60 protein-coding genes and 5 tRNA genes (2 of these 65 running past the window's edge) are annotated in these 56,999 nt (G+C 35.3%); 46 read left to right on the plus strand and 19 right to left on the minus strand.

Translation table 11 applies throughout. The features are described from left to right. The 4 genes from WCQ00_00985 to WCQ00_01000 form a co-directional block, all read left to right on the plus strand. Positions 1-437, plus strand: partial view of a hypothetical protein gene (locus tag WCQ00_00985; GenBank protein MEI6042127.1) — the 3' portion only. It extends 25 nt beyond the left edge of the window; only the last 437 of its 462 coding nucleotides appear in the window; the start codon falls outside the window, past its left edge; it ends in the stop codon at positions 435-437. Between the two features lie 64 nt (positions 438-501). Then, entirely contained in the window at positions 502-1,554 is a 1,053-nt protein-coding gene (locus WCQ00_00990; protein MEI6042128.1) for a hypothetical protein, read from the plus strand. A 66-nt stretch (positions 1,555-1,620) separates the two neighbouring features. Further along, entirely contained in the window at positions 1,621-2,382 is a 762-nt protein-coding gene (locus WCQ00_00995; GenBank protein ID MEI6042129.1) for a hypothetical protein, read from the plus strand. Between the two features lie 2 nt (positions 2,383-2,384). Continuing rightward, positions 2,385-3,848: a hypothetical protein gene (locus WCQ00_01000; GenBank protein ID MEI6042130.1), complete on the plus strand. Its 1,464-nt coding sequence runs from the start codon at positions 2,385-2,387 to the stop codon at positions 3,846-3,848. 94 nt (positions 3,849-3,942) lie between these two features. Here the strand turns inward: WCQ00_01000 and WCQ00_01005 are convergent, their stop codons facing one another. The 3 genes from WCQ00_01005 to rpmH are packed head-to-tail and all read right to left on the minus strand — an operon-like array spanning position 3,943 to position 5,231. Continuing rightward, positions 3,943-4,668 carry a YidC/Oxa1 family membrane protein insertase gene (locus tag WCQ00_01005; protein MEI6042131.1) on the minus strand — a complete coding sequence of 242 codons (726 nt, stop codon included), beginning with the start codon at positions 4,666-4,668 and terminating at the stop codon, positions 3,943-3,945. Continuing rightward, positions 4,665-5,048 carry a ribonuclease P protein component gene (locus tag WCQ00_01010; GenBank protein ID MEI6042132.1) on the minus strand — a complete coding sequence of 128 codons (384 nt, stop codon included), beginning with the start codon at positions 5,046-5,048 and terminating at the stop codon, positions 4,665-4,667. Before WCQ00_01010 ends, WCQ00_01005 begins: the two co-directional genes overlap by 4 nt. Before the next feature lie 48 nt (positions 5,049-5,096). Further along, on the minus strand, positions 5,097-5,231 hold the full coding sequence (rpmH, locus tag WCQ00_01015) for a 50S ribosomal protein L34 (protein ID MEI6042133.1): 135 nt from the start codon (positions 5,229-5,231) through the stop codon (positions 5,097-5,099). A 155-nt stretch (positions 5,232-5,386) separates the two neighbouring features. Here rpmH and dnaA point away from each other — a divergent pair, with 155 nt between their 5' ends. From dnaA to WCQ00_01030, 3 genes are all read left to right on the plus strand, one after another. Then, on the plus strand, positions 5,387-6,718 hold the full coding sequence (gene dnaA, locus WCQ00_01020; protein ID MEI6042134.1) for a chromosomal replication initiator protein DnaA: 1,332 nt from the start codon (positions 5,387-5,389) through the stop codon (positions 6,716-6,718). Positions 6,719-7,101: 383 nt separating this feature from the next. Beyond that, a complete protein-coding gene (dnaN, locus tag WCQ00_01025) occupies positions 7,102-8,202 on the plus strand; it encodes a DNA polymerase III subunit beta (protein MEI6042135.1) in 1,101 nt (366 codons plus the stop codon). A gap of 30 nt (positions 8,203-8,232) precedes the next feature. After that, positions 8,233-8,490, plus strand: a complete 258-nt coding sequence (locus WCQ00_01030; protein ID MEI6042136.1) for a hypothetical protein — start codon at positions 8,233-8,235, stop codon at positions 8,488-8,490. A 65-nt stretch (positions 8,491-8,555) separates the two neighbouring features. On the opposite strand, the gene WCQ00_01035 is transcribed toward WCQ00_01030, so the two are convergent. The 5 genes from WCQ00_01035 to WCQ00_01055 all read right to left on the minus strand — a co-directional run bounded on the left by WCQ00_01035 (position 8,556) and on the right by WCQ00_01055 (position 15,426). Further along, a complete protein-coding gene (locus tag WCQ00_01035) occupies positions 8,556-11,072 on the minus strand; it encodes a penicillin-binding protein (GenBank protein ID MEI6042137.1) in 2,517 nt (838 codons plus the stop codon). Between the two features lie 104 nt (positions 11,073-11,176). Beyond that, positions 11,177-11,449: a hypothetical protein gene (locus WCQ00_01040; GenBank protein MEI6042138.1), complete on the minus strand. Its 273-nt coding sequence runs from the start codon at positions 11,447-11,449 to the stop codon at positions 11,177-11,179. Between the two features lie 134 nt (positions 11,450-11,583). After that, complete coding sequence (locus WCQ00_01045; protein MEI6042139.1) at positions 11,584-12,057, minus strand: crossover junction endodeoxyribonuclease RuvC; 474 nt, start codon at positions 12,055-12,057, stop codon at positions 11,584-11,586. 6 nt (positions 12,058-12,063) lie between these two features. Then, positions 12,064-13,113: a Holliday junction branch migration DNA helicase RuvB gene (ruvB, locus tag WCQ00_01050; GenBank protein MEI6042140.1), complete on the minus strand. Its 1,050-nt coding sequence runs from the start codon at positions 13,111-13,113 to the stop codon at positions 12,064-12,066. 603 nt (positions 13,114-13,716) lie between these two features. Next, positions 13,717-15,426 (minus strand): type II/IV secretion system protein, encoded by a 1,710-nt coding sequence (locus tag WCQ00_01055; protein MEI6042141.1) that lies wholly within the window; start codon positions 15,424-15,426, stop codon positions 13,717-13,719. 92 nt (positions 15,427-15,518) lie between these two features. Here WCQ00_01055 and WCQ00_01060 point away from each other — a divergent pair, with 92 nt between their 5' ends. The 7 genes from WCQ00_01060 to WCQ00_01090 all read left to right on the plus strand — a co-directional run bounded on the left by WCQ00_01060 (position 15,519) and on the right by WCQ00_01090 (position 23,452). Next, positions 15,519-16,946, plus strand: coding sequence for a hypothetical protein (locus WCQ00_01060; protein ID MEI6042142.1), 1,428 nt, complete (start codon positions 15,519-15,521; stop codon positions 16,944-16,946). 1 nt (position 16,947) lies between these two features. Beyond that, a complete protein-coding gene (locus WCQ00_01065; protein ID MEI6042143.1) occupies positions 16,948-17,256 on the plus strand; it encodes a hypothetical protein in 309 nt (102 codons plus the stop codon). A 46-nt stretch (positions 17,257-17,302) separates the two neighbouring features. Next, a complete protein-coding gene (locus WCQ00_01070) occupies positions 17,303-18,364 on the plus strand; it encodes a hypothetical protein (GenBank protein MEI6042144.1) in 1,062 nt (353 codons plus the stop codon). 115 nt (positions 18,365-18,479) lie between these two features. Further along, on the plus strand, positions 18,480-18,989 hold the full coding sequence (gene tsaE, locus WCQ00_01075; protein ID MEI6042145.1) for a tRNA (adenosine(37)-N6)-threonylcarbamoyltransferase complex ATPase subunit type 1 TsaE: 510 nt from the start codon (positions 18,480-18,482) through the stop codon (positions 18,987-18,989). A 54-nt stretch (positions 18,990-19,043) separates the two neighbouring features. Next, positions 19,044-21,587, plus strand: coding sequence for a DNA polymerase (locus tag WCQ00_01080; GenBank protein MEI6042146.1), 2,544 nt, complete (start codon positions 19,044-19,046; stop codon positions 21,585-21,587). A gap of 24 nt (positions 21,588-21,611) precedes the next feature. Further along, the gene (locus tag WCQ00_01085) at positions 21,612-22,349 is read left to right on the plus strand and encodes a hypothetical protein (protein MEI6042147.1); all 738 of its coding nucleotides are present in this window, start codon (positions 21,612-21,614) and stop codon (positions 22,347-22,349) included. A gap of 155 nt (positions 22,350-22,504) precedes the next feature. Further along, positions 22,505-23,452: a Fic family protein gene (locus tag WCQ00_01090; protein MEI6042148.1), complete on the plus strand. Its 948-nt coding sequence runs from the start codon at positions 22,505-22,507 to the stop codon at positions 23,450-23,452. A gap of 22 nt (positions 23,453-23,474) precedes the next feature. Here WCQ00_01090 and WCQ00_01095 read toward each other — a convergent pair. Then, positions 23,475-23,547 (minus strand) — tRNA-Lys (locus WCQ00_01095). 61 nt (positions 23,548-23,608) lie between these two features. Here WCQ00_01095 and WCQ00_01100 point away from each other — a divergent pair. Then, positions 23,609-24,163 (plus strand): TrmH family RNA methyltransferase, encoded by a 555-nt coding sequence (locus WCQ00_01100; protein ID MEI6042149.1) that lies wholly within the window; start codon positions 23,609-23,611, stop codon positions 24,161-24,163. On the opposite strand, the gene mutM is transcribed toward WCQ00_01100, so the two are convergent. Together mutM and ruvA are read right to left on the minus strand one after the other, a co-directional pair. Next, positions 24,160-25,122 (minus strand): bifunctional DNA-formamidopyrimidine glycosylase/DNA-(apurinic or apyrimidinic site) lyase, encoded by a 963-nt coding sequence (gene mutM / locus WCQ00_01105; protein ID MEI6042150.1) that lies wholly within the window; start codon positions 25,120-25,122, stop codon positions 24,160-24,162. The genes WCQ00_01100 and mutM overlap by 4 nt on opposite strands. Before the next feature lie 16 nt (positions 25,123-25,138). Next, on the minus strand, positions 25,139-25,744 hold the full coding sequence (ruvA, locus tag WCQ00_01110) for a Holliday junction branch migration protein RuvA (protein MEI6042151.1): 606 nt from the start codon (positions 25,742-25,744) through the stop codon (positions 25,139-25,141). 119 nt (positions 25,745-25,863) lie between these two features. Between ruvA and WCQ00_01115 the strand changes: the two genes are divergently transcribed. Then, positions 25,864-26,508 (plus strand): hypothetical protein, encoded by a 645-nt coding sequence (locus tag WCQ00_01115; GenBank protein MEI6042152.1) that lies wholly within the window; start codon positions 25,864-25,866, stop codon positions 26,506-26,508. A 135-nt stretch (positions 26,509-26,643) separates the two neighbouring features. Continuing rightward, a complete protein-coding gene (gene rpsT, locus WCQ00_01120) occupies positions 26,644-26,904 on the plus strand; it encodes a 30S ribosomal protein S20 (GenBank protein ID MEI6042153.1) in 261 nt (86 codons plus the stop codon). Between the two features lie 77 nt (positions 26,905-26,981). Here the strand turns inward: rpsT and WCQ00_01125 are convergent, their stop codons facing one another. From WCQ00_01125 to WCQ00_01140, 4 genes are all read right to left on the minus strand, one after another. Further along, on the minus strand, positions 26,982-27,737 hold the full coding sequence (locus tag WCQ00_01125) for a PH domain-containing protein (protein MEI6042154.1): 756 nt from the start codon (positions 27,735-27,737) through the stop codon (positions 26,982-26,984). A gap of 355 nt (positions 27,738-28,092) precedes the next feature. Further along, positions 28,093-28,167: transfer RNA gene (locus WCQ00_01130), tRNA-Arg, on the minus strand. A 26-nt stretch (positions 28,168-28,193) separates the two neighbouring features. Continuing rightward, on the minus strand, positions 28,194-28,676 hold the full coding sequence (locus tag WCQ00_01135; GenBank protein ID MEI6042155.1) for a hypothetical protein: 483 nt from the start codon (positions 28,674-28,676) through the stop codon (positions 28,194-28,196). A 162-nt stretch (positions 28,677-28,838) separates the two neighbouring features. Next, a tRNA-Ser gene (locus tag WCQ00_01140) sits at positions 28,839-28,928 on the minus strand. Between the two features lie 148 nt (positions 28,929-29,076). On the opposite strand from WCQ00_01140, the gene metG reads away from it, so the two are divergent. The 6 genes from metG to WCQ00_01170 all read left to right on the plus strand — a co-directional run bounded on the left by metG (position 29,077) and on the right by WCQ00_01170 (position 32,715). Further along, positions 29,077-29,970, plus strand: a complete 894-nt coding sequence (metG, locus tag WCQ00_01145) for a methionine--tRNA ligase subunit beta (protein MEI6042156.1) — start codon at positions 29,077-29,079, stop codon at positions 29,968-29,970. A 68-nt stretch (positions 29,971-30,038) separates the two neighbouring features. Continuing rightward, complete coding sequence (gene pilM, locus WCQ00_01150) at positions 30,039-31,166, plus strand: pilus assembly protein PilM (protein MEI6042157.1); 1,128 nt, start codon at positions 30,039-30,041, stop codon at positions 31,164-31,166. A gap of 6 nt (positions 31,167-31,172) precedes the next feature. Continuing rightward, positions 31,173-31,724, plus strand: coding sequence for a hypothetical protein (locus WCQ00_01155; GenBank protein MEI6042158.1), 552 nt, complete (start codon positions 31,173-31,175; stop codon positions 31,722-31,724). Between the two features lie 2 nt (positions 31,725-31,726). Further along, on the plus strand, positions 31,727-32,296 hold the full coding sequence (locus WCQ00_01160; protein ID MEI6042159.1) for a hypothetical protein: 570 nt from the start codon (positions 31,727-31,729) through the stop codon (positions 32,294-32,296). Between the two features lies 1 nt (position 32,297). Beyond that, entirely contained in the window at positions 32,298-32,588 is a 291-nt protein-coding gene (locus WCQ00_01165) for a hypothetical protein (GenBank protein ID MEI6042160.1), read from the plus strand. A gap of 52 nt (positions 32,589-32,640) precedes the next feature. Beyond that, a tRNA-Arg gene (locus tag WCQ00_01170) sits at positions 32,641-32,715 on the plus strand. Positions 32,716-32,759: 44 nt separating this feature from the next. Here WCQ00_01170 and WCQ00_01175 read toward each other — a convergent pair. After that, positions 32,760-32,835: transfer RNA gene (locus WCQ00_01175), tRNA-Val, on the minus strand. Between the two features lie 64 nt (positions 32,836-32,899). Between WCQ00_01175 and WCQ00_01180 the strand changes: the two genes are divergently transcribed. Together WCQ00_01180 and rplS are read left to right on the plus strand one after the other, a co-directional pair. Next, on the plus strand, positions 32,900-33,739 hold the full coding sequence (locus WCQ00_01180) for an RluA family pseudouridine synthase (protein ID MEI6042161.1): 840 nt from the start codon (positions 32,900-32,902) through the stop codon (positions 33,737-33,739). Between the two features lie 53 nt (positions 33,740-33,792). Next, positions 33,793-34,287, plus strand: a complete 495-nt coding sequence (rplS, locus tag WCQ00_01185; protein MEI6042162.1) for a 50S ribosomal protein L19 — start codon at positions 33,793-33,795, stop codon at positions 34,285-34,287. Between the two features lie 125 nt (positions 34,288-34,412). Here rplS and WCQ00_01190 read toward each other — a convergent pair whose 3' ends face one another. Then, positions 34,413-35,699: a pitrilysin family protein gene (locus tag WCQ00_01190; protein MEI6042163.1), complete on the minus strand. Its 1,287-nt coding sequence runs from the start codon at positions 35,697-35,699 to the stop codon at positions 34,413-34,415. A 135-nt stretch (positions 35,700-35,834) separates the two neighbouring features. Here WCQ00_01190 and WCQ00_01195 point away from each other — a divergent pair, with 135 nt between their 5' ends. The 8 genes from WCQ00_01195 to WCQ00_01230 all read left to right on the plus strand — a co-directional run bounded on the left by WCQ00_01195 (position 35,835) and on the right by WCQ00_01230 (position 42,388). Next, positions 35,835-36,407 (plus strand): cob(I)yrinic acid a,c-diamide adenosyltransferase, encoded by a 573-nt coding sequence (locus WCQ00_01195; protein MEI6042164.1) that lies wholly within the window; start codon positions 35,835-35,837, stop codon positions 36,405-36,407. Between the two features lie 72 nt (positions 36,408-36,479). Next, positions 36,480-37,784, plus strand: a complete 1,305-nt coding sequence (locus WCQ00_01200; protein MEI6042165.1) for a hypothetical protein — start codon at positions 36,480-36,482, stop codon at positions 37,782-37,784. Between the two features lie 145 nt (positions 37,785-37,929). Continuing rightward, positions 37,930-38,472: a hypothetical protein gene (locus tag WCQ00_01205; GenBank protein ID MEI6042166.1), complete on the plus strand. Its 543-nt coding sequence runs from the start codon at positions 37,930-37,932 to the stop codon at positions 38,470-38,472. 93 nt (positions 38,473-38,565) lie between these two features. After that, the gene (locus WCQ00_01210; GenBank protein MEI6042167.1) at positions 38,566-38,820 is read left to right on the plus strand and encodes a GIY-YIG nuclease family protein; all 255 of its coding nucleotides are present in this window, start codon (positions 38,566-38,568) and stop codon (positions 38,818-38,820) included. 38 nt (positions 38,821-38,858) lie between these two features. Continuing rightward, complete coding sequence (locus WCQ00_01215; GenBank protein ID MEI6042168.1) at positions 38,859-39,461, plus strand: DedA family protein; 603 nt, start codon at positions 38,859-38,861, stop codon at positions 39,459-39,461. Positions 39,462-39,486: 25 nt separating this feature from the next. Then, the gene (locus WCQ00_01220; GenBank protein ID MEI6042169.1) at positions 39,487-40,200 is read left to right on the plus strand and encodes a glycosyltransferase; all 714 of its coding nucleotides are present in this window, start codon (positions 39,487-39,489) and stop codon (positions 40,198-40,200) included. A 56-nt stretch (positions 40,201-40,256) separates the two neighbouring features. Beyond that, a complete protein-coding gene (locus WCQ00_01225; protein MEI6042170.1) occupies positions 40,257-41,651 on the plus strand; it encodes an Nramp family divalent metal transporter in 1,395 nt (464 codons plus the stop codon). 86 nt (positions 41,652-41,737) lie between these two features. Then, positions 41,738-42,388 carry a hypothetical protein gene (locus tag WCQ00_01230; GenBank protein ID MEI6042171.1) on the plus strand — a complete coding sequence of 217 codons (651 nt, stop codon included), beginning with the start codon at positions 41,738-41,740 and terminating at the stop codon, positions 42,386-42,388. Here the strand turns inward: WCQ00_01230 and WCQ00_01235 are convergent. Further along, entirely contained in the window at positions 42,381-43,451 is a 1,071-nt protein-coding gene (locus WCQ00_01235; GenBank protein MEI6042172.1) for a D-alanyl-D-alanine carboxypeptidase family protein, read from the minus strand. The genes WCQ00_01230 and WCQ00_01235 overlap by 8 nt on opposite strands. Before the next feature lie 128 nt (positions 43,452-43,579). Between WCQ00_01235 and WCQ00_01240 the strand changes: the two genes are divergently transcribed. The 6 genes from WCQ00_01240 to WCQ00_01265 are packed head-to-tail and all read left to right on the plus strand — an operon-like array spanning position 43,580 to position 48,032. After that, the gene (locus WCQ00_01240; GenBank protein ID MEI6042173.1) at positions 43,580-43,957 is read left to right on the plus strand and encodes a diacylglycerol kinase family protein; all 378 of its coding nucleotides are present in this window, start codon (positions 43,580-43,582) and stop codon (positions 43,955-43,957) included. 9 nt (positions 43,958-43,966) lie between these two features. Then, positions 43,967-44,533 (plus strand): phosphatase PAP2 family protein, encoded by a 567-nt coding sequence (locus WCQ00_01245; GenBank protein ID MEI6042174.1) that lies wholly within the window; start codon positions 43,967-43,969, stop codon positions 44,531-44,533. An 8-nt stretch (positions 44,534-44,541) separates the two neighbouring features. Beyond that, positions 44,542-45,336, plus strand: a complete 795-nt coding sequence (locus WCQ00_01250) for an undecaprenyl-diphosphate phosphatase (GenBank protein MEI6042175.1) — start codon at positions 44,542-44,544, stop codon at positions 45,334-45,336. A gap of 15 nt (positions 45,337-45,351) precedes the next feature. Then, positions 45,352-46,086 carry an SIMPL domain-containing protein gene (locus WCQ00_01255; GenBank protein ID MEI6042176.1) on the plus strand — a complete coding sequence of 245 codons (735 nt, stop codon included), beginning with the start codon at positions 45,352-45,354 and terminating at the stop codon, positions 46,084-46,086. A 7-nt stretch (positions 46,087-46,093) separates the two neighbouring features. Next, positions 46,094-47,038: a bifunctional 5,10-methylenetetrahydrofolate dehydrogenase/5,10-methenyltetrahydrofolate cyclohydrolase gene (locus WCQ00_01260; protein MEI6042177.1), complete on the plus strand. Its 945-nt coding sequence runs from the start codon at positions 46,094-46,096 to the stop codon at positions 47,036-47,038. A gap of 7 nt (positions 47,039-47,045) precedes the next feature. Further along, positions 47,046-48,032 carry an SIMPL domain-containing protein gene (locus WCQ00_01265; protein MEI6042178.1) on the plus strand — a complete coding sequence of 329 codons (987 nt, stop codon included), beginning with the start codon at positions 47,046-47,048 and terminating at the stop codon, positions 48,030-48,032. A gap of 105 nt (positions 48,033-48,137) precedes the next feature. Here WCQ00_01265 and WCQ00_01270 read toward each other — a convergent pair whose 3' ends face one another. Then, a complete protein-coding gene (locus tag WCQ00_01270; protein MEI6042179.1) occupies positions 48,138-50,603 on the minus strand; it encodes a hypothetical protein in 2,466 nt (821 codons plus the stop codon). 260 nt (positions 50,604-50,863) lie between these two features. Here WCQ00_01270 and secE point away from each other — a divergent pair, with 260 nt between their 5' ends. The 7 genes from secE to WCQ00_01305 all read left to right on the plus strand — a co-directional run. Then, positions 50,864-51,052, plus strand: a complete 189-nt coding sequence (secE, locus tag WCQ00_01275) for a preprotein translocase subunit SecE (protein ID MEI6042180.1) — start codon at positions 50,864-50,866, stop codon at positions 51,050-51,052. 20 nt (positions 51,053-51,072) lie between these two features. Beyond that, positions 51,073-51,615 (plus strand): transcription termination/antitermination protein NusG, encoded by a 543-nt coding sequence (gene nusG / locus WCQ00_01280; protein MEI6042181.1) that lies wholly within the window; start codon positions 51,073-51,075, stop codon positions 51,613-51,615. A gap of 88 nt (positions 51,616-51,703) precedes the next feature. Then, positions 51,704-52,129 (plus strand): 50S ribosomal protein L11, encoded by a 426-nt coding sequence (rplK, locus tag WCQ00_01285; GenBank protein ID MEI6042182.1) that lies wholly within the window; start codon positions 51,704-51,706, stop codon positions 52,127-52,129. Positions 52,130-52,308: 179 nt separating this feature from the next. Beyond that, positions 52,309-52,848, plus strand: a complete 540-nt coding sequence (locus WCQ00_01290; protein ID MEI6042183.1) for an ATP-dependent Clp protease proteolytic subunit — start codon at positions 52,309-52,311, stop codon at positions 52,846-52,848. 112 nt (positions 52,849-52,960) lie between these two features. Then, positions 52,961-53,416 (plus strand): HIT family protein, encoded by a 456-nt coding sequence (locus WCQ00_01295; protein MEI6042184.1) that lies wholly within the window; start codon positions 52,961-52,963, stop codon positions 53,414-53,416. 66 nt (positions 53,417-53,482) lie between these two features. Beyond that, the gene (argS, locus tag WCQ00_01300; GenBank protein MEI6042185.1) at positions 53,483-55,270 is read left to right on the plus strand and encodes an arginine--tRNA ligase; all 1,788 of its coding nucleotides are present in this window, start codon (positions 53,483-53,485) and stop codon (positions 55,268-55,270) included. 150 nt (positions 55,271-55,420) lie between these two features. Beyond that, on the plus strand, positions 55,421-56,999 hold the 5' portion of the coding sequence (locus WCQ00_01305; GenBank protein MEI6042186.1) for a Ser-Thr-rich GPI-anchored membrane family protein. It continues 338 nt past the right edge of the window; only the first 1,579 of its 1,917 coding nucleotides appear in the window; its start codon is at positions 55,421-55,423; the stop codon falls past the right edge of the window.

The following is a 56,999-nucleotide window of genomic DNA, read 5'->3' on the forward strand; positions in this document are numbered from 1 at the left end:
AACAGCGTCTACAGAGTGGTAAACAACTTGGTCAGGATTCTTCTGTTGATTCAAAAAACAATGACACGTCTGAAGGCGGTGCTGACAACAGCTCTGGTGAAAAAAAAATTACCCAATCTGTTTTTTTTAAACTGTTAACTGTTTTACTAATTCTTGATATAATCGGATTAATTCCATTTATTGGATGGGCAATAAGCACTGTTGCATCGCTTTTAATATTTAGAAAATTTGGGGTTAAATTTCACTACAAAAACATCATGAAAGTTGGTACTTGTGACTTAGTTAAGGTAATTCCAGGAGTTAGTCTTATTCCTACTTTTGTAATGAGTGGAATTTTAACAATTGGACCTATGGTTAGCGGTCTTGGAGAAGGAATTCCTGGAGGGCAACATGTTGCAAACAAAGTACAGAAAGCTATTTCTATGACTAAAAAATAAAGTATTTATAAAGTTATAAACAAAAAATTACTTTCGTTGTACAATTAGTGATATAATTAATAAGATGATTAAAAAAAACAAACACTTACTTATTTCAACACTTTCTTTGATTGTTTTATTTTTAGTTTTTATTCTAATAAACAAAACAGAGGCACAGGTAGGGGATCCGTCTAGTATTCCAATTCCACAACAAATAAAGGAAATAAAGCAGCAGTTAGATATAAACATTTCCCCTGAGGTACCGGAACCAAATCAAGACGTGACAATAACAGTGGAGGCCTATGGTTTGGATTTAAATTCCACAGATATGCAGTGGTTGATAAATGGTAAAGAAAAAGTTAGGGGTCTTGGTGAGAAAAAATTCACTTTAAATGTTGGGAACTCTGGGCAAAGTACGGTTACGTTAAACATTACACCCAAAGACCAACCTTTGATTTCCAGAGTTTTTGTTTTTAATCCTTCCAATGTTGATCTTTTGTGGCAAGCCGAAACTTATACGCCCCCATTTTATAAAGGAAAAGCTTTATTTTCCCCAGAATCGTCAGTGACAATGGTTGCTATTCCAAATTTTATTAATGGTACCACAAGGACAAATGATTCAAATGTTGTATACAAGTGGAGTATAGACAGAGAGGTTCAGGGGGACTACTCGGGTTATGGAAAAAATTCTTTTCAATACACATCAGATATATTGTCTCTGGATACAGAGATAGAGATCGAGGCTTATCCTTCTAGTCAACAAACAAGAAAGGGTGTTGGTAGCGCCTTGTTGTCTACAAAAAATGCTTTTCTTCTGTTTTATGAAGACAACCCAACAAACGGTGTAATGTTTAACTACTCTCTTAAGAATCAGGTTAATTTAGGAACAAGAAACGAATCAAAGATAAGCGCCTTTCCTTTTAACTCTAGTTCAAATAGTAAAAGTTCTGGTTTAGAATACACATGGTATGTAAACTCTGAAAAGATTGATATACCGTTGAGTACAAACACAATAACAATCAAAAAGAACTCTGCTCAAAAAATTGATGTTGCAAGTATACTTGTTTCCTTATCAAACCCTACACACATAATGCAAGAGACCCAAAATAGCATCGATTTTTTGTTTAACAATAATTAGTACTTTTGCACATTATTTTTCCTTCATAAATATACACAAATCTTTATTTGTTGTATTATATTAGTAATGAATATCCTTAGTAATAATAAAAACAAAATTGGTGGCAAGTTTTTAGCAGCAACAAGTATTCTGTCAATATCATTATATTTATTTTTTGGGATTGTTAGTGTTGTGGAGGCGGTTGATTTTCCCGCTTCTTTAGGGGGAGGTTCTATGAGTCCAACAACGAACAGTGTCACAAAAACAGCCGCTCCCACACTAACTGATTGGAGTACTTTTAATTCAGGTTCAAACTATAATCCAAACTCTACCCCCAACTCTGCACAGCCAACATCTCCAGTAATAACTCCAGGCTCTCAAGCTATGCTACAACAGATGGGGCCTCCGAGCAGTGCCGCTTGTGGAATATCTGTTTCTGGTAGTGGTGGTAAAGGAAAATGGAATTATTGTATGCTTGCTCCTATAGGAGGCCTTATAGGGACACCGTCGGGAACTGGTAAGGACGCAACGGAGATTGTTGATTTGGAGAAAGGCCTACAACCATTCTTTGCTGGGGTTTACAAAGTTGGTGTAACAGCAGCTGTTGCTCTTTCAATTCTTGTTATTTCAATAGGTGGAATTAGAATGGCAACAATAGACTCCATAACAGCCAAGGAGGAGGGCAAGAACATGATCAACGCAGCTCTTTCAGGGTTGTTTTTGGCTCTGTTTTCTTATGTTTTACTTTACACAATCAACCCAGCTTTGATTGGTAATGGGGAGGGGTCAATTTTTCCAACCTCAACAATTCAAATAAATGTAAACCCGTCAACACCAGCAAAAAAATAAAAATGTCTAGATCAAAATTAATCATCTCTATTGCACTAATATTAAGTATAGCCCTCGGTATTCTTGTTGGTATATATTTTTATACAAAAAAAACCACCCAAGGCAACCTTCCAACACAAACTGATAAAACAATCTTTGGTGGTGTTGGTGGGGTCAGAACTGATCTGCCAACAGACAACACAAACAACCCCCAAGGACAAACTACCTCTGGTACAGAAAAACCAACAGGAACGTCAACACCAAAAGCAACCCTACTTAGAAGAATAGCTATTGGACCAATATCTGGAGATGATTTTGTCATGAGGGATGTTTTTGCAACAACAAGTAATTCTTCAACAACACAAACTGTTGGAACTTCTACAAAGAAACAAACAATTAAAGTGACTGTACCAGCTAAACCAAAACTATTAGGTCAAGAAGAAAAAATCAGATATATGGAAAGGGGAACGGGAAGAGTTTTTGAGGCTGAAGCAACAACGTCCACAATTCAAAGAATAACCAACTCAACCTATACAAGAACAGTTGAATCATTTTTTGACAAGAAAGGTGATAATGTTCTTTTTAGAAATCTTTTGGAAAACACAGATACCATACAAACAAGACTTGGAACAGTCTCGCTTGACACACCAACATCCACAGAATACTCTTTAAAAACAAAGGACTTTCCATATAATCTTCTTTCTGTTGTCACATCACCAGAAAAAGATTCTTTTGCATCTTATTTTGAGTCAAAAGGAGTGGGTTCTTCAATTAATATTAGTAGATTTGATGGAACAGGAGTTTTTACAGTTTATAAGTCACCATTTAGAGAATGGTTGTTGTCCTGGCCAAACACAAATACTTTAGTTTTGAACACAAAACCTTCAACCTATTCTCCCGGCTATGCATATTCTATCAATATAAAAACCAAAGCTTTTAGCAGAATAACAGGGGGTCAAAATGGTTTAACAACGCTTGTTTCACCAGATGGTTTAAATGTTTTAGTGGGGGAGAGCATTGATGGATCTATGAAATTAAGTATTTTAAATCTTAAAACACAGTCTTTTAGAGAGATATATACAAGAACCTTACCAGAAAAATGTGTTTGGTCTAAGTTAGAAAAAAGTGTTCTGTTTTGTGCAGCAAGTGAGTCTATTGTATACGCTCCTTACCCAGATGCTTGGTATCAAGGTTTGGTATTTTTTGATGACAATGTTTGGAAAATAAACATCGACACACAAGAAAACAAGCTGATTGCTGTTGTTAAAGACACGGTTAAGGATGGTTTAGATATCACAAACATGATTTTAAACAAGAATGAGGACTATATGCTGCTTACAAACAAAAAAGACTTAAGTTTGTGGGGTCTTCAAATAGAGAAACCTGTTGCTGTGGTGGCCACCACAACACCTTCAAGGGTTAAAAACACAACAACTAGCACAACAACAAAAGCCACATCGAGTAAAGCAACGAATACAAAGAAGTAATTAAACGAAATAAGGATTATTAACAACTTAATTAATATTTTTATAACAAACAAAAACCGCTTATTTAAGCGGTTTTTGTTTGTTATTTTGTGACTTATTTTATATCCTTTTTGATGGTTTTTCTAAAATATAATTCTTGGGCAATAGCAAAAATATTTGAAGTTATCCAATATAGTGAAATAGCTGAGGTTAAGCTAAATGAGATCAAAAAAACGATAGCTGGCATTGTATATCTCATTTGTACATTCATACTTCTTGCAAAATCTTCTTGCTTTCCACCCTTACCTGTTGGAACAAAAGCTGGAACAGAGTATCTTATTTGGATGAATTGTGTAATTCCTACCACAATACTAAGCCAAATATTCTTCTTTGTTATATCCAGTAATCCTAAAAACAAAACATTAACTATTTGTGGATTTGGAATAAAGCTATACAGTATTTGTGGATCTATGTGAGGCAAACCTGATGTGTAAAAAATTTTTGCTAAAGAAAGGATGATGGGTAGCTGAATAAGCATTAAAAGAATACCTGAAAATGGATTTAGGTTGTTTTTCTTATAAAAATCTAACGTGAGTTTTGCTTGTTCCTCTTTATTATTAGCAGTTTTCTCTTTAATTTTATTCAACTCAGGCTCCAAAGCCTTCATTTTCAGCTGTGTTTTAACAGAACTTTTTGATAAGGGGATTAATATAAACTTAACAACACAAGTAAAAAGGATAACAGCAACACCAAGATCAGCTCCTGGTGTGTGATTTATTATAAATACAAGTCCGTTATATAGTGGATTATAAAAAGTGAAACTAAAAAAATTTGATATCATTGTTTTATTATATCTTCTTTTACTAAAATTTGCTTAATATCTGAAACGATTTCTCCAAAACCTGCGTTTTTTGACGTTTCTTTTGAAAGGAACACAAAAGAGGGGATTGTAGTGTTTTTATCTTCAAGCCCCAACTCTTTTATGGCTGTAACAAAAGCCTCTCTAAGCCTTCTTTTAGACTTGTTTCTATCAATAGCTTTTATACAAACCTTTTTAGAACAAACGAACGATCCTTCCAACTGATTAACCTTATCTTTAGGCACAACAGGCCCTGTTTCTTTTTTTTCAAAAACTTTCAAAAGAAAAAAGCCTGAATTATAGGCTCTTCCTTTTTTCATTATTAAAGCAATTTGGGTTGAAGAAAGGCTTTTTATTGTCATAGATGGCTTTATTTAAGGGTATTTTACAAACAACCCAAGCATGCAAGACTATACAGCCAACTTCTTTCTACCTTTTGCGCGACGAGCGGCCAAAACACGACGTCCTCCATGTGTTTCTGATCTCACAAGGAAACCATGTGTAGTAGCTCTCTTTCTTTTATTTGGTTGGTATGTTTGCGACATAAGGAGGATATTACATCATTTTTGTTTTTTTGTAAACACCAAAAATTAGAAGTGTTGTGTTTTAAAGTCTACTAAAGTTATCCACAGGTATGAACATACTTTTATGTATAGTTCAAGTTTCTTTTAAAAAACCAGAGGGTATAATATTTAACACTATGGAAATAAAAAAACTATGGGATGATCTATTGGCGCAAATGGAAATTGAAGTTTCTAGAGCCAACTTCTCTACATGGTTTAAAGATACATACATAAACAAAGTAGATAGTGGTGTTGTTTATATAGCTGTTCCAAATACTTTTGCAAAGGAATGGCTTTCTCAAAGATATCACAAAAAAATACTTGAAATACTTAGGGTGGGGGATGAGTCTATTAGGTCTATTGAATATACTATTTCTGCATTAAAGAAAAAGAAAGATGGTGCTGATGAGGAAAATTCCCAAAACAAAGAACTCCCATTAAGCGGCTTATTTATTAGCCCGGACGACAATTTGAACCCAAGATATACATTTGATAATTTTGTTGTTGGTCAATTTAATGAATTAGCGCACGCTGCTGCACAAGCTATAATTAAAAAACCTGTTGCTTATAACCCTCTTTTTTATTATGGAAACACAGGTTTGGGTAAAACACACTTAATGCAGGCTGTTGGAAACCATATAAAGAACCATAATAAAGACCGCCGTGTTTATTATGTTACTTCTGAGAAATTTACAATGGATTATGTAACATCACTCCAGTCTGGAAAGATAAATAATTTTAAGGAAAAGTATAGAAAGTATGATGTTTTGATAATGGATGATATTCAGTTTCTTTCAAACAAAGAGAAGACTCAGGAAGAGCTTTTTCACTTATTCAATTATCTCTATGATAACAATAAACAAATTATCTTTTCATCAGATGTTCATGTAAACTACCTTCCAAACCTGGAGGATCGTTTAAAATCAAGGTTTATGGCTGGTATGATTATTGATATCTCCCCAGCTGACACGGAGTCTAGAATTGCAATTCTTAAAACTAAGGCTAGGATAAACAACTTTTATATCTCTGATGAACAAGTAACCTTCCTAGCAACAGCTGTTAGTGGTAGCATTAGAGAGCTAGAGGGTGTATTAAACACCGTAATATGTCAGTCTCAATTAAAAGGAAGAGAATTAACACTCGCTGAAATTAAACAGCACACAAAGAACACGGGTGGTCCTCATAAGAACGTTTCTGTAAAAGATGTTGTTAAAGCTGTTGCAGCCTTCTACAATCTAGAAGAAGAAACTATCTACAACAAAACAAGAAGACAAGAAGTTGTAAAACCAAGACAGTTAACAATGTACATATTAAGAGAATATTATAATATCTCATTACCTTCAATTGGTCAGAAACTGGGAGGTAGAGACCACACAACAGTAATCCACTCATGTGAGAAAATTAAAAATGAATTAAAGGTAAATCTTGAACTACAGGGGGAAATCAATCAGATACGGGCCATGTTATAGTTTATAGCTGTTAAAATTAGAGATATCAAAAGAAGGAGGTGTATTGAAAAATACCCTCTTTTTTATTATTCAAGAATATATAAAACATACATATCCTTAATTACTTATGTGCATAAGTCTGTGTATAAAGTGTTTATAGATAGTTAGTATACTGTTAAGAACCTGTATTCAACATGTTATTTAAAAAGTATAAGCTGTGTACTAAAAGGTAGTTATAAACAGGTCTATAAAAGACATGTTCTGAATCACCATATAAAACACTGTCTTTTAGTCTGTCCTTTATTTAAATACGTTTAAATCATAGGATATATCAAAAAGTCCACATATCCACAGGTATAGTAGTAATAGATGTTTTTTATTAATAAAGATATAATCAATACATTATGAAAATTGAATGCATCAGAGAAAGATTAGCAGAAGCTGTTTCAAAAGCTGAAAAGATTACAAGTAAGAACGCGTCATTACCTGTTCTTAAGTGTATTCTTTTAAAAGCAACTAAAGACGGTTTGTTTATAAGTGCAACAAATCTTGATATTGGAATAGAAATAAAAATACCAGCAAAAGTTGAAGTTGAAGGGTCTATAGCAATCCCTGGTTCTATACTAAATTCTTTCTTAAATAGTATATCTTCAGAGAAAACGGTTAAACTTGATTCAGAAGATGGTAACTTGATTGTTTCTACTCAAAAGACAAATACTGTCATAAAAATATTTCCAGATGATGATTATCCTTTGATTCCTAAGGTAGACACCGGTAAAGGGTTTGAAATGCCTACAGAGAGCCTTGTGACAGGCATTAAGTCTGTTTGCTATAGTTCTGCTACTTCTAGTATTAAACCAGAGCTCTCAAGTGTTTGTGTGACTCCAGAAGAAGATTCCATTCTCTTTGTTGCCACCGATGGATTAAGACTTGCTGAAAAAACAATTAAATTAAAAAATAATTTTGATTTTACACAAATATTAATACCTGTTAAGAATGCGATTGAAATAATTAGGATTTTTGAAGGAGGGGAGGATATGTTAAGTATCGTTATTGAACAAAACCAAATCGCTATAACAGCAGGAGATACCTATTTGGTTTCAAGGATTGTTGAAGGTAATTTTCCTAATTACAAAGCTATTATTCCAAAAGATTTTGTTTCTGAGGTAACTGTTTTAAAACAAGACTTAATGAATTGCTTCAAAACAAGTTCTATTTTTACAGATGCTTTTAATCATACTAAATTTGTTGTACACGCGGAGGAAAAAAGTGTTGAGATTATAACAAAAAATAATAATGTCGGTGAAAATTCGACATCTATATCAGGAAATGTTGTAGGGGAGTCATTAGATATTAATTTTAACTATAAATACATAATGGAGGCGTTAGCTTCTATTAACTCTGATAGCTTAATACTTTCCTTTAGTGGGGTTAATAAACCTATGATAATGAAACCTGTGGGCGATTATAGCTTTCTTTACCTATTAATGCCTATGAATAGATAATATTGTAAATAATTTATTAATATATATAAAATGGTAAATATAGGTGATTTATTGAAAGATTATTTAAAAATTAAAAACCCTTTAGTTGATAAAGTGTCCTTGTCTGATGAACTAAATAAAGAATTTAATTTAAATATCAAAGAAGAGCAAGTTTTTTTTAGAAAAAATGTACTTATATTAAAAGTTAATGCTGTTCAAAAAAGTTTTGTTTTTATGAGAAAAAACGCTGTTTTAGAAACTGTTAACAGAATATGCCCTGATAGATTCATAGATACAATACAGTTCTAAGACAAGTAATAAAAAAACACACTACTTACAAATAGTGTGTTTTTTAGGTGGTTGTTGTTGAACTTTTATTTAATTGAAAATACTACAGTTGCCTCTCTTTTGTTTCCATCAGAGTCTGTCTCTATAGCTTTTAGTTCATCTTCAAAATCACTAGAAGGTGTATCTTTGGGTGTGTAAGAGAAAGTAAAAGGGGATTCCGTTGATTTACCTATTGAAACTCCGTTTATAAGATATTCAATTGATACAGTGTTTTCTTTTGCACCAGAAACTAAAATTGTTTGTCTCGATGTTTTATCTATTGTTGCAAACTTAACTGGGGATATTATCCTAAAGGTGTTTGTGATTATGTCTTGATTGTTGACTGCAGCTTGAGAAATTAAATTTTCTGCAACTGTACTTTTTGACCAATTTAATACCCCGAATTCCCAGTTGTTGAATTGTTCGTCTCTTGATGACAACCCTGGTGCTGAACCCTTTGGGTTTGTTCTGTCTATCCAATAAAGCTCTGAATGTACCTCATTACCTGGGCCAGCCCAAGATCCTGTTAGAAATGGTTTAAGACCTGTTTCATAAGATTCAGGGGAATCAAAATTCTCAACAGGGATTCTTGATAGTTCAAAATCCATTATACTTTTAAATAAAGGCCCAACTATTTTTGCTGATGCTTGTTGGGACATAGGGGTGTTGTCATTGTTTCCCATCCATGCTCCAATTGAAATACTTGGTGTGTAACCAATCTCCCAAGCATCTCTTGAGTTGTTTGTTGTTCCGGTTTTTATTGCAACATCTCTATCTCCAAAAGTACTTTGTGAAAATATAGAAGATCTAGCTTTTTTGTCTGATAAAACATCATTAATTAACTTAGCTGACTGTTCTGTTATAACCTGTCTTGTTGAAACCTTGTCGGGAGCCTGTTCCAAGATATCCCCTTTTTCAGTTTCTATTTTTAAAACAGATATTAGTGGAGCTTTTTGACCATTATTTGCAAAAACTCCATAAGCCGAAGTCATATCAAGTGGTGAAACTTCCCCACCTCCAAGAACAAGTGTTAATCCATATTGAGAAGCAGGACCAAGTTCATTAATTCCTAGTGCTGTTGCTGTCTTAATTGTGTCTGCTAAACCAGCTAAATATAAAACCTTAACAGATGGAATGTTTCTTGACTGAGCTAATGCTGATCTAAAGTTCATTAAACCTTTATATCCACCTTCATAGTTTTGTGGATTATAACAAGGTGAACCGTCTGAACTTTTTGTTTCAGTACCTGTTGGAGAACACTTAACATTAAACTCTGTTAGAACGTCAAAAACAGGTGTTTCAGGGGTGTATCCTTTTTCAAAGGCTGTTACATAAGCAAACGGCTTAAAGGCTGAACCAGGTTGTCTGTGTGCAGTTGTGACATTGAAGTTTCCATCATTTTTAGCATCAAAGTAATCTTTTGAACCAACCATTGTTAGAATTTGACCTGTCTTTGGGTCAGTTGCAACAACAGCCGCATTATTTGCTTTGAAAGATGGGCCTTCCTTATTTACATAATTATAGACCAACTCCTCGGCTTTTTGTTGAAGGGTGTAGTCTAGTGTTGTTGTTATTTTTAAACCCCCTTTTAATAATAATTCATCACCATATTTTGCTTCAAGATATTCTTTTATGTACATAACAAAATGGGGAGCCTTAATTCCAGCTATTGATTTTGGTTGAAAAACAACTTTTTCCTTTATAGCTTGATCGTATTCTGCCTGAGTAATCATTTTTGAATCAAGTGTTTTTTGAAGAACTAGATTTTTTCTATCTTCTAATTTGTTTTTGTATTTTCCATAAGGTGAAAGAGTTGTAGGGGACTGTGGAAGAGCAGCAAGATATGCAGACTCCGCAAGTGTTATGTCTTTTGATTTTTTATTAAAATACAAAGAACTCGCTTCCTCAATACCATAAATATTTCCTCCATAAGGAGCTTCATTTAAATACATATTTAAAATTGTATCCTTGCTAGCGTTCCTTTCCAGTTTAATGGATAGAATCCATTCCTTAACTTTTCTTGCTATTGTCTTATCTTGAGAAAGTAGTGAGTTTTTAACAACCTGCTGTGTTATTGTTGAACCTCCTTGGCTGAATTTAAGGCTGAAGATATTGGCAATAATCGCTCTTATAATAGATGTTACTTTAATGCCCCCATGATTGTAAAAATCAACATCCTCAATCGCAATTGTTGTTTTTTTGATATTTGAAGAGATCTGATCAAAGGGTGTTACTGTTCTTCTTACTTTTTCACTCAAGTCATATAATAAAATATTTCCAGTTCTGTCATAAATCTTAGCTGATTGACCAAGGAGTCTGTCGTCAAAAGAAGATAGGTCTGGGGTTTTAATCGTTGCTGCCCAAATTAAAAACAATCCAGACAAAATAATAAAACAAATTATTAATGCTAAAAAAATATCTCTAATAAGAAACCTTTTTTCTTTTTTTGTTTTAAATTTATTTTTAAAACGACGGGGGAGCCCCAACATGGATCTAAGACTCCATTTACTGTGTTTTTTATAATGTGATTCTACTGAAGATTCATTTTTATAGTCATTAAACATTTTGTTTTTTTAATTGTTTGTACATCATACATTGTATAACAAAACACACACTATTTACAGTGTGTGTTAGCTACCGAAATTGAGATAAATAAAATATATATCGATTAGAACAAGTCCTCGCTAATCTCATCCTCCACCTCATCTTCGTCGTCTGTTGTTGGGGCTACGTATTCACCATCTTCATTAAGCTCACCAAAAGCACCGAAGCCAAAAGGGTCTTCCTCAGGACTAACAGCAGCTTCCTCCTCTACTGGGTCTTCTGCATCATCACCAGAAAGCTCTGCTGGGTTTATGTCAGTAATTTCCTTATCATCATCTGTATCTGCTTCTGTGTCATCCCCTCCAGCTTTTATTGTGTCATCTAATTCGTCAGACATATTATATATTTGAATTATTATTAAAACTTATTTGATATATTTATCATATCATTAGAAATATGCAAGTGGAACTGTGGATATCAACTTATTTAGATAAAAACCTGAACGAGGTCTATTGTAAAAATACCTAAAGATCAGTTTCTTATAATAGCTGAACATGCCAAACCGCAAGCTATTGCATCATATTCATCATCGGTTGCTTTCTTGTCCATCTTCAAAATCATCTGAACCATTTTGATCATTTGATGTTTATCGCTCTTTCCGTCACCTGTAACTGCAACCTTAATTTCCATTGGGTTAATTTCTTTTATTTTAAGATTATTGTTTGACGCAATATAAATTATTGCCCCTCGTGTTTCAGCAACCCTCATTGCTGTCTTTGTGTTTTTACTGAAAAATAAAGTTTCTATGGCTAAAACAAAAGGTTTGTGTGTAGATATTAAGTTTTCAATTTTGTTTCCCACCAGAAGTAGTCTCTCTTCAAATGGAAGTTTGGCGTCTGTTTTAAAACATTCAGAATGAAGAAGTTCTTCTTTTTTACCCTGCTCCCTGTTAATAATAGCAATACCTAATCTTTCATATCCGGGGTCTATAGATAGTATTTTCATTTTAAACTAAGTAAATTTAATTTGCCTTTCAGTAGGATAATCTTTTCCTAAGTGAGCATAACCCTGTTGTGTAACCACACGGCCTCTTGGGGTTCTTTCTATAAAACCAAGTTGTATTAAGTATGGTTCACTAAATTCTTCAATTGTAGCCTCGTCCTCTGAAAGGGAAGCAGAAATTGTACCTAACCCAACCGGTCCGCCTTCATATTTGTCAACAATTGTTGAAAGAATAGACCTGTCCATAGCCGTTAGACCTCTATTGTCTATAGAAAGCAAGGTAAGTGCTTCCTCAACAACCTCTTTTGTTAATTGTTTTTTGAGAACCTGAGCATAATCCCTACATCTTTTTAATAAGTAATTAGCTGTACGAGGTGTAGAGCGGCTTCTTTTTGAAATTTCTGCAATTGCCCCAGAATCTATACTCATATTAAGTATTTTTGCAGATCTTGAGATAATTTTACCTATTTCATCCTCAGTATAGAACTCAAGTCGGAAAACACCACCTGAAAACCTAGACCTAAGAGGGGAGGATATCATTGCGACTCTTGTTGTAGCAGAAATTAATGTAAAAGGAGGCAGGTCTAATTGTATTGTCCTTGCGGAGGGGCCTTTTCCAATAATAATGTCAATTTGGCCTGATTCCATAGCTGGGTACAATACTTCTTCCACGGTTTTGTTTAATCTGTGGATCTCATCAATAAAAAGAATGTCTCCAGGGGACAGGTTTGTTAGTACAGAAGCGAGGTCTCCCACACGCTCTATTACAGGCCCAGAAGTAACCTTTATTTGAGACCCTGTCTCTTTAGCTATAAGATGGGCCATTGTGGTCTTACCAAGTCCTGGAGGGCCGTAAAACAACAAGTGTTCTGGTGGGTGATTCCTTTCTTTTGCTGCTGTGAGTAGTATTTTAAGGTTGTTCTTTATTTGTTCTTGTCCAATATACTCATCGAAATTGTTAGGTCTTAGTTCTTGGTCAAGCACTTTATCACCCGTTTTTTCAAGGGTTTCATCTGTTACAGGTTCATCTATATGGGTTATATTAAAATCTTGAGACATTGTGTTTTTTTCTTACCCATTTTAACCCCTAATTGGGATAATAACCGCTTGACAGAAAAAAATAAGTATGCTACGATACTTAGGTAAACGAAATGCACTTGCCACACGGTTGTGGAAGATGTAAAATAGATTTTTGTAATCAGTTGATTCAAATAAGAAGAGATTTATTCCCGTGTTCACATGAACTAAACGGCTCCTTAAATCTCTAAGCGATACAACCTTCGCGGGTCTATCGGTTTTTCTTAAAGGACGTTCTGGTGCGGGCTTTATGCCACGTTCCTGGTGCTATCCTTAAAGAACTATCGGGCTTTAGGTCTTAGGACTTAAAGCATCGCTTAGAGATTTAAAGTGCTGTTTTTTTATACCTCAATTTTGATGTGCTTATATTTTTGAATAAGCTACCTCTGTATTACAACTGTGTTTCAAAATCGATAAGGTAACAATACCTGCGAGGCCACATGAAGTCAACGGACATGTACACAGTTTTGATTTTCATAAGTTATTTCTCAGGCTGTCAAATGAAACCAACAAAAAAGACTTGCATTGCAAGTCTTTTTTGTTGGTTGAAATCAGGAGGGTGGTTTATATAATCAAATATTCTTTCTATTTTTCCTCCTCAATATAATCATCTTTTGTTAAGTCTATAACTCTCTCTAATTCTTCAAAAGAAGTTTGCCCTTGTAAAACTTTTACTACACCATCTTGTCTCATGTCCATAAAGCCTTGTTTTTTTGCAACAGCCCTAATCTCTCTTTCACTTGGGTTCTCTCTAACAATCTTTTCAATAGAAGCGTCTGTTAATATTAATTCATGAATACCAACTCTATCTGCATACCCAGTGTTGTTGCAGGCAACGCACCCAACAGGAACATATATTTCAGTTGGTTTTTCAGGGAACTCTTTTGCTTCTTCCATGTCTTTGATTGAATCAAGAACATCGTCAACCAAAGCTATTCTTTCAGGTGGTATTGGCATCTTCTTTTTGCATTTTTCACAAAGCACTCTAACAAGACGTTGAGCAATAGCGGCATGAATAGCCGATGTTAATGTTTTTGGATCAGCACCAAGATCTATTAGTCTAGTAAATGTTCCTGCGGCATTGTTTGTGTGGAGTGTTGAGAACACAAGGTGTCCTGTTAGTGCGGCGTTAATGGCAGTAACGGCTGTTTCGGCGTCTCTGATTTCTCCAACCATTATAATGTCTGGGTCTTGTCTCATTGCAGATTTTAAACCAGCCTGAAACGTATAACCTTTGGCATCTTCAACTTGTGTTTGAACAATTCCAGGAAGGTGATATTCAACAGGGTCTTCAATTGTAATAATCTTATATTCAGGACTTGATACCTCTCTTAAAAAGGCATAAAGAGTTGTTGTTTTTCCAGAACCAGTTGGTCCTGTTGTTAAAATTAAACCATTTGGTCTAGCAATTTCTTTTCTAATTGCTGCTAAAAAACGCTTTGTCATTCCTAATTTATCCATAGTAACCATAATAGATTCTGGATTTAGAATACGCATAACCACAGACTCACCATATGAACCAGGGATTGTTGATGTTCTAATTTCTATGTCACTTCCCTTAAGTTTAACTGTAAATCTTCCGTCTTGAGCATTTTCTTTAACGTTTAATTTTAATCCAGACAAAAGTTTTAAGCGTGAGAGCATAAGGTTGTATGTGTCCTTGTCGAATTCTGCAACAGTGGTCAAAACACCATCAATTCTATAACGCAGTCTGGAATTAAATTCTCCAGCCTCCATGTGAACATCGGATGATTTTGTAGAAAGAGCTCCAGCCATCATAATAGAAAGCATTTTTGAAACACGGTGAGTTTTCTTCATTTCAAGAGCTTCTTTTATCCAAGTTGCAATATCCTCTAGTTTTTTTGTTCTCTCAACCAAAGATTCAATTTCCTCACTTGAAATATCTAATGATCCAGCCTCAGTTTGAGCCGCAAAAGAAAGGTCTTTATATCTTTCCCATGCCTTTTCTAAACTATGTGTTGATGCGATAAAAAGTGTTACTTGATAACCCTTTCTACCCAGATTATCTAGTACATCCTTTGTTTCAATACTATCTGGGGAGTGAACAGCTAAAGATATTTTAGTACCAATTATATCAAACACTGCGGTTTGGCTTGATTTTGCAACCTCCTCCTCTATCATTTTTAAACCATCTGAGTTAATTGGAACAGTTGTTAGGTCAATGTAGGTAAGATTGTATTTATCCGCCAACATTTGCATAGAAGCTTCTTCTTCATCAATAAGAAGTTGTTTCATTCTTGTGTCTTGTTTTTCTTCATCAAATTGAATTGTCATAGCATTATTTTATACTGTTTTTAGGTATTGTGCCACAAATAATTTGCATAATCCATTTTGTAAACAAGATTACATCCTAAAATCAACATTGTTTGACGAAAGATGTTGACGAGGATACAATTATTGTATTCCTATCGTTATTTAATACGGTATTTAAAAATAATAAAACAATTATGACTGAAAGACCGTTACCACCTGAGGGTTTACCGACAATACCAAACCGGGCAAGTGAAGCTGTGATTGACGTTGATACTGAGGTGGAAGTCTTAGAGTCGGAAACAGAAGAGCCTACGACACCAGAGATAAACGAACCCGCAGCTGAACCATTGGACAGCCCAGAAGGTATTCCTGTACAAACAGAAGTGACGGAGAGAGAAAGTGGTTGGTTCAAAAGTCAAATTAATAAACTGGGTAAAAGAATGGGTTGGGCTGAAGATATTATTACTTATGTAAAACTAAATATTGCAGACAAACTTTCAATGGAGAAAGAAAGTTCATCTGAGGACAAGTTGATATCTAAAAAAAGGGATGAAATTTCAAGAATCGAAGAAAAAATAAAAAAGATAATCGTTGAAGATAAAAGAAAACAGGAAAATATTGAAAAAATAGATAGATTGATTGAAGAAGCTCAAAGAACCTTAAATAGTGAGCTGGAAGCCGCACATCTAAGAGAAAAAGAAAGGTTGCCTAAAGTTGGGGAAAAGAGGGGTCAGCTTGAGGAAGAAAAAAAATTCTTAACTGGTCAACTAGAAAGATTTGGAGAGAGAAAGGTTGGAGTACTTGATAAGTTTGTAGACAGAATAGAGCTTAAAACAGAGGGAATTAGACAAAGAGAGGGTTATCAAGAAAATATAAATAAACGTCTTGAGGCGAACAAGGAGATTGAGAAAATGATGGGTGTGGTAAGCGAAACGGAGAGTCAAATAACTGATATTAGAAAAAAATTAGAAGAAACCAAAGACAAGAAAGAAAGGGATATATTAAAGAAATCACTGGGAGATAGTGAGAAAGCACTAAGTAAGGCTAAAACAGCTTATAAAAAAGCTGAAACATCGAGACAAAAACTAACAAAATCTATAGAACGTACTGATAGTAGGACAGACAGGTTTGACGCACTCAGAGACAGGTATGCAAAAAGAAGCAATATAGAAAAAAGAGCTTGGCAGCGCCTTTTTGCGAAAGGTGAGGGTTCTGGCACAGAGAATCTTAGTGAAGAGGAAAAGGAATTCAAAAAAATCAATGATGATGTAAAAGAACTTGGTGTGTTAACAGAAAAATTGGGTAAGAAAAACCATCCTAAAATTCAAAAAATTCTAGAAAACATAAATGCCTCTTTGATAAAGGTTTTGAACATGGATTTCTTGGAAGAGAAACAGAAAGATATTTTTGAAAACTCAGTATCGCAAATTGAAGGTTTTTTGAATCATATTAAAGGAGAAAAAGGGGCAATTACAAACGATATGTTCTATATAATTAAAAAATTCCAAAAAAATATTAGAAAAAGAATAATTACTAAATAAAATGAATGCAACACCAAACGACAACATAATCCCTGATGATGTAGGAGGAATCAGTAATCTTCATGGAGAAGAACTCGAAAATTATCTCAAACAAAAATTAGATGAATTCAATGAAAAGATAGACGCAAGCGAGGCTGCTTTAGAAAAAATGAATGATTATGTCGAAAGTGGTACCTTGATCGATGAACAAAAAACATACGATGAGGATACGGATGATATTTTGGAAATAGAGGATCAGCTTGATACAGATCTAAATAATGCTGTGTTGGATTTAGCTACAGAGGATAGGGTTTTGAAGGATATAGAATAAAAGTAGTGGTATAATGTAAGTATCTTATAAAATAATTAAATGAAATATGTTTGAATTTTTTAAACACAGTAATGTTGGCAAACCAGAATCAGAAACAGTTAGCTTTTCAGAAGTTATCAAAGAAACCCCCACAGAGGCTGATGCAGATGGGTCTGTAGAGCTTTTTTATGTGTCTCCAGAGTATAAAAGTGTAGAGGCAGTATATGAGTTGGTGGGTCCAGAAGAGTTTTTTGTAGAACTAAACGAGCAAATTATCGAAAAGTCAGGTTTTTATGAGGGTGATTGGGGTGCTGATTTGGATGCTGTTGATTCAGAAGAAGAGGTTAAGGATAAAGAAAACCCTGTGGAAAAAAAGGAGGAGTCTGTGATTCCATATGGTATGGTTGTGGTTGGAAACAAACTTCTTTCCGCTGCGGCTGCTTTGACACTGGCTTTTACAGCTTGTAACAAAAAAACCGAAGTGGAAGCTTCTCGTTCTGGTGTTGAACATACAGCCTCTAGTCATAATATTTCAGAAAAAGCCCCAGGTTCAACCCTAGTAAAAAAAGGGGGAGCAGGAACAGAGGTTTTTGAAAAATACAGCAAAGAAATATTACCTTCAGGAGATATTGAAAATGGTTTTATTAATCTAAACGACACTACAGCAGATGCTGTTGCCGCTGGTGCTTTAAAGCCTTTTTCAAACCTTGAGATTTATTCACTTGAGGGTGCCAAGAAACCCAGTGTGCAAGGTATTCCATTTAAATCTATTTGGATATTAAAAATGAGTGAAGGTAAAATCCCAAGACCTTTGATTGGTGGAAATGCAACATTTAAATCGTATTGCACTAAAAGCAAAAAGGGTGCACTGGAGGTTACACCCGCCAAGATGAAAAGATACAGAGAGGATGTTGCTGCAAGTGTTTCAAGACTGGTTGCTACAAATGAAAAAGGAGAGTTTAGTCAAAGTAAGTACAAGAAAATTGTAGATGAATCTGAAAAATTTGCTCACTTGGAAATCGAAGCTATTTTGGAATTCCAAAATGCAAGTCCGGCGGAAAAAGCTGCTCTAGTTCAAAAATGGGTTAAACCATATCAAGGAAGAACAGGTACTACTAAAAGTAAATAGTTAAAATAGATATCGCAGCCTTGTATCATTTCAGTTAAACACCGATAAGTATTAGCCATACTTATCGGTGTTTTTACTACTAGATTTTTAATATTTTTCTGGCATCATTATATTAATGAATAAGACAATATCGTACTCAATTGAAGATACTAAGAAATTTGCTCAATTTGTTTTAGATGAGGTTTTTAGGTCTAAAAAGGAGGTTGAGTCTGCATTCCAAAATGACTCAAAAAAGGAAGCTACAGTTATAATTCTAAAAGGAGACCTTGGAGCTGGAAAAACAGCCTTTACAAAATGTGTAGGAGAAATAATTGGTATAAAAGAGGAAATTACTAGTCCAACATTTGCAATAGAAAAGAGGTATAATATAACAAACAAAAGTGAAGATTTTGGAGGAATTGAAAATTTAATTCACATTGATGCATTTAGACTGGAATCCGGAAAGGAAATTCTAGCAATAGACTTTGAAAGAGAGCTTAAAAACCCTAAAAATCTAATTTGTTTTGAATGGCCGGAGATGGTTTCAGATATTGATATATTGCCCCAGGACGCTCCGATTGTTGAATTTGAATTTATTGATGAAAACACAAGAGGACTATCTTTTAGCCCAACACCCTGCGAATAGTGGGTGTTAAAAAAAAGTAAGGAAGTGGAGGTTTGATAAAGCAACAACAAAATGATGACAAAAACAGAAAAAACAAAAGAGAAAAAAGATAAAAGTAAGTCTAAGACGCTAGTCTTACTAGACTCGCACGCAATAATACATCGTGGTTATCATGCACTCCCTGATTTTGCTACATCAAAAGGTGTTCCAACTGGAGCACTTTATGGATTATCATCAATGTTAATTGGAATAATAGAAAAGTTTAATCCAGATTATATTGTTGCATGTTATGACCTTCCTCAACCAACATACAGACATGAGGCTTATAAAGATTATAAAGCCGGCAGAAAAAAGAGTGATGGAGAATTGGTTGAGCAAATAAAGCTATCTCGGAAAATTTTTGAGAATTTTAATATTCCCGCATATGACAAAGCGGGTTTTGAAGCCGATGATATGCTTGGAACTATTGTTGAACAAACAAAAGACAATCATAATCTTAAAATTATTATTGCATCAGGAGATATGGACACACTTCAACTTGTTCGTGATAAAGAAGTTCAAGTTTTCACGCTAAAGAAAGGAATTAAAGATACTGTAACTTACGATGAGGATGCTGTTGTTGAAAGATTTGGTTTTCTTCCAAAATATTTGCCTGACTATAAAGGTTTAAGAGGCGATCCATCAGATAATATTATTGGAATTTCTGGAATTGGAGAAAAGACAGCAACAACTTTAATTTCTCATTTTAAAACTGTAGAGAATATATATAAAACATTAAATAAAGGTAAAACAGGGGAGAGAGATGAGAAGGGTATTGCTGAAATAAAGAAGCTGGGAATTACAGACAGAATCATTGATTTACTTGTTAATGGTGAAGATGAAGCTATATTCAGTAAAATGCTTGCGACAATCAGGCGGGATGCTCCAATTAAGTTTGAATTACCAGAACAAGCATGGAAGGAGTCATTTGATATTAAAAAAGCACAACAAGTTTTTGATGAATTTGAATTTAGAGTTCTTGGTGCTCGACTTAATAATATAATAGAAAGGAATAACGGAACACAAGTAGAAGGGCAAGTTTCTGGACAAAGTAATGGAGTAGTTGTTGTATCTAAGAAAAAAGCTGATTTGATTGTAGAAAAAGAAGAAGAGGAAGAGGGAATTACAGAAGAACAAAAGAAAAAAGTTTGTATCGCTTTATGGGTTCTAAATTCCAGTCTAACAAACCCATCTTATGATGATGTTATGAGATACTCAAAATCTAAGAAATACGCAGATATTGAGAAATATCTTTTGTCAGAGATTGAAAAACAAGGTTTAACCAAAGTCTTGAAAGATATTGAATGGCCACTAATTCCTGTTGTGGAAAAGATGGAAGAAGATGGAATATTGATTGATAAAAAATATCTTAAAAAATTATCTGAAGATTATCATGTCGAACTAGCAAGGCTAGAAAAAGAGATTTGGGAAATGGCTGGTAGAGAATTCAATGTTGATTCACCAAAACAATTAGGTGTTGTTATTTTTGAGGAAATGAATCTTGGGGAAGGCTTGGGAGCAAAACGTTTGAAAAAGACAGCTTCAGGGGCAAGATCAACAAAAGAATCAGAGTTAGAGAAAATGAAGGGGGTACATCCAATAATCGATAAGATTCTTGAATACAGAGAGTTGGCAAAACTTTTGTCTACATATATTGATCCTTTGCCAAAACTAACTGATTCTAAAGACAGGCTACATGCTAAGTTTTTACAAGCTGGTACAACAACAGGTAGAATGTCATCCCAGAGTCCAAATCTACAGAATATTCCAATAAAAACTGAATTAGGCCGCAGAGTTAGAGGTGGATTTATTGCAGAAAAAGGTCATGTATTACTTTCTTTTGATTATTCCCAAATTGAATTAAGAATAGCCGCTATAATGACGGAGGATAAAAATCTGATCGATATTTTTAAGAAAGGTCACGATGTACACACTGGAGTTGCATCAAAAGTTTTTGGAGTAGAAGAATCTGAGGTTACAAAAGAAATGAGAAGAAAAGCAAAGGTTATTAACTTTGGAATACTTTATGGAATGGGAGTAAATGCACTTAAAACTAATTTAGGTGGAACAAAGGAAGAGGCTCAAACTTTTTACAATGAATATTTTAAGACCTTTGTTGGTGTTGCTGAATTTATAGAGAATACAAAAAAGTTTGCTGAGCAGAATGGTTACACAGAGACTCTGTTTGGAAGAAGAAGATACTTTGAGGGTATAAGGTCCAAGTTGCCTTTTATTAGGGCTGCAGCGGAGCGTATGGCCATCAATGCACCCCTTCAGGGAACATCTGCTGACATTATTAAGATCGCTATGCGCAATGTTTACGATTTAATAAATGATTCAAAGAATAAGGAAATATTTGGTAAGGTAAAAATGTTATTACAGGTTCATGACGAACTTGTTTTTGAAGTAGAGGATAACAAGGAGTTTATTAAAAAAGTTTCAAAGAAGATTCAGGATCATATGCAGGACATACTATCAGATAGTCAATCAAAAGGTGTACCTCTTGTTACATCTGCTAATATTGGTATGAATTGGGGAGAGATGAGTGCAATTGAAGACTTTATTAATGATTCAAAATAAATTACATTTAACTCAATAACTTTAATGCTTTATTTAATTCACGGTACAAATACAAACAAAGTCCGAGCTAAACAAAAAGAGCTTATTGGTATTATGCAGAGTAAGCAACCAAATGTTTCATTGTATAAAGTAACAACTGAGAATTGGAGTGAAATCATGATGGATGAGTTAATGTCCAGTCAGGGTCTGTTTCTTGCAAAATATATAGTTACTTTGGATAAGATATTGGAAGATAAAGAGATTGGTCCAACTGTTGTTAAGGTTTTGAAAGAATTAAAAGAAAGTGATCACGCTTGGATAATTATTGAAGAAAAAATACTTTCTGTAAATCTAAAAAAAATAGAGAAGTTGGCGCAAAAGGTTTACGATTTTAATGAGACTACCGAAGGGGTAGGTGGGGGAACTTTGGCTAAAAAACAAAAACCTACAGCATTTAACTTTGCAGAACAGTTTGCTGCAAAGAATAAGGTTGGAGCGTGGAAAGAATTTTTACAATTAAAAGAAGCTGAGCTTGCAGGGGAGGAAATTCATGGAGTCTTGTGGTGGCAAATGAAGTCTGTGTATTTGGCTAAGTTTTGTAAAACAGCGGAGGAGACTGGGTTAGCCCCATACTCTTATACTAAAGCATTAAGATTATCCAAAGGGTGGGAATTAAAAGAGTTAAATAATTTAATGGATAGTTTAGTTGGGATGTATCATGAGGCACACAGAGGAAATGGGGACTTATTGGTAGGTTTGGAGAAAGCATCGCTAACACTGTAGAAAAGGCCTATTTCAGCGTCAGGCGAAGATGTTGGATTATATAACTTAATAAGTATTTGCAAAAATAGAGTAACTTTATAAAGTTACTCTATTTTTGCAAAACTTTATAAAGTTTGCTAATATACAAGTATTCCAATAATTCATAAATAAACCTTATGACAATATCTAAAAAACTAGAAACAATTCAAAAAGCCTTATGTTTAACACAATCCAAACTTGCTGAAAAAGTTGGGGTGTCTTTTCCTTCGTTAAATAGTTGGATGTCTGGTAAAAGTATTCCAAGATCCAAAAATAGTAAAATTATTGAGGATTTATTTCTGGAAGTTACGGGTCAAAAGCAAATCCCAGAAGAAAATTTACAAAGAAAGAAGCGTATACTCCTTTATAAAACCTTAGGGTATAAAAGTGTGTTACGTGAAGTCTTAAACAACCCTGATATTAGAGATCAATTTGTTCTTAAGCTTACCTATCATAGTAATAGTATTGAAGGTAGCACCCTAACTGAATCGAACACAGCCTCGATTATTTTTAACGATATTGCTCTAGCAAACAAAAGTCTTGTTGAGCACTTGGAAGCAAAAAACCATCAGACTGCATTGTTGTATATCTTTGACTATTTAAATAAGGGACAAAAAATAGATGAAAATTTAATACTTAAACTACATAGTATTTTAATGAATGGTATTAGGCCTGATGCTGGAGTATATAGAAATCACACCGTTAGAATTGTTGGTGTTCATTTACCAACTTCAAATTACATGAGTATTCAGAAGAATATTAGCGAACTTATAAGTTTTGCCGAAAAGGTGTTAAGCAAGAACAAGCCGGATATTATTTTTCTAATATCAAGATTTCATAGTAGATTTGAACAAATATACCCCTTCTCTGATGGAAACGGGAGGGTTGGAAGATTATTAATGAATGCTTTCCTTCTTAATTTTAATATTGCCCCAGCCATTATAAGGCAAGAGAAAAAACAACTTTATTATACTTACTTGTATAAGTCTCAAACAAAAGATGATTATAGTCAATTTGAGGACTACGTTTGTGATGCAATAATGGATGGATTTATGGTTCTGGAGAGGGAGGACACAGTTTGGTAATCCAAAAAAATGTGCCAATTTGTCCGCTCGGTAGGAATCGAACCTACGACCCTCTGCTTAAAAGGCAGGTGCTCTACCGACTGAGCTACGAGCGGATATATATTTGATTTGTTTCTATCGTCAAATAATGTTAAAACTATATCAAAAAATCAAGAAATGTCTATTATTAAACACAATAATGAGTTAGAAGGCCCAGAAACAGTGGTCAAAGCTTCAAAAAAGCCTAATTTTGATGTAGTTGTTGTTTTGCCTGACATAAGAAGCGCTCATAATGTTGGTTCTGTTTTTAGAACATCAGATGCGGCTGGGGTGAATAATATATATATATCTGGTTATTCTCCGACCCCATTAAATAAGTTTAATAGACCTCAGCCTGAAATTGCAAAAACAGCATTGGGTGCAGAAAAGAGTATTCCTTGGAAATATTTTGAGAGTCATACTTCAATGTTAAATAGTCTAAAAAAGGATGGTTTCAAAATTGTTGCAGTGGAACAAACGAAGGACTCAGTAAGTTATAAGAATTTAAATCTTATCGATTTTTTGGATGGTGGTAAAAAAGTTGCCTTTATCTTTGGTAATGAAGTTGATGGGTTGCCAAAAAAGATTTTGAGTAAAGTCGATATTTGTGTGGAGCTACCAATGAAGGGGATGAAGGAGTCCTTAAATGTTTCAGTCACAGCCGGAATCGTGCTTTTTCAATACTTAGTCTAATTATATTTTATTTGATGATGGTCACAATAGTGTGTACCTCTTCCTCCTACTACTATTCTTTTAATATTGCCATCGCAGCCTTTTTTGCTGCACTTTTGATTTGTCTTTCTATAGGCATTGTGCTTTTCTTGAAACGAACCTTTTTCTCCGTCTATATTTCTGTAGTCTGACATAGAATCTCCTCCAAAATCAATTCCGTTTCTTAATACTGTTTGAATAGAGGTAAATAATTTTTTGAGATTTATTGTGCTTATTTTTTTGACTAGGCTCTCTGGGTGAATATTTGATAGCCATAGAGATTCATCTGAATAAATATTTCCTATTCCTGCGATAATTGTTTGGTCTAGTAAAACACTTTTTATTTTACCGTTTGGTTTTTTAAGTAGGCAAGACTTAAAATCATCGAAAGTAAATTTTTCTTCTAGTGGTTCTGGTCCTAGGTGCGCCAAGTCAGGGGAGTGAAATATTTTATCTGTTTTTATTACAGTTACCTTGGCAAATTTTCTTGTATCAGATAGAACTAGATGCTTGTTGTTTTTTAAAGTCTTCGTTTTGCTTGTACTAGGGCTTTCAAGGCTAAAAACAAGTCTTATGTGTGAATTAAAAGGATCGTTTAATGATTTGTTGTCTTTATCTACAGGTACCCAAGGGTCATCCTTCTTTTTTCCAACCGCAGCATATTCACCAAACATTAAATGACCAGTCATTTTCATGTGTATTAATATCGTTTCATCATTACTTAAGTTTATTAGAATATTTTTTGCCCGTCTTTCTGCGCTCTTAATTGTTGTTCCTATTATTCTTTTTTTAAATTCAGTAAAAAAATCTGGGTCTTTTATGTTTTGTTTTGATTTATAGTATGAACTGTTGTAAATACTCCATACACTCACAATCTTAAATCCCTTAACCTTTCGATTAATTCCATTAACTGTCGTTTGTACCTCAGGTAGTTCTGGCATGGAAGTTAAGTTGTGTTTAGGCTAAAACTTTTAATGTAGCCTTCAGTATTGTTCCTACATCCTTTGTATCCTTGATTTCTTTTGAAATATTATCAAGTGCGTCACGAGCTTCTTTTTGTGTGTAACCAAGCGCTTTAAGTGCTTCAAGTGCTTCAAGTTCAGAGCTTCTGCCTTGTTTGTTGTAGTATGTTGAGTCTTTTTCCTCATCGCTTTCCAAAACTTTACCTTTAAGTTCTAATACAATTTTTTCAGCAATTTTTTTACTTATACCAGCAATGCCTGTTAGGTATGATGAATCTTGAGAGGTGATAGCCTGTCTTAAGTTTTGTACATTTGCAAGACCTAGAATGTTTAAGGCTGACTTTGGTCCGATTCCAGAAACACTAAGTAGAAGGTTGAAGAAATCTAAAGCTTCTTTATTTTTAAAACCATATAGATCTATAGCGTCATCTTTTACAACAGTATGAATCCAAAGTTCTACATGAGATTCCGCCTCCTTTTCAAATATAAAATCTGGTGTTACATAAACTTTATAACCAACACCATTTAGGCCGTTCCCTGTATTTATTATAAGGAACTTTGAATCTTTATAGAATATTTCTCCCTTTAGGTATCCAATCATATTGGTATTGTAACATATATAAGGACTTGTTAATTAAATTAAAAAGTTGTAGGATTTTTGAGGGAATAGGGTTGGAACCCTATTTGTTTTTTGAGTTTAAAACAAACATATAACCAGCTATGAGCTATAGAACACAAATGAGAGTAGATCATCCTGTTTTGAGCGGTCACGCTTTGAGAAGGGCGGGAAGAAGTCTTCGTTCTTATGAGATTGGAGACTTGTTACACTGGAATCGAGCTGTGGAAGTCAGGCAGGATGATCCAAGTTTGATGGATCGAAAGAAGTATAATTTTTGGAATTCAGTGCTTGATACGCACATGATAGCAGTGGTTTCCAAGGATTTGTGTGTGGTGACAGCCTACCCCGACGAGCACAAGTTGAGCCATCGGGAAAATACAGGTACAATGGTATCTCTTGCAAAGAATCCATTCTATCTTCCTGTGTTTAATACACCGCTTTGCGGAAAGGTAAACATCACAGTTGTGGCCCAAAGTAACTGGTCTAAGAAAGGGGAAAGCCCTACCACGTTTGTCGCAGGCCGCATTTTTAAAGCCGGTAAGACTTGCCGAGTTTGGCAGGCATTACAAAACAACACATGGGGCGGAATTGTTAATTCTATTTGTCGTTCTGAACTGAAGGGTCTTTTGCCTTTAGGACTTTATGTGGACGGCATCAAGATACCGATATCTGCTGTTTTGAACAGAAGGTGTCATAATGAAGGACGAATTGTTGTGCCTTGGGCATTCAGGGTTGCCCATAATTGAGTTTTTGATTTGTAGTGTTTTTTTGAAGCCCGGCGCGTGAGCGCCGGGCTTTTCTCATACCCAAAAAAGCTTCTGAGTCATACTTGTCGCCAAGTATTGTCAAAAATTCATTTCTCTGCTATTGTTCCTGTACATATGCCAATAACCCAATCAGCAAAAAAAGCACTTAGAGGCTCAGAAAGAAAGCGAGTTGTTAATGTTCGCCGTAAGAAGAAAGTTGACATTGCAGTTAAGGATGTTAAGAAGCTTACAGTTACTAACAAAACAGACGCTCAAGCTATGCTATCAAAGGCTTACAAGGAATTAGATAAGGCTGCAAAAAACGGTCTTATTAAAAAAGGTGCCGCAGATAGAAAGAAGTCAAGATTAAGTAAGATGGTAAAGAAGTTAGGCTAGTCAAATAGTTTAATTATTTAACAAAACAAAAGGCCTTAAAAAGGGCCTTTTGTTTTGTTTTCAACGTTTGAATAAAATTACAAAGTGCTCGTCGGGGTGTTGTCTAAAATAACTTCATTTTTTTGGACCTCCTCCATCGACACCTCATTATTCAAGGCCTCTGTCTCAATAACCTCATCTGTGTTGTTGTTGATGATCTCCGTCTCGTCTGTTGTCAAAGGTGTTGGCTTTCCATCTTCTTCTACTAGGACGTGGTTAGCGGAAATCCTTCCGTGTAAATCGTCATGTCTTTCTTCTTTATCTTCCTCTTCCTCCAAAATAAGCTCCATAATTATATCTTTGATTCTCTGAGGATTTGGTACATTTTGAAATAAAAACTTCACTTCTTTACCTGCTGTTTGTATCTCTACAGTTCCATAGTTAAAAAAAGTCGGCATTATACCGTTAACTTTGTATGAAACATCTTGTATTTTACTTAACTGCAATTCAGCTACACTTCTATGAAAAAAACCATTTTGAAGACTATCGACAATTCTTTTTGTTGTAACAATCCAATTATCTAATACATACATACAAATCACGTAAAATAACCTAAACCAAAGCAAGAGATAATATACTATCCACAAAAAAGAAAAGACAGATATTAGATTGTATTCAACAATCGGTTTGCTAAGTGCAACTAAGGCTATAAAAGGCAATGTAGCCAATATTGCAACAATGTATATTTGGCCACTTAATGTATACCAATGTCTGTGTAAGACCAAGATTACGTCCTCCTCATCTTCTTTTCCCTCAAAAAATAAATTTTGCTTCTCAAGTAGTATTTCGGACATATTATTTCTTTATATTTAGCTGAGTTTTTTGCTTCATAATTTCACTTGGAAAGATTTTTTGCCAATCTATTTGCGTATATAACATAAAGCTAATTATGCTAAGTACGATGGAGCCTGCCAAGAAGATTGTCGCAATCCTTCTCGGTTTATTCGTAATACCATACTTTAAAAGGTGATAAACAATAATGAATGCACCCACCCAATAAATCATCAGAAACACTGTGGGTATTAAAAGTGATGAGTTTGTCATTCTTGTATTTTATCACAAAAAAGGTTTTTTTAGCCAAAAGAAAGTTAAAAACACTTAAGGTAGTATATGATTCAAGAAAACAGGGGTTATCCTGTGCGAGTCGTTTGGTGCTCCTGGTAGGAATCGAACCTACATTTTAACTTCCGCAAAGTTATGTCCTATCCATTGAACGACGGGAGCGTTATATAGAAAGTACCACACAATTGCTAAAAACCCAAGCTTTCTAGTATTAATTGAGAAAGTGACTCCTCCATCTCTTTCTCCAAAAGGTTGTATAGCAAGAAGTCTCTGACATCCTCAGTCTCAACTCCGTTAAGTGGTATGACAATTAATGGAACCATAGATTTCCTAGATTTAATCAAAAGGTGTGAAGTTTTATCGTGCTCATTATTATCTTGCACCCAAAAAGATTCAAGTGTTGCATAAGGAAAAAGTTTGTTTCCAATTCTTATACCCATTTTGTTTAATTCAAACAAAATGTATTTAGGGTGTCTAGACCCAACAATACCCATTGATACCCCTATAACAAGAAGCAAAACCCCAAAAAGATAATTTCCAAATATTATAGATAAAAAAGATGCTGTGACAATTAAAATTCCAAGAGACCAATACCAGTCCTTGCTTTTTTCACGGTGCTCGTGTTCATAGGCTTCCCAAGCTATTGATTTTATTTGGTTTTCATCATTCATGTTTTAAATAATTATAACACAAACAATTTAAATAAAATATTAAAAAAAAGAAAAACCGCCAGAAAGGCGGAATCTTGTTGTTCTTAATTGGCGGAGGCAGAACCGCGATTGCTATGCAATCTGTTCTGCACTAGGCCAAATATATTCACTGCGTTCATTATTTGGCGGAGGAGGTGAGATTCGAACTCACGGTCCCCGTAAAGAGACTCTTGTTTTCAAGACAAGTGCAATAGACCACTCTGCCACTCCTCCGTGCTTGTTATACTAGCAAAAATAAGGAAAAAAACAATAGCTGGCACCACCTCCTTAAAATATACAAATAAGCTAGGTTTTACATAGTTTGAGCACTATTGCTTTAGTGGCTACAAACCATTCTTTTTGCTAGACTATGTTTATATTTATGACAACTGACAATATTAATAAACACAGGAGGATCGTAGGGATTGATTTTGGCTCCAAGAGAATTGGTGTCGCTGTTTCTGATGAATTAAACCTATTGGCATTTCCTCTTGTTGTAATCCCCGGTTTTGGTCATGATCCTGAAAAGAGGGGGGTAAGAATAGATCAGACTAAACAAGAGATTCTTGAGGTGTTAAAAGAAAAGGATTCAAACGTTGTTGTTATCGGCCACTCTGTTGATTTGAAAGGGGTAGATAACGCAATAATGGAGGATGCTAATTTTTTGGGAAGAAGTTTAGAGGAACAAGGTTTTAAGGTTATTTATGAGCCAGAGTTATTTTCTACGGTTCAGGCAACAAAAATTCAGGGTGACAGTAAGCATGTTGACGCATCGGCTGCGGCGATCATTTTACAAAGTTATTTAGATAGAATTAAATTTAAAAATATGAATACACAAATACAATCTGATTCAAATAATGAGGCGGAAGAAATAATTGTTGCTGGAACAAAAGAGGAAATAAGTAATAAAATAGAAGAATCTAGGTCTGTGCCTGTCGAGAAGAAAGAAGAATTTATAACAATAGATGATGTAATGAAGGTTGATATTAAAATCGGACAAATTATAAATGCAGAAAAAGTAGAGGGGTCGGATAAGCTATTAAAGCTCTCTGTTGATTTTGGAGAAGATCTACCAAGACAGGTTCTTTCAGGAATTTCAAAGTTTGTGGAGATTGAAGATTTGGTAGGGAAGAAGTTTCCTTTTGTTACAAATTTAGCTCCTCGAAAAATGATGGGAATGGAAAGTCAGGCAATGATTCTTGCGGGAAGTACTGGTGATATATTGGCATTGCTTAATCCAAGTAAAGATCTACCTAACGGAACAAAATTAAAATAATTAAATCAATAAGGGTTATGTTAAAATAATCATATCAAATTTACTTTGTTGTGATAGAATAATAGTACATGTCGTACGTAGATTTATTCAATAGATATTTTCCAACCCCGCATTATCTAGAAATGCCACACGCTGGTATTGATATTAGTTCTGCGTCTGTACGTATGGCTGCTTTAAGTAGAACCTCTGGTGGTTTAAAAATAAAAGATTATGCTGAAGAAAAATTAAGTTCTCCAATTTTACCCGGCCAAGCTCTTTTGTCACACAAAAACTTAGTAGAAGTTTTAAAAAAAATGCAGAAGGAGCATAATTTAAAATTTGTTGAAGTCTCTATCCCAGAAGAAAAATCATATTTGTTTACATTAGATGTTTTAGATGGAACAAAAGAAGAGCTTAGAACAAGAATTGAAATGCATATTGAGGAGAATGTTCCAATATCACTAGATGATGCTGTTTTTGACTATCACAGAATATCAAAAAATCAGAAAACTGGAATGCAGTTTGTGGCGGTTTCAGTGGTTCCCCTGGTTGTGATAAATGAATATGTATTGTTGATAGAGTCTTGTGGAATGATACCGATTTCTTTTTTGATTGAAAACCAAGCATTATCTAGAGCTATTGTAAAAAAAGGTGATAGAGAAACATATTTAATAGTGAATATCTGTCACAAAAACACAGTGCTATCTGTTGTTAAAGATGAAGCTGTTCAATTTACTTCAACAGTCGCACTTGGTTCTGAAGATTTTACTACGGCAATTGCTACTAAATTGTCTATAGATAAGGAAGAAGCTCGTGTGGCAAAATATGAAAAAGGTTTTTCAAGAGATTTTGGAAACGAGTCTGTATCGGATGTTATGATGGCTGTATCCGCTGTATTGGTGGAAGAGATTAGGAAAGTTTTTACCTACTGGAATAACATAAATAGTTTAAAGGGCCCAAAAGAAAATATATATTATTTAAAAAGTGACGATAAAAATAACACATCAGGTGATGTTAAAAAAATATTAGTAGCAGGAAAAGAGGCTGGTATAGTGGGTCTTACTGATTTTTTGGCTGTTTCCTTAAAACTTCCCGTAGAGATTGCAAATGTTTGGGCAAATATAATGTCTTTTGAAAACAATACCCCCGTACTATCAATGAAAGACTCGCTGAGTTATGGAACAGCACTTGGTCTAGCTTTACTAAAAGATAAATAAAATAAAATGCTACATTTATTAACAGAACAACAAAGAGACAAAGTACTCAAAGAATACAGAATGAGGCTTGTTACTGTAATTTGCGGAGCAATTGTTTTTTTGTCTTTTGTTGGTCTTTCGCTACTTATGCCAAGTTATTTATCATTTAGAGGAAGAGTTCATTCTGTGGAGGCGGGGAACTTGGCAAAGGAGAGCTCTATTGAAAGTATAAAGTCCCAAAATTTTCAAGAGAAGATTAAGCTTGTTGATTCAAATTTGGAGGCATTAAAGATTTCTATTAAAATCTTGTCTCCAAGGGAGTCTTATGAAAAGATATTAAACAGTTTACCCAGTGGAATAATACTAAGTAGGTACACTTACTCATTAATTGATGACGCTTCAGCCTCTTTAAGTGTTGACGGAGTGGCTGTTGACAGAGAGTCTTTGGTGGAATTTCAAAATAAATTAATCACAAACCCTGAATTTAAAGGCATAGACATACCAGTTTCAAATTTTGCCAAAAAGAAAGATTTGTTATTTTCAATAAAGTTTAATTTAGTAAAACCTGTTAATAAATAACCATGCTGAAAAAAACTATTTATACATTAATTCTCTCTGTGGTAATAGCGGTAATTTCTGTTGCTGGGTATTTATATAGTGTTGTTTATGTTGGTGGTTTAGTGGCAGATCTTCGTGATATGTATCGTAAAGCAGGGGATTTAAACAAAGAAGAAGAAAGTCTAAAGTCTATTAAGAAGGTTGCAGAGAATGCAAATCAAAGAAATGCAGAGCTGTCTAAATATATAGTCCCTGTGAAAAATGAAGGTTCAATAAATTTTGTAAAAACTCTAGAAGAAACAGCTGATAAATACGGTCTTAAGTCTAATACAAATGCAATTGAAATAGTGTCTGATGATGCATTGTCAAAATTAAACAAAGAGTATTTAAGTATAAAAATAACAACGATTGGTTCTGAGGCTTCAGTAACTAGTTTTGTAAAAAAATTGGAACTCCTACCTTTTAATGTAAAGATAAAAAACTATTCCCTTACAAGAGTTCTTGGTGGTCAGGGTGTAGTGGTATCAAAAAATAGTAATTCGATTATAAATCAACAACTAGATATGGAGATTTTGGTTATTAAAGAAAAATAATATGAAAATAGAAACAGCTAATTTTGGGAACGGACTAAAAAATATTTATCTTGTGGGTAGTAAGCCTATACAAGACTGGCAGAGAATATTCCTTTTTTTGGTGTCTATTATAATAGGGGTAGGTATTTGGAGTTATTATTTTAATTTCACTATAAAATCTGAATTAGCATTAGGTATAAGTAATGTCTCGCAATCTACCCCAACAAAAGACAAGGAAGCCGAAATCAAGGACGTTGTAGATAAATATAAAGCTAGGGAGGCATCTTTTGCTGGAATACAGGTAAAACCGTAATTGTTTTGTTAGGGCTGGTCAAATACCAAATAATCTGCTATTGTTTGCATGCGCTCTTGTAGTTCAATGGATAGAACTGCGGACTTCTAAGCCGTTAATGTAGGTTCGATTCCTACCGAGAGCACCAAACAAAAAAACAACACCGGCATATGTCGGTGTTGTTTTTTTGTTTGGTGGGCGATAAGGGACTCGAACCCCTGACCTTCTCAGTGTAAATGAGTTGCTCTACCAACTGAGCTAATCGCCCTCATTTGGTTCTCATAATATATACTATTATTGAAATAATATCAATATCAGGTACTATAGCAGTAATGTTAACTATAATATATCAAGACAAAGACGTACTAATCATAAATAAACCCGCTGGTATTATGGTTCACGGAGATGGCAAAACACAAGAAAAAACTTTGTGTGATTTCATTATGGAGGAGTTTCCAGAGATTAAAGACGTTGGAGAGCCTATGCTTATTGGAAGAGGCCCAAACAAAGAGGCTACAATCCTACCAAGACCGGGTATTGTTCATAGATTAGACAAGGAAACTACTGGAGTTATGATTGTGGCTAAGAATCAAGACGCTTTTAATGTTTTAAAGAAGCAATTTCAAGATCATGTAATAAGAAAGGTTTATAATACTTTTGTTTGGGGTTATGTAAAAGATGATGAGGGTATGATTGATAGACCTATTGGTAGAAGTAAGGGTGATTTTAGAAAGTGGAGTGCCCAGCGTTTTTCAAGAGGTGAGCTTCGTCCTGCAATAACCGAATATAAGGTTTTAAATAGATTTGATGGGGACCCGGTCCTAAATCGAGGTGCGATTCTTGTTGGAAAAGGAAACTCAAAAATACCTTTAGTATTTTCTCTTGTAGAGGTATATCCATTAACTGGGAGAACACATCAAATTAGGGTCCATTTTAAGGCCATAAACCACCCTATGGTGGGCGATAGCTTATATGCAGAGAATCACCCCTATGCTCTAGGATTCTCTCGTTTGGCACTGCATGCACGTAGAATAAAGCTTGTTTTACCATCAGATGCCGTTATTGACCAAGAAGGTGGAATAAGTGGTAAAATAAGCGAATTTGAGGCAGAATTACCATCTGATTTTGCAACAGCAGTAGCTAAATTACCCAAAGAACAGGAGGAGGCCTAATTGGTTGCATGATTTATTTGCAAAAACCTTCTATCTCTGATATATTGCTCCCTATGACAGCAGCTAAAACAACAGCAACAAAGGAGATTAAGGTGGCTAAACAAGACGCTACTAGAAAGGAATTTGATATGCGCGTAGGTGATACCGTTAAGGTGTACCAAAAAATTCAAGAAAAAGGCAAAACTCGCCTTCAGGTTTTTGAGGGACTTATTCTTGCAAGAAAGCACGGCAATGAAGCTGGTGCTACTTTTACAGTAAGAAAAGTTTCTGGTGGATATGGAGTAGAAAGAATCTTTCCATTGTTTTCACCAAGTATAGATAAGATAGAGGTTGTAAAACGTGCCAAGGTTCGTCGTGCTAAATTATATTATATTAGAGACAAAGCAGCCAAAGAAATCAGTAAGAGAATGAAAATGGAAATGACAAAGCGTGATTCATCTCATCTTACAAAAGCAGAAGCTGCAAGATTAGAAGCAGAAGAAGCTGCAAATGCAGTTGTTGCTCCAGAGGTAGAGATCGCAGCAGAGGAAACAGTAGTTACAGAATAATTTATCCAATCTAGCGACAAATAACAAAACAGACCAATCAAAAGTTGGTCTGTTTTGTTATTTGTTTTATAAGGAATGCATTGTTTATATGTCAGGATAGTTGCTGTTTGAAGCTATTAGAATAACTATATTGTTATCACCTCTTCGCTTGGGATGATCAATTCAGTGAATACATCAGTCTTCTTAAAATTCAGAGAAAGATGATTGATAACATCTTCGTACATAACCTTTTCAATATTATCTATTGTCTCAGTAAGTGTTTCTATTTTTTTATCAATATTTAAATTGAATTCCGCACCGTCTGCAATTTGGCCCGATACTCTTTCTCTCGCAAGTAGGGAATCAATACTTGTCTGCTTATTCATTTCAAAATCCTCTACGTATTGTTTGTTTATGAGATCTTCTATTGTTTTCCATATAATGTTTTCTGCGTCCTTGGCATTTTCAGGTGATACCTTAACCTCAATACTTTGATTTGTGTAATCTGGACGTTCTTGAAAATTTACACCAACAGAGTAACACCAACTATTTTCTTGTCTTAGTTTTTTAATTAGTAAATAATAAAGAAGGTCAGTTGTAAGCCCAAGGACAGCGTCTGTAGACGCACTTCTCTCTAATAACCTTAATATGCTCAATGTTGACTGCTTCTTCTCAGAAATACCAATGTCTGTATAGGTTTTGGTCCAAGACCTCTCGGTGGCCTGAATTATTTTATCAGGTATATTCAATTCTGTGTTTGTATTTCCGGATGGAATATTTTTAATCACAGCTTCAATTTTCTGTAACAATTCCTCAGTTATACATCCAGCTAAAACAACGTGAGTATTTTCTTTGACATAACTTTTGTGTGCGTTTTGTAGGTCGTCTTTTTGAATAGACGCAACTGTATCAATCCAACCTCCTGGTGAGGTCATTCTTTTTTTAGTTTCAATGCTTTGGAATACGTTTGCGTTAAGTTTTTTGAGATATTCAATATGAGCTGGGTTTATTAAATATCCCCACATTTCCTGTGTGATAACCTTTCTTTCATGTTCTATATCGTCTTCCTTTAAAAAAGGTTTATACACAATGTTATAAATAGCATCTAGGGCTGTATCTGTGTTTTTTGCCAAAAACTTACATGTTAAAACCGTGTTGTAAAAACTTGTATAGGCGTTGATGCTGTCTAGTAGGTACTTTCTAGAGAATATATCAATATCCGTTTTTTTGGGGAACATGGGGTTTCCGTCAAAAAGCATGTGTTCAAGGAAGTGAGCCGTACCTTCCTTTCCTTTAATATCATGCATAGCACCATTTTTAATAGACCATCTAATTTGTACGCAGGGGGCTAGAGGTATATCTTTATAGTAAATTTTTACTCCATCAACCTCCTTTGTCTTAAACTCATAGGGATCATATTCTAGTTTTTTCATTTCTGTAGCATAGCATTATATGGCTGTACTGGAAAATTTAACCTACTCTGTCTTCTGTTGTCTATTTTAATCTTTAAACCACAAAATGAATTAATTTCAACGTGTCTGTTTTAAACTGTTTGGTATAATCAATTTATGCTTTACACAAGAAAAGGAGATAACGGAACAACTGGGATTTTTGGGTGTGACCAAAGGATTTCTAAAAGCTCTAATATTACGGAGGCTCTCGGTTCTCTTGATGAGGTTAATTCATTTCTCGGGTTAGTTAAGGTTAAGTGTAATGATGTTCAAGTTGGTGTAATGAAAATATTAGATACTAGCTTTGCTAAAATCGTTAGCGATATTCAGCAAAACCTTTTTATAATTCAAGCAGAAGTGGCGGGGTCAAGGATGTCTATCACTGAAGAGAAACTAAAAGAATGTGAAAATTACGCAAATGAAGGGGAGAGACTACTTCCCCCTATTAAGACATTCTTTGTTTCTGGAGGTACGGAGATCGCCTCAATTTTTGATATTTCTAGAACATTAGCAAGAAAGGCTGAGAGAAGGGTTGTTTCAGTTGCAGAAGAGACGTTGGAGGATAAAAGACAAGAAATAAGTCACCTAAGTTTGTCTTATTTAAATAGACTTTCATCGCTTTTGTATGTTATGGCTAGGTTGGCGAATCATAATATGGGCTTAGTTGAGGAAGTCCCGAACTATAAGTAGTTAAAGTTTGATAAAATGAAAATCTACGATCTCCAAACAATAGTGAATATAAAATAATAATTAAATCGATAAATGCAAAATCTTAAAGAGTCTAAAATATTCAAAAAATACTTAGTGTACACATCTATGTTGGTATTAAGCACTGCTATTATTCTATTTTTTTCCGTATTAATATTTGAAGGAGGAAATTTTGTAATTAATAGCTACAAAGGATATCGTCAAAGGGAGTTACTAGCTTTTGTGAATGGAACTTCTGAACAACAAGGTTTTGTGTACGATCTTGAGAATAGTATATTTAAGACCATAGATAATATAGGTCAATATTTTGAAGGAGGCTCTGAAGAGGGTACTACAACAGAAGGAATAGATGCTGTAATAAGTAAAAAAATCGATCCAGAATTGTTGAATCAAATTTTATCAAATCAGGCAACATCAACAGCTTCAACTTCAGAGATACAATACGTTATATTCTCATTTGATGGATCAAGGTCTATAAAAATGTGGAACGAGACTCGTCAATTTGCAAAAGAGATGATATCCAAAGGAAAACCTCTCCATTTTTCATATTTTATTAATCCTATATATTTGATTACAAAAGAGGTTGCGATGAAAACATATCAACCACCGAGAGCTACCCTAGGATCATCACTAATTGGATATGCTGATAGTGAGCAAGATGTTAAAGATAGGGTAGAACAAATTAATCTTGCTTATAGTGAAGGTAATGAGATTGGATCACACAATGTAGGCCACTTTAATGGTGTTAAATGGACTCATGATGAATGGTTGCAGGAGTCTAACTCTTTTGATTCTATCATGGCTAATGTCCAAAAAAATAATCCAAATACAGTAATTCCTGCTTGGACGTTTGATACTACAAAGATTGCAGGTTTTAGAGCTCCAGAGCTCGGTGTAAACAATAACCTTTACAAAGTTCTGGCTGAGAAAAAATATCTATATGACGCTAGTGGAATGAGAATGCCAAATAAATATCCTGTAAAAGATAGTAATGGTATTTGGCATATTGGTTTAGGAATAATTAAGATGAAAGATGCTGGAACTTCTCATTATGTGCTTTCAATGGATTACAATTTTTGGATGTTGCAGTCAAATGTTAAAAATGTTGCTAAAAAAGGAACACCACTTTGGGATAAGTTTTTTAAAGAGGTAACAGGGGCCTATGAGGATTATTTTAATAAAAATTATAATGGAAACCACGCCCCTGTGGTTATTGGTCATCATTTCTCATCATGGAATGATGGTGTTTATTGGGAATCAATGAAGGCCTTTGCTGAAGATGTTTGTGGAAAACCTAAGGTTAAATGTGTGACTTTTAAGGAGTATGTAGATTATCTAGATAAATCGACTGTTAAATAAAATTCATAATATAAACTTGAGGTAGCTTGGGATTGGCTAAAAAGCAGCATTTTTGACGAAAGTAGAAATATATGGTACTTTGTTCTAAACCTTGTTCATTGAACATATTTAAAACAACTCTCAAAAATAGAAAGAAACGATTGGAATGAAAAATAAAATGTATGTGGCATCTGTGGTGTTGGCCGTTTGTTCTTACGTAACTATTATAAGCAAGGCTGTTGTGGGGACTGAAGGTCTTTCCTTAAGCACTTTTTCATTATGGGCGTTATTGGCCGCAATAATTGGCCTTGCTCAAAAGGATGACGCCACAGACCCAGCCCTGGCTATGGTCTATGGAATAGGTGCGTCCATAACGGCCTTGGTACTTTTTGTAAAAGGACAATGTGTTTGGACGCCACTAGATACAACTGTGTCTATATTAGTATTTGTATGCTTGGTCCTTTGGAAAACATTAGGTTCAAAGTGGGCTATGACCTTAGCTATTCTCAGTGGAGTCATTGCTTCAGTACCTTATGTAATGCTGACGTGGAAATTTCCTCAGAGTTCACCGTACGTAGCAAACATTATGTTTTTGGTTGCAAACACACTAGCGTTCATGTCAGTTGATGATTGGGCAATCACAAAAGTGTTGTATCCAGGAGTTAACGTCTTGATGGGAATTATTATGTTGGTTCCGTTATTCTTCTAAATTCAACTAAGGCCCGGACGAAAGTCCGGGCCTTTAATCTATCCAAATTTTACCTAGTAATTTTTTAAATAAAAGTAATGGTATAATTAGCTTATGTTTTCCGTATATATATTAGAGTGTAGAGATAAAACACTTTATGTTGGCTGCACTAATGATTTAGAAAAAAGATTAAATCAACATAATAATCTAAAATCAGGTGCTCATTACACTAAGATTAGACGTCCTGTTGTACTGAAACATTTTGAAATTTTTGAGACCTTACTAGAAGCAAGGGGTAGGGAGGCAGAGATTAAAAGGTGGACAAGAGAAAAGAAACAAGAGTTATTAAATAGCAAAAATAGCGGGTAGACCGGTGTATTTAAATAATTTTGTAGTATAATATCAAAATGATTCAATCAATGTATTTTTTGAATAGTCTACTGTCATTTGCAGCGTATTTTAGATACCCACTTATTGCTGTGGGTGTTATTTTTGAAGGGCCAATTTTAATGATAGCTTCCGGCCTTCTTTATAGAACGGGGTTCTTTGAGCTGGCCCCGCTTTTTATTGCAATTCTAGCTGGAGATTTGATTGGTGATGTTTTTTGGTACATGTCTGGAAGATACTTTGCTGATCCGATTCTTAAAAAACACGGAAAATTTATAGGAATTACTCCAGAGAAATTTGAAAAAATTAAGGATTTATTCTCAAGATATCATGAGAGAATACTTATTTTTTCAAAATTAACTCTAGGTCTAGGTTTTGCGATCGGAATCTTGGCTGTTGCTGGAATGACAAAAGTATCATTCAAAAGATATATGATTATTAATATCATAGGTGAATTTTTCCTTGTTTCCATCCTGCTTTCTGTGGGTTATTTCTTTGGAGAATTATATTTGGGTATATCAGATAATCTAAAAGCTGCTTTTATTGCTATTGTATTTGTTGTTGTAATTTCAGCCTTCTATTTTTTCTCGAGATATATTAGGAATAAAAGTAAGGAACTTTAATATTTAAGCCACGTAATTGTAAAAAATGATTTCTTTTATTATACCCACACTGAATGAAGAGAAGACTATTGAAGATACATTGAAATCTATAATCGCATTTGAGGGTCAAAAAGAAATTATCATATCTGATGGAAAAAGTAGGGATAATACAATTGAAATAGCAAAAAAATATACTAATAAAATAGTAATTCATAGCACTCCCGAAAAACAAAATATTGCACAAGGAAGAAATGCTGGGGCAAGGGAGGCAATAGGGGATTATTTCGTATTTATGGATGCCGATGTGATAATTCCTAATGCTAATGTTTTTTTTGCAAAAGCTCTGAAATATTTTGAGGAAGATGAAAAGCTTATTGCTTTAACTGCAGAGTGTGTGGTTCTGAAAGAGATGGCTAACTTTTTTGATATAGTTATTTTTAAATTAGTTGGTTTATATTTCTCTTTTCTTAATTATATTGGTTTTGGGGGAGCTGGAGGGGAATTCCAAATGATTAAAAAAGAATCGTTCCTTCAAGTACATGGTTTTGATCCTCATTTATCAGTTAGTGAAGACATGGATTTATTTTGGCGATTAGCAAAGAACGGTAAAACTAGGCTACCTCTTGGCCTAAAAGTCTATCATACAGGAAGAAGGGCTCATAAAATTGGGTGGCCTAGATTATTGTGGCAGTGGGTTTCAAATACAATCTCTGTTTTCTTCTTCAAGAAATCTGATGACGAATGGGTAGAAATTAGGTAGTGTTCTGAACTATTCATTAGTTTTCTTGTTCACTGTACTGTATTATATATTCATAAATGAGAGAACTAAAATTATTCCCGAAGCCGGTTTCTTTAAAGAAACTTATCGGTCCCAGCTTTGTAATTCTTGCTCTAGGGCTTGGTTCAGGCGAGGTTATTCTCTGGCCTTATCTGGTTTCAAATTATGGTTTGGGAATCGCCTGGGGAGCGCTACTTGGAATAACATTTCAATATTTTTTAAATATGGAAATAGAACGCTATGCCTTGGTTAAAGGAGAAAGTGTTTTTGTAGGTATACATAAAATTTTTAAACCAGCTATATACTGGTTTATTGTGTCTACATTTATTGGATTTGGGCTACCTGGAATTGTGGCTGCATCAGCACAGATCGTGGCTAGTGTTCTTGGGCTTACAGACTTTAAATGGCTTGCTGTAATTCTTTTAATATTTATTGGTCTTATTCTTAGTACAGGAAAGACTGTTTATAATAGAATGGAGGGGCTTACTAAAATATTGCTCGCTGTTATTATTCCTTTCTTGTTTATTCTAACAATTTTCGTTTGCTTTCAAATGGATTGGTTGCATTTGGCTCAAGGTTTGATGGGTAAAGGTGAGGGGTATTGGTTTCTACCAGGAGGAATAAGTCTTGCAACCTTCCTGGCTGCATTTGCTTACTCAGGTGCAGGAGGAAATCTAAATCTAACGCAGTCTATTTATATAAAAGAAAAAGGTTATGGTATGGGTGTTTATTCACAAAAAATTGCTAGTCTTTTTTCAAAAAAAGAGGAAACAGAAATTGTCCTAGATGGCAAAGATTGTGCGGGAGTACCTGAGGATGTTAATCGTTTTAAAAAATGGTGGAAGTTAATAAGCCTAGAGCACGCATTGGTTTTTTGGTTGTTGGGTTTAATTTCAATGATTTTTTTGATGATTCTTTCATATACAACAACTTATGGTTTACCAGGGAATACGCAGGGGATTAGTTTTGTAATTAAGGAAGGACTTATTATTGGGCAAAGAGTTTTTCCTTTTGCAGGTACTATTTTCCTATTCGCAATTTCTCTGATGCTATTTCAGACTCAATTAGGAATAATGGATTCAACTTCTAGAATAATGGCCGAGAACCTAGCTATTAAAAAGTTAAGAGGAAAAAGTGGTGGAAAAATCAATCTTTCAAATCTATACTATTATTTTTTATGGGCTCAGATTGCATTTGGGAGTATTTTGTTTTTATTTAATATATATGAACCAAAAACCCTAATCGTTCTGGGGGCCGTAATTAATGCCTTTGCAATGTTTGTTCATTTAGGACTGGTATTTTGGCTTAATCACAGTGTTCTACCAAAAGTCTTCAGGCCTTCATGGTTCAGAAAAATTATTATAATTTGTATCTTTATTTTCTTTGGAGTGTTTAGTCTTTATGTATTACTAAATAATTTTATGGTCTTTTGATAGTTGTTGTAAGGCGAGGAATTATTGAAATAAGAAACGGTGTCATTTTATGGATTTAATATGGAATTATAGATATACTTAAGGCAATGGCATTTCATATCGTTTTCAATAAAGTAACTTGGTATTCAAAATTACTGTCTGTAATATTTTTATTTGTGGTTTTTCCTTATATTGTTTTTATAATAGGGCAACGTTATCAGGAATACATAGATTTGATGAATGGAGCAAACTACATGTCTTTAGATTGGCATAATTCTGATTATCAGCAGGATTATAATCCTCGTAATAATGAGCAATATATATTAGAAAATAAAATAGAAGGAAAGTGGAGAAATATTAGCGATGCAAAGTTCGTTTTAATTTTTAGGGATTTGAATAGGTATTTTGAATACTATGATGGTTCAGTCGTAAACTCAGGTGCATGGTTTTTAAAACAAAGTCTTGCTAATACAAAGTTTTCAAACCTACCATCTGACAGTGGATACGTAAATTCTGGAGGTAAAGAGCCAACAACCTACTTATACGAGAGGTTGATTAATGGTTCGCAAAGCTCTCAGTCTGATGCCAAAAAAACGCAAAATAAAAACAGTTTGGATTTATATAATAATGATTTTATATACAAAATAGCATTTTCTCCTGACTATAGCAGTTTAACTTTAACCTATCTTGAAACTGGAGAGGTGATGAATTTTGCAAGGGAACGTTATAATCCTGGAAGCCTAGATAAGGTTAATTAAATTGATTGCCTGTTGATGAACTACTTGAGTCAGTTGAACTTGCTGTTGTCTGTGTACTGGAGGAGTTGAGATAATTGTAATTCAAAAAGTCCTGAAGAGCGATCTTTTCTGTAAACACATCATTTGCATTATCAACACCAATATATCTAAAGTGCCAAGGCTCATATATGTATCCAGTTTCTGCTTGCTTTTTGTCTGGATAACTCATTATAAAACCGTATTTATAACTATTTTGAGCCATCCATTTTCCTTCTTTACTTTTTGAAAAAGCAACTGACACGCCAGCATAGCCAATACTTTTACCGGTGACATCTACAGCTGTACCAAGTTGATGCTCAGAATGCCCAGCTTCAGCAATTCCAGCCTTTGCTGCGTTTCCATCCTTTCCAACCCACATTGAGTATAAAAACTTTTGCATTTCTGCACTTCTGTAAGATGATGTTATTGCGATATCCAACTTTTGTTTTTTTGCATCTGAAATCATTTCATTTAAATGTCTCACTATTCTTTCAGAAACACACATAACACCAATTGTTTTTATTTTATCAGAAACCCTTACAATATCCTGGGGTATATAATCAAAAGGAACTGATGTTGATCTATTTAAGTTCTCAAAAACCTTATTAAAATCACTCTCAACCATATTGTCTCTTCCAATAACTCTGATTGCGGTTGGGCACAAGACTTTGTACATTAGACCGTTTAGACCAACTCTTGTTGTAAGGTCCAGAATTCCGGTGACTGGAATATTTAGCTTTGATTGAATCGCTTTCACTCCAGCCTCTGTCTTGGGTCCAAAGTGAGAATTAATAACAGATCCAGATGTGTCATTTAATAACGACTTTAAAATAATTTGAAGTACTTTAACATCATTGCTGTTAGAACCGTATTTAAGTGTTCTAGTAAACTCACCGCTTTCCTGCCAAACTTTTACTGCATTTATTGAAACTATGGTTGACGTACTATTATTTAAGTTGCCTGTGTTGTTTGAGCTGCTAGCATTGAGTATATCGATTAGTGGAGAGTAGGGAATTGTTGTTGTTGCTTGGGCTTTAGAATCCATAAGAATAAAACACAATATGAGTGTTATTATTATAATAAACCTTGGGTTCGATAATTGGGTTGAGGTCATTCTAATTTTAGGGTGTTTAAATTATTTTATCTATAGTTAATAAGTAGTATACTATAGGTATGACAAAATCCGTTAATAAAGCTATTGGTTCATATAGGTCTTTCTACGGTTCCTTTGGCTATGCATTTAAGGGTATTAAACATGTGTTTAAGAATGAAAGAAATTTTAGACTACATATACTAAGCTCTGTAATGGTTTTGTTTTTGGCCTTCTATTTTAAATGTGATTTAATAGAGTTTGCTCTGCTAATAATTTCTATGACAATGGTTTTTGTCGCAGAAATTATAAATAGCACCATAGAATATACATGGAACAAGCTGGAACCAAATCATCACCCTGTTGTCGCTGTGATTAAGGACAGTATGGCGGGGGCAGTACTGATTTCTGCAATATCAGCGTTAATGATCGGTATTATCGTAATTCTAAGACATTTATAAAAAGTCAGTATGAACTCTCAATTACTTTTAATAGCAAGAAAAATAGACCTAGACGTTCTTAATTTTATACCAAGTATTAGGAATGCGTTTGGTATCAAAATTGCGATATTTGTAAGTGCGATTGGAAGTCCTCAGGCCTTCTTTCTCTTCATGGTTGGTTTTTGTTTATTATTTTGGCTACACAAAAAACCCTATCATTTAGTTCAATTTGTAATTACAGTAGCCTCTGGCTCGCTCATTGTTTACCTGATGAAGATATGGATTGCAAGGCCTCGACCTGCCGAGGCACTTGTGGAAGTTAGTGGGTATTCATTTCCAAGCTGGCATGCTGCTGCATCCACATTGTTTTGTTCATTAATTATATTTGCATATAAGAATCATTTCAAAAACCCTATCTTAAGGTTTGTTTTTATATCTTTTTTTGCGATCTCAGCTTTAGCGATATCTTTTAGTAGGGTTTACTTGTCTGTGCATTATTTGAGTGATGTTGTTGTTGGCATTATTCTTGGTCTATTTTTATCATCATTATCTGTGTTTATATTTGAAAATTTTTATAAAAAGGAAGTTCTGCTATAATAGGCTCAATGAACATAATACATGCAATAATTCTGGGGGTAGTTGAGGGAATAACTGAGTTTTTACCAATATCGTCAACTGGGCACATGATTCTAGCCGCAAAACTACTTGGGCTACAGGAAACAGATTTTTTAAAGACCTTTGAAATCTTTATTCAATTAGGTGCCATATTAGCTGTTGTTTTTCTGTATTTTAGAAGATTGCTAACATCAAAGGATACAATAAAGAAGGTTATTGTTGCTTTTATACCAACAGCAATACTCGGACTTCTTCTGCATGGTTTTGTTAAAAAATATCTCCTTGCTAGTCCTCTAATCGTTTCAATATCATTAATTGTTGGTGGTGTATTGATTATCTGGTTTGAGAAATGGAATGCAAAAAAACAAGCACCATTAAATATTAGTAAGGGAGAAGATTTGAATATTGGATATGTCCAGGCTGTACAGGTTGGTTTATATCAATCGATAGCTATGATTCCCGGAGTATCCCGCTCTGCCGCTACAATAATTGGAGGACAACTTTCTGGAATATCTAGAGTTGAGATTGTGGAGTTTTCTTTTCTTCTTGCGATACCAACAATGTTTGCAGCCTCAGCTCTAGACTTATACAAGGGGGTCGGGGAGATTGGACGTAATGAAGTTGTTCTTTTGGCTGTCGGTTTCTTTACGGCATTCATTGTGGCCTTCTTAGCAATAAAGAGCTTTCTATCATATATAAGGAATCATAATTTTGTGGGTTTTGCCGTTTACAGAATTATTGTAGGAATCCTGTTCTTATCTTTGTTGTATTGGTTTGGCTTCTAATGTAAAATTAGCGGTATGAATAAAGAAAATAACTCTCAAATATTTAAATCGAGTTTTGTAATTGGTATTACGATATTTCTTTCAGCTGTCTCTGCTGCGTATGCATTCTATAGTGTAAAAGCAATGGATGACGCTGTTGTTGTTACAGGCTCTGCAAAGAAAAGTGTTATATCTGACCAGGTAAATTGGTCTGTAAATTTTATGAGACCAATAACATTAGATACAGTTAAAGATGGCTATGTAAAAATGAATAGTGATCTTAAGGTGGTTAAAGATTTTTTTGCGAAGAATGGTTTTGTTGAATCTGATCTTACAATTTCACCAGTTTTAATGAATGAGGTCTATGAAAGTAATACTCCTGCTGGCGCAGCAAAAAAATATGATCTTGTTCAAACAATAAGTATCTCTTCTGTAGATGTAAAAAAAGTTGATCTAATATCAAAAAATATTCAAGAGCTTGTGCTTGGTGGTGTAATCGTAAATCCTCAAAGTCCACAATATTACTATTCAGGTCTTCAAGAATTAAAAGTAAGTCTACTACCAGAAGCATTAAAGGATGCAAAGACAAGAGCTGAAGCTATTGTTAAGCTGGCCGGAAGTTCAGTTGGAAAAATAAAATCAGCTGGAGCTGGGGTTGTTCAGGTTCTTTCGCCAGGCTCTAGTGATGTTTCTGATTATGGATCATATGATACTTCAAGCATAAATAAGGATGTGATGGTTACTGTTCGTGCATCTTTCCAAATTAAATAAAACAAAGATGATTCTACTTCGCGGTGTTGAAATTAGAAATAATAAAAGAGAAAATCTTAAGATACAAATTGAGACTATTAAGAATAAAAAAATAGATAGTTTTATTCCGCCGGTTCTTGTGATATTTCAAATAGGGGATAATAAAGCGTCAGGAGTTTACATAGAACAGAAAAAACAGTTTGCTGCATATATTGGAGCAGAGGTATTACACATTAAGCTACCTGATGATATTGAGGAGGAAGAAGTGCTTGAAGAAATAAGAAATTACAATAACGACAGCTCTGTTCATGGAATTATTGTTCAATTACCAATACCTAAAAATCTTTCTGTACACAACATCACAAATGAAATTGATTATAGAAAAGATGTCGATGGATTGAGTAGTACAAGTCTGGGTCTTTTGGTAGACAGAGATTTTAATGAGAAAAAAAACAGTGAGAGTAAGATTGTTGATGATGATTTTAGGAAGTCTGTATTTAAAGGTTTTATTCCAGCTACAACCAAAGGCGTTCTGAGTTTGTTTGAATATTATGATATTGAATTGGAAGGAAAGAATGTTTGTATTGTCGGGAGATCGGTTCTTGTCGGTAAACCGACAGCGCTTGTGATCCTAGCAAAGAATGCAACGATTACAGTTTGTCATTCCAAAACTAAGAATTTAAAAGATATAACTAAGGCCGCTGATATTATAATTTCTGCTATTGGCGTACCTAATATGATAGACGAGAGTTATGTCTCTTTGGGTCAAACGATAATTGATATTGGTATAGTTTCCAGAGAAGAAAAAAATGAGAACGGCGAGAGTGTAAGAAAATTATGTGGCGATGTTGCGTTTGATGAAGTTTCTAAAATAGTTAATGCAATAACTCCAGTACCAGGAGGTGTTGGTCCTTTAACTGTTGCGTCACTTTTTGAAAATTTATTTGAATCTTTTTACAATACTCTGCTATAATATATTCATGGCAATAAAAAAAGATGTTAATGAAGTAATCGGAATGAAAAAATTCCTAGAATTAAATTCTCTATTAAAAATAGTTTCAATATTATTTATTTTATCAATAACTGTTTTGGCTACAGTAAATATTTTTGAGAGAAAAGAGGGGGACTCTAAGAATCAAAACCAAATAGTGGTCTCTGGCCATAGTGAAATAAACGTAGCTCCTGATACGACAAAGTTTACAATTTCAGCAACAGAATCAGGAAAGGACATTAAGTCATCGCAGGATGCGGTTACAAGAAAGATCAATGATGCAATCTTGATTCTAAAACAAAATGGCGTTCTAGATAAAAATATTAAAACTGCAAACTTCAATACTTATCCTAGATATAGTTCAAGAACTGCAGCTTGTGGGACAACAGTTCCAAGTACATCAGGTGCAGTTTCTGTTGGTGGAAAGGGAGTACAAAGTTCTGTTGTTGCACCTTCTTCATTAACATCTTTAAAAACTCCTTCTATTGCAACAGGTTCAGCTGCAGTGAATGGTAAGGCAGTAGTTTCCAGTAAAGCTATTTCTGTGCCTAATAATTGCTTAGATAAGACTACGGAAATTATTGGGTATGATACAAATCAATCTATAGAGGTGAAATTGGTAGATATAACTAGAAATCCAAGTCTTGCAGGAACTCTGGTTACTGCTATCGGCAGAGTTGGTGTGCAGGTTAGTGATATTACAAGTTATCTAGATAGTTTAGATAAGGTTAAAGAAACAGTGAGAGATCAAGCGATAAAAAAGGCAAAGGTTCAAGCAGAAATTATTGCGGGTTCTCTCGGTATAAAACTAGGTAAAATCACATCTTTTTCTGAAAACTCTGGTGGAGGATCTTTGTACCCTATGATGAGTTATAAGATGTCGAGTGTTTCTGCAGATACTGCAACTGGCGCAAGCTTACCAGTTGGGGAAGATAAAATATCATCGGATGTTTCAATTACTTATAATATAAAATAGTCCAATAATAGGTAGGTAATTTAGAAAATAAAAAACGGGCGCCCCGAAGGGGCGCCCGTTGGCATATATTTTTTTAATTCCGCGTCTTTATTCCAATCAATCTATTTAATCCTTCGACTGAGGAGTCAGAAATTTTCCAATAGTGGCCATGAGTGGCGTTCCGCCAAGCGCCTTTTGGAAAATCTCCACAACACTTCCGCCACCCAAAAGGTGTTGAACGGAAAGGTTTTCAGTCAGTTGTCCCATCAAGGCGGTATTACCCATATGGACGATTGCCTTGGGGAGCTCTTCTCCCATGGCGGCCAGCCTCTTTTCATAGGCTTCTACCTCGATCGCAGTTTCCTTCCGCAGGTTTTCGATGCGTGACTCTTCTTGTAACTGAATCAGTTCCGCCTCCGCTGTTTGGATAGCCTTGCTGATTTCAGCGAGTTTTTGTCCTGATAAAGCCTCGGCCTCCTTTCTGGATTGCTCCAGACCCTCGGACAAAGCTTTGATTTCTGCAGTTTTCTCAGCCCGATGCCGTTCTGTTGCAAGTTCAAGATTGATGATTTCGAGCCTTGTTGAGAGAGCCTCCTTTTGCGCCGAAGCGGTCGCTAGGGCAGTTTCCTGACCTCGCTCAATTTCACCTAGATTATAGTCATGCTGGAATACAGACATTTGATTCTCATCGATCAGGTTTTTGATCTCACGATCGCATACCATCACACGGAGAACATCCATGTCATAAACACGCATACCGTTTTCCTCGAACTTTTTCCCAGCTCGGGTACCCTCCGGAACCGCCTTACCAAGAACCACATCCCGGACAATATCGGCAGCTTTTTCCAGGAACGTATTTATCCCATGTTGTTTTGCAGCCTTCCGGAGAACCGAACGAAGTGTTGAAGTGAGGAGGGCCACATAATTGCTGACATTAAACCAGCGTTCATTGTTGGACCCCTCAAAGTTAACACGATATGAAACAGTTAATTCCACATGACAGAGATCTGCGGTTTCAACTTCGACACGGTCAGATACCGTGTTTGCAGTTACTTGCAGATAAACCCCTTCAAACAGATTGGTATCCGTCTTTGGGGTTCCTGTGGAAAGAGAGAAGCGATGAAGCATTTCATCGTATTCAAGCAGGGTCGAATTCGGCCCAACAACAACACGACGTGTCCCATCACCCCGAACCACCATAATAGCGGAACCAGGCCAGACCTCGACCTTCACCGCACCGTCAAATTTTCCATCGAGCACAACTGAGCGTGGGGGAGAATATTCTGTTCCCCGATTAAACGAGGACGCTCCACCCCCGACAGTTTCTGATGTTAATCCACGAGTGAATGCCTCAGCTCCATCCGGAGATGAATGGCTGGCAAGGAGATGTCTCTCCCCTGATGATTTGGAACGGAAGGCCCTGTTAGCCTCCGCCACCTCATTGTTGTTGGGGTAAAGAAGTTGAACTTCCTTTTGTGTGAGAATCCTCCGCGCAATGACTTGCTTGATTGGGTTAGGGAGAAATTCACAAGGTCCTTTGACCAAGGTAATCTCGCCCTTCTGTCTATCAAGAACATAACGCCCTTGCCCTAATGGGATAGCAATCCCGTAGTGCATTGTCGAATCGCCGTAGCGAATAATGGAGTGCTCAGGGCGTGGGAAATAAATCCTTTGCTCTGCGCCGGTAATAAAGAGCTCATCACCACGACGGAACTCTTTTCCATCATTGCCAGTATAATCCTCGGTGACTTTGACGTAGATGCCTTTGGTTTCATCCAGTTCAATGGCCCTGAATTTTGCTGTTCTGAAGCCATCATTTGCCTCCGTGACAAAAGTCTCGGTAGGAGACGGGAAGACCACCATTGGCCCTTCTTCAATTCTGCGCCCTCCGTTTTCATCAAGCAGGGTGCAGTATTCAAGTCGTTCCAATGACACCGCCGTGCGAACGTACGCCGGCCGGCCCTCGATTGTTTCAGGGACGACTTCATAGCCCGTTGGTGGGATGTAACAGGAAACCTCGGTACCCTTCACGATAAAGCGATGCCCCAACGTGGTTTGATAGTCCTCCAGTATTTCCGATACTTTTTCGCCTGCCGACAGTTTTGCCCGGCGTGTAAAGCCTTGTCCTTTGTTTTTTTCTGCATTGGTTTCGTCATAAATGACGACCACAAGATACTGATCAGTACGCAGAATGTGTGCATCCACCACGCTTGCGCGTTGCATCGGCCATAAAGGAAATGAAGTTGGACCAGGGATAATCACCCGATGACCCATATTCAAATCAATTTGAGCCGTTATTGCACCAATCCCTGGCTTCCGGTCATCCGGTGCTGGGTTTTCAAGTATGATGTACTGCCCCTGTTTTGCAGTGGGGAAGCGCATGCAGGATTCTGCAATCGAGCAGCGAACCAACCTGTCCGTCCTGGAATCAAGTTTGATTGGCTCCTCACTGCTGGCCGTAAGGCTTTTTTGGTGAGGTCCAACAACAACAGAGACCGTTCCTTTGGAACGGTCAATCACAAAAGCTTGTTCACCCGCTGGGAGCACAAGTTCAGTCGCACGCTTACCCGATTGTTCTTCATCTGTAGCCATATAATTGGTCTCTATGTATTTTGTTGTCAATATTCGAATCTGGTCTCATTGAGGAATTGTTCCATAATGTCCGGTCGTATAGTACAATCAAGGATGACAAATGTAAATAGCTGTGGCTCTTATTTTTGCAATCTTTATGACCTTTTGAATTAGTTAAATTATCGTCTGAATTTGACACATCACAATTAAAGATATATACTTCCAAGCGTTAAAATAACACATTTAGGCACCCGAAAGGGTGTTTTAAAATACCAAAATATATGTCAATTAACCAATATATACGTGATACGAAATCAGAAATGAAGCATGTAACATGGCCAACAAGAAAACAAACTATTGTTTACACAACATTAGTTATTGTTGTTTCTTTAGTTGTGGCTTTGTATGTTTCAGGCCTTGATACTGTCTTTACAAGTTTGTTCACAAAATTTGTACTGCGTTCATTTTAAGAGCTAATTTTTAAATAACCATGTCAAAACAAGAGCAAGGAGAGAGAAATTGGTATGCAATTCACACATACGCAGGTTACGAGAATGCTGTTATGAGAAATCTAAAACAGCGTATCGAGTCACTTTGCATGGATGATCGCATATTCAATGTAATCGTTCCTACAGAAAAGAAGATAAAAATTAAAGGAAGTAAAAGAGTAGAGGAGGAAGAGAAAATATACCCCGGATACATCTTGGTAGATATGATTGTGAACGATGATACATGGTACATGGTCAGAAACACACCAAGAGTTACAGGGTTCGTTGGATCAGGAACAACTCCAGTTCCTCTAGAAAAGAAAGAAGTTGAAGAATTATTTAGAAGAATGTCTAACGATAATGTTAAGCATACTATCAATCTAAATATCGGAGACCTAGTTAAGGTTGCTGATGGTCCATTTAAAGACTTGGAAGGCAAGGTTTCAGAGATTGATACAGAGAAGGGGCGAGTACGCGTTCTTGTGTCAATGTTCGGTAGAGAGACACCTGTTGAGCTAGACTTCTTGCAAGTTAAGGCAATATAAGGTAATTTATAAGAATCTTGGCCAGATACGCCTGCGCTTCTCTCGCGGATTATGGTCATAAATAAAGAAAAACAATTAATATATATTTATGGCAAAAAAAATAACCAAATCATTAAAATTACAAATCCCTGCTGGAAAGGCAAATCCTGCTCCTCCAGTTGGTCCTGCTCTTGGTCAAGCTGGTGTTAACATTGGTGAATTCGTAAAAAGATTCAACGATGCCACAGCTTCAATGGTTGGAGACATTATACCTGTAATCATCTCAGTATATGAGGATAGAACTTTTGACTTCGTTCTTAAAACACCACCTGCAGCAAGTCTTATCTTAAAGGCAACTGGGGTAGAGAAGGGTTCAAGTCATCCAAACTCAAAGAAGGTTGGAAAGATTACAAAAGCTCAAGTTCAAAAGATTGCAGAGCAAAAGATGCCTGATCTAAACTCAAAAGATCTAGCAGGAGCTATGAAAATGGTAGAAGGAACATGTGCATCTCTAGGAATAGAAGTTGTTGCATAGTCTAAAATAAGTACCAATAAAACAAAACCCCATGGCTTTCCATGGGGTTTTGTTTTATTAATCACTGTAGGCTAGGTTTATGTATTGGTATTGTATTTACAAACTTCGAAATTTATTGTATGTTATTTCAGCTACAAAGATTGTAGTTTGTACATTCAACAGCCAACCCTTATTTTCAAATGAACACACACGAAGTTTCTGACGATCTTTTGAAATTACCAACCCCAAAAATCATCCTGTCTGGCAAGGTGGATTTAGATATGCGCATGCACGCATTCAGATCTTTGGTCTATCTAACTTCCAAAGGCTCTCCTGACGTGGAAATTGTCATTGAATCTGCTGGTGGAGATATAGGTTATGGTCTGGATATTTATGATGCAATTCGTTTATACAAGGGCAGGAAGACAGGGATTGTTATCTCCAAAGCAGCGTCGATGGCTGCAATTATTCTTCAGTCCTGTGACCGTCGTCTTTGTTCTTTGCATGCCAACATCCTTGTTCACAATGGAAGCGTATCTATAGACCATGATATTTTGTCTGACGATTTGGCCTTGGCAAGTTTTAAGTTGCAAAAACAAAGAACTGTGTCTTTGCTTCATTTAATTCTTTCGGTTAGGACCGGTAAAACAATACCTGAAATCGCAGATATTTGTAAGCAAGACAGGTGGGCGACTTCACAGGAGGCCTTAAGTCTCGGTTTGATTGATGAAATCATCTGAGACAAAATCTCTTGTTGTTCATTCCTACAAACAGCGTTATCCAAGTGATGACGCTGTTTTTTTGTCTGGAATATTTTGCATTAATAAATTACCTGCTATAGTTTAAATAATTATGCTTTACAAAGACCTGTTAAATACAATTACTGAATGCCCATTTTGTGAACCCTTACGAATGAATAAAATCATTGCAAAAAATGAGGATTGTTTTTTAACATATTCAATCGCTCCATATCATCAACATCATGTAATGGTTATTCCGTATCGCCATATTAGAAGTTTTACGGAGCTAAGTGAAAAAGAAACAAAATCTGTAGATGATTTATTGCGTAAAGCAGCAGGTCTATTGGGTGCCTTGGGTTACAATGACTACACAATTCTAGTTAGGAACGGTGAGACTATTGGTAATAGTGTTAAACATGTGCATTATCATATTGCGCCAGCTGCTATTATTGGTGATTTAAAGAGAAAAAACGCAGATAGGATTGTTCTTGAGCAGGGAGACATAGATAAATTAATGAAGGATTTTGAAGAGGCAGAATCAAAAATCCAGCAGAATATCTGTATCTAACATATTAAGACCTGTCAGCTGTGCTGTTGTATTGTGATTATCTAATTGCATGATAATATAACTCCTATGAAGAAAGTTATTAACGAAGCTATATTAAAGGCTGTTTTAGAAGCTAATCCAAACAAAGACTTGGAGGCTGTACTCTTTGGTAAGAATCTACTGGATAGACCTGGAGACTTGTCTCATGGGGATTATTCTACAAACGTTGCCATGCTCCTTGCTCCAAAGCTTGGAGTTAAGCCAATTGATTTGGCGAAAGACCTAGTGCAAAAATTAGAAGGCGTAATTGAAGGCGTTTCTAAAATAGAAGTAGCGGGTCCTGGCTTTATTAACTTTTATCTATCTCAAGGGAAATCGTTAGACCTAATCAAAGAAATTTTAGATGAAAAAACTGGTGAATTAAATTATGGGAAATCAGATTTAAACAAAGGAAAGAAAATAGTTTATGAGTATACCGACCCTAACCCATTTAAACAATTTCATATTGGGCATTTGATGTCTAATGCAATAGGGGAATCCTTGGCAAGAATTACTGAATGGTCAGGAGCAGAAGTAAAGAGATATTGTTATCAGGGTGATGTCGGTCGTCATGTGGCATTAACATTTTACGGATTTGATTTGTTAAAAGCTGATGGTGAATCTGTTTGGCCAAATGAAAGTTTACCGCTGAGCGAAAAAGTAGCTTTTTTGGGTATGATATATGCAAAAGGTGCTACATATTTTAAAGATCATCCAGAAGATGAGGAGAAGGTTCAGGAAATAAACAAAAAGATTTATGACAAATCTGATGAGAGTTTGAATGCATTATATGATCTTGGTAGAAAATGGAGTCTGGAACATTTTGAAGAGCTATATAAAGTGTTGGGTACAAAATTTGATGAATATTTCCTTGAGAGCGATAGTTCTGTTATCGGACTTGAGGAAGTTAAAAAAGCCTTGAAAGCTGGTGTGTTCGAGGAAAGCGAAGGGGCAGTAATTTTTAAGGGTGAGAACTATGGATTGAACACTCGTGTCTTTATAAATAAGTTTGGTTTGCCAACATATGAGGCGAAGGAACTTGGGCTTGCCTTACTTAAAAATAAAAAAGAAGATAGCGATACTTCATATACAATAACAGCTAATGAACAGGATAATGTTCTTGCTGTGTCCTATAAGGCAATTGAACAAATCTACCCTGAGATTGCTAAGAAAAATTTTCATATCTCTCACGGAATGCTAAGGCTTACAACAGGTAAGATGGGTTCAAGAACTGGAAATGTAATTACAGGCGAGTCTTTACTTCATGATATGACAGATATGGCGCTTGAGAAAATGAAGGAAAGAGAAATTCCTGAGGGAGAAGGAAAGGAGATTGCACAACAAATTGCCGTTGCAGCCATTAAGTATACTGTTTTGAGACAGACTATAGGAAAAGATATTATCTTTGATTCCCAAAAAGCATTATCATTTGAAGGGGACTCAGGGCCTTATCTTCAGTATTCTTGTGTTCGCGCAAAATCAGTTTTGGATAAGGCTGATAAGCAGGGGATTATATTTGATACCAACACATTGGCAGCAGAGAAATTGGAGAAACTTGGTGTTTGCCAATTAGGTTGGGCTGGAGGAAAGCTGGAAAAGATGTTGATTAGACTACCAGAGGTTCTTCTTCGTGCGGAAACTGAACATGCACCACATTATGTAGGACAATACCTACTAGACGTAGCATCTGATTTCAATTCATTCTATGGAAATACTCAAATTGTTGTTGATGGCGATGAACTAACACCATATAAACTAGCGTTAACAAAAGCAACGCTAACGGTTTTAACTAATGGATTAAATGTTTTGGGAATTAAGGTTCCAAGTAGGATGTAGGGCGTAGGGTTTAAAGGCTGTTAAAATATTAAAACTAAAACCCCATACATGATGGGGTTTGTTTTGTGTATAAATAAGTGTCATACAATAATTTGCTATGCTAAACTTAACAAAACCTTATAAAATAATAATATTGTTGGATAAATCAAAATGAAAAATAAAACACAGCTTAGATTCAGAAAATTGTTAAGCATAAACAAAACTTTAGTATTCTCTATGTTAACAATGGCTTTACTGTTTTCAAATCTATTGGTAGGTGTAAACAAAGTATCGGCTGTAAGTATCTCAGAAGCTTCCAGAAAAGTAGTGGCTCCAACAATAACAGTAACTTCTCCAAACGGGGGTGAGATGTTTACTGTAGGTAAAACATACAAAATCAATTGGAAAAGTACCGGAGCTGCAGCTTCAAGAAAAGTACAGATAGGCATTATCGATACTCGTTTCAGCACAGAAGGTGGAGAAAGAGCTGAACAAATAATTGCTTTTTCAATTCCAAATGACGGAAGCTATTCTTGGAAGGTGCCTGCAAAAATAGGTACTATGAACCTAAATGTCACAACACGTCCTGTGTATAAAATAATTGTACATTCATATTTGGATTTAGAAACAGGGATAGGGCTTGGTGATTTAAGTAATGGTCCTTTTGCTATACAAGATCTTTCTCCTGTTATTTCATCGCTTTCACCTGTAAATGGTTTAGTTGGAAGTAAGGTAAAAATAACTGGCTCGGGTTTTAGACTCCCAAATAAAGTTATTTTTGTAGGCTCTACAAACGCAGTTGTTGGGCAAGGTTCAGACACTGTTTCTCCAATTAACGGTGAGTTTGTTAGTAAAGATGTAAAGCCTACAGATGATAATAATTTGGTAGTTACTATTCCGTCAAAAATGTCAGCACAGGGTGGCGAGGATGGGAAAAGCCATCTGGGGGCAGATGTTATCCCTGGTAATTATTACTTTATAGTTGAGACAGATAATGGTAAAAGTACCCCCACCTATTTCAAGGTTCGTTCAAAGGATCCGATACAAAGTACGTCTACTCCGGTACAAGTTTCTCCAACAATTACATCAGCAGGGGAACCAGGTTTTGTGAAGGCTATGGCACGACCTGATCAAACTGGGGCTGCTGCAGATATTTACACAGCAACTTTTAATGTGAAGATTAAAGCTGAAGGAAAGGATGTTGTCCTTGGTCTCTCAAACTCACCATGGCCTTTATTTGGAAAAACATCTGACTTTGTACAGATATATAAAAATGGTTCTATGGATCCATTGCTTTATGGTTTAAATGTAAACTATGCTGTGCCAGTAGGGGCAATTCCTTCTACTGATGGTATGACATTTAAGGTTCTTGCTGGAAGTAGTGTTTCGGTTCCAGTGATGTATTCTTTTCAAGTTAAGGATTCTTCTGCAAGTCTTTACGGAATTCAGTTAAAGGCCGTAGGTTTTGATTCTAAAGTTCTTGGTTTTAATCCACTAATGTCAGCTGGACCAGGAGTTCCTTCAGCCACAACTGCAACTATTGCACCTGTTGTTACTACAATTGGTACACCTCTGTTTACAAAAAATTATTCAAATGGCCAGACTGGAGCATCTTTCTATACAGCTTCTTTTGAAATGAACATTGCAAATCCTTTAAATACAGACATTGTTCTAGGGCATCCAAATTCTTCATGGCCAGCATTCGGGACAAGTTCTAATTATGTTCAAATAATAAAGAATGGAGTTGTTG

It is taken from the genome of bacterium (assembly GCA_037127815.1).
In the GTDB taxonomy this organism is placed as follows: domain Bacteria; phylum Patescibacteriota; class Minisyncoccia; order Phycocordibacterales; family CAIZLB01; genus CAIJKW01.

Bases quoted from the DNA above. Each gene is read 5' to 3' on its own strand.
- WCQ00_00990 (MEI6042128.1), top strand. From the start codon at position 502: ATGATTAAAAAAAACAAACACTTACTTATTTCAACACTTTCTTTGATT.
- WCQ00_00995 (MEI6042129.1), top strand. From the start codon at position 1,621: ATGAATATCCTTAGTAATAATAAAAACAAAATTGGTGGCAAGTTTTTA.
- WCQ00_01000 (MEI6042130.1), top strand. From the start codon at position 2,385: ATGTCTAGATCAAAATTAATCATCTCTATTGCACTAATATTAAGTATA.
- WCQ00_01005 (MEI6042131.1), bottom strand. From the start codon at position 4,668: ATGATATCAAATTTTTTTAGTTTCACTTTTTATAATCCACTATATAAC.
- WCQ00_01010 (MEI6042132.1), bottom strand. From the start codon at position 5,048: ATGACAATAAAAAGCCTTTCTTCAACCCAAATTGCTTTAATAATGAAA.
- rpmH (MEI6042133.1), bottom strand. From the start codon at position 5,231: ATGTCGCAAACATACCAACCAAATAAAAGAAAGAGAGCTACTACACAT.
- dnaA (MEI6042134.1), top strand. From the start codon at position 5,387: ATGGAAATAAAAAAACTATGGGATGATCTATTGGCGCAAATGGAAATT.
- dnaN (MEI6042135.1), top strand. From the start codon at position 7,102: ATGAAAATTGAATGCATCAGAGAAAGATTAGCAGAAGCTGTTTCAAAA.
- WCQ00_01030 (MEI6042136.1), top strand. From the start codon at position 8,233: ATGGTAAATATAGGTGATTTATTGAAAGATTATTTAAAAATTAAAAAC.
- WCQ00_01035 (MEI6042137.1), bottom strand. From the start codon at position 11,072: ATGTTTAATGACTATAAAAATGAATCTTCAGTAGAATCACATTATAAA.
- WCQ00_01040 (MEI6042138.1), bottom strand. From the start codon at position 11,449: ATGTCTGACGAATTAGATGACACAATAAAAGCTGGAGGGGATGACACA.
- WCQ00_01045 (MEI6042139.1), bottom strand. From the start codon at position 12,057: ATGAAAATACTATCTATAGACCCCGGATATGAAAGATTAGGTATTGCT.
- ruvB (MEI6042140.1), bottom strand. From the start codon at position 13,113: ATGTCTCAAGATTTTAATATAACCCATATAGATGAACCTGTAACAGAT.
- WCQ00_01055 (MEI6042141.1), bottom strand. From the start codon at position 15,426: ATGACAATTCAATTTGATGAAGAAAAACAAGACACAAGAATGAAACAA.
- WCQ00_01065 (MEI6042143.1), top strand. From the start codon at position 16,948: ATGAATGCAACACCAAACGACAACATAATCCCTGATGATGTAGGAGGA.
- WCQ00_01070 (MEI6042144.1), top strand. From the start codon at position 17,303: ATGTTTGAATTTTTTAAACACAGTAATGTTGGCAAACCAGAATCAGAA.
- tsaE (MEI6042145.1), top strand. From the start codon at position 18,480: ATGAATAAGACAATATCGTACTCAATTGAAGATACTAAGAAATTTGCT.
- WCQ00_01080 (MEI6042146.1), top strand. From the start codon at position 19,044: ATGACAAAAACAGAAAAAACAAAAGAGAAAAAAGATAAAAGTAAGTCT.
- WCQ00_01085 (MEI6042147.1), top strand. From the start codon at position 21,612: ATGCTTTATTTAATTCACGGTACAAATACAAACAAAGTCCGAGCTAAA.
- WCQ00_01090 (MEI6042148.1), top strand. From the start codon at position 22,505: ATGACAATATCTAAAAAACTAGAAACAATTCAAAAAGCCTTATGTTTA.
- WCQ00_01100 (MEI6042149.1), top strand. From the start codon at position 23,609: ATGTCTATTATTAAACACAATAATGAGTTAGAAGGCCCAGAAACAGTG.
- mutM (MEI6042150.1), bottom strand. From the start codon at position 25,122: ATGCCAGAACTACCTGAGGTACAAACGACAGTTAATGGAATTAATCGA.
- ruvA (MEI6042151.1), bottom strand. From the start codon at position 25,744: ATGATTGGATACCTAAAGGGAGAAATATTCTATAAAGATTCAAAGTTC.
- WCQ00_01115 (MEI6042152.1), top strand. From the start codon at position 25,864: ATGAGCTATAGAACACAAATGAGAGTAGATCATCCTGTTTTGAGCGGT.
- rpsT (MEI6042153.1), top strand. From the start codon at position 26,644: ATGCCAATAACCCAATCAGCAAAAAAAGCACTTAGAGGCTCAGAAAGA.
- WCQ00_01125 (MEI6042154.1), bottom strand. From the start codon at position 27,737: ATGTCCGAAATACTACTTGAGAAGCAAAATTTATTTTTTGAGGGAAAA.
- WCQ00_01135 (MEI6042155.1), bottom strand. From the start codon at position 28,676: ATGAATGATGAAAACCAAATAAAATCAATAGCTTGGGAAGCCTATGAA.
- metG (MEI6042156.1), top strand. From the start codon at position 29,077: ATGACAACTGACAATATTAATAAACACAGGAGGATCGTAGGGATTGAT.
- pilM (MEI6042157.1), top strand. From the start codon at position 30,039: ATGTCGTACGTAGATTTATTCAATAGATATTTTCCAACCCCGCATTAT.
- WCQ00_01155 (MEI6042158.1), top strand. From the start codon at position 31,173: ATGCTACATTTATTAACAGAACAACAAAGAGACAAAGTACTCAAAGAA.
- WCQ00_01160 (MEI6042159.1), top strand. From the start codon at position 31,727: ATGCTGAAAAAAACTATTTATACATTAATTCTCTCTGTGGTAATAGCG.
- WCQ00_01165 (MEI6042160.1), top strand. From the start codon at position 32,298: ATGAAAATAGAAACAGCTAATTTTGGGAACGGACTAAAAAATATTTAT.
- WCQ00_01180 (MEI6042161.1), top strand. From the start codon at position 32,900: ATGTTAACTATAATATATCAAGACAAAGACGTACTAATCATAAATAAA.
- rplS (MEI6042162.1), top strand. From the start codon at position 33,793: ATGACAGCAGCTAAAACAACAGCAACAAAGGAGATTAAGGTGGCTAAA.
- WCQ00_01190 (MEI6042163.1), bottom strand. From the start codon at position 35,699: ATGAAAAAACTAGAATATGATCCCTATGAGTTTAAGACAAAGGAGGTT.
- WCQ00_01195 (MEI6042164.1), top strand. From the start codon at position 35,835: ATGCTTTACACAAGAAAAGGAGATAACGGAACAACTGGGATTTTTGGG.
- WCQ00_01200 (MEI6042165.1), top strand. From the start codon at position 36,480: ATGCAAAATCTTAAAGAGTCTAAAATATTCAAAAAATACTTAGTGTAC.
- WCQ00_01205 (MEI6042166.1), top strand. From the start codon at position 37,930: ATGAAAAATAAAATGTATGTGGCATCTGTGGTGTTGGCCGTTTGTTCT.
- WCQ00_01210 (MEI6042167.1), top strand. From the start codon at position 38,566: ATGTTTTCCGTATATATATTAGAGTGTAGAGATAAAACACTTTATGTT.
- WCQ00_01215 (MEI6042168.1), top strand. From the start codon at position 38,859: ATGATTCAATCAATGTATTTTTTGAATAGTCTACTGTCATTTGCAGCG.
- WCQ00_01220 (MEI6042169.1), top strand. From the start codon at position 39,487: ATGATTTCTTTTATTATACCCACACTGAATGAAGAGAAGACTATTGAA.
- WCQ00_01225 (MEI6042170.1), top strand. From the start codon at position 40,257: ATGAGAGAACTAAAATTATTCCCGAAGCCGGTTTCTTTAAAGAAACTT.
- WCQ00_01230 (MEI6042171.1), top strand. From the start codon at position 41,738: ATGGCATTTCATATCGTTTTCAATAAAGTAACTTGGTATTCAAAATTA.
- WCQ00_01235 (MEI6042172.1), bottom strand. From the start codon at position 43,451: ATGGATTCTAAAGCCCAAGCAACAACAACAATTCCCTACTCTCCACTA.
- WCQ00_01240 (MEI6042173.1), top strand. From the start codon at position 43,580: ATGACAAAATCCGTTAATAAAGCTATTGGTTCATATAGGTCTTTCTAC.
- WCQ00_01245 (MEI6042174.1), top strand. From the start codon at position 43,967: ATGAACTCTCAATTACTTTTAATAGCAAGAAAAATAGACCTAGACGTT.
- WCQ00_01250 (MEI6042175.1), top strand. From the start codon at position 44,542: ATGAACATAATACATGCAATAATTCTGGGGGTAGTTGAGGGAATAACT.
- WCQ00_01255 (MEI6042176.1), top strand. From the start codon at position 45,352: ATGAATAAAGAAAATAACTCTCAAATATTTAAATCGAGTTTTGTAATT.
- WCQ00_01260 (MEI6042177.1), top strand. From the start codon at position 46,094: ATGATTCTACTTCGCGGTGTTGAAATTAGAAATAATAAAAGAGAAAAT.
- WCQ00_01265 (MEI6042178.1), top strand. From the start codon at position 47,046: ATGGCAATAAAAAAAGATGTTAATGAAGTAATCGGAATGAAAAAATTC.
- WCQ00_01270 (MEI6042179.1), bottom strand. From the start codon at position 50,603: ATGGCTACAGATGAAGAACAATCGGGTAAGCGTGCGACTGAACTTGTG.
- secE (MEI6042180.1), top strand. From the start codon at position 50,864: ATGTCAATTAACCAATATATACGTGATACGAAATCAGAAATGAAGCAT.
- nusG (MEI6042181.1), top strand. From the start codon at position 51,073: ATGTCAAAACAAGAGCAAGGAGAGAGAAATTGGTATGCAATTCACACA.
- rplK (MEI6042182.1), top strand. From the start codon at position 51,704: ATGGCAAAAAAAATAACCAAATCATTAAAATTACAAATCCCTGCTGGA.
- WCQ00_01290 (MEI6042183.1), top strand. From the start codon at position 52,309: ATGAACACACACGAAGTTTCTGACGATCTTTTGAAATTACCAACCCCA.
- WCQ00_01295 (MEI6042184.1), top strand. From the start codon at position 52,961: ATGCTTTACAAAGACCTGTTAAATACAATTACTGAATGCCCATTTTGT.
- argS (MEI6042185.1), top strand. From the start codon at position 53,483: ATGAAGAAAGTTATTAACGAAGCTATATTAAAGGCTGTTTTAGAAGCT.